Raw genomic sequence first — 56411 nt, forward strand, 5'->3', positions numbered from 1 at the left:
ACCGAACCTATGTGCTGGAACTGGGCAAACTGGTCAAAGTCGGCCCCAGCCGCGACCTGATGGGCGACCCCGACATCATCAAGGCCTATTTGGGGGTGTAATGCACAAGCAAAATGTTGCTGGCTGTGCGCTGCGGCAAAAGTGTTGAAGAGGTTCGGCTGTCAGACGGACGCACGCCGCTTGGATGGGAAGCCCACAAGAGGCGGCTTTCCATCCAGATTCCAATTTCTAGGTGGGGGAGGACGACGCGAAGCCCAGTACTCAGGTGAAACTGGAAGGAATCCGTTTCAGGGTTAAAGGCGCCGCTCGCACGCCTCCTGACCCCGTTGCGGTGCAGCGCCCATCTCCCACGAGTGGAGAGGGCAAAACATTTCTACGGGACTCTTTTAATCCCGCATCAGACATCCGGGTGGAAACCCGATAGCTCAAATTCATGAACGCTGTTCACACACTTGGTTACGAGACTTGGAAGAGGCTAGAGTCGTATCTGGGCAGCGTTGTCCAGCCGTCCGTTGAGCGGAAAATCGCAATTTGGTCTCATGAATAATTAGTTAAATTGATCACAAACATTGGTTACAGTACACTAACGTTAGCCACTCGTTTACCCCTCATCTCCCCTTCTGATGTGGCTAGGGGCTGGAGAACCATGCACCAAGTTTTTGCACGTTCGTTGCTGTTGGGGAGCGTCCTCACGCTTTGGCTGACAGGTTGTGGTGAACCGCTCTCCCCTGCGGTGGCCGATCCTTACGCCGGTGGAGTAAATCACGGTTGGTCATCTAGCGCGCCCACGACTGACCTGAGCGGCCTGAGTCTGACCGCCGGAACCAATAACCTTTACCATGAACCAATCCTGTCGGCCCGCAATGCGTGGGGGCCAATAGAGCTCAACCGCAGCAACGGCGAGCAGGCGGCGGGCGACGGGAAAACCCTGACCCTCAATGGGCAGCAGTACGCACGCGGCTTCGGCACCCATGCTGGCAGTGAACTGCGCTTCAGCCTGAAAGGTTCCGATGCCACTTGCACCAACTTTACTGCCCAGATCGGGGTAGACGACGAGGTCGGCAGCCAGGGCAGTGTGGTTTTTCAGGTGCTTCTGGACGGCGTAAAAACCTATGACAGCGGCACCATGACTGGAACGAGCGCGAGCAAAACGGTGAACCTCGATGTCACCGGGAAACAGGATCTGCGTCTGGTGGTGACCGACGCAGGCGACGGCATCAACTTCGACCATGCCAACTGGGTCAACCCCCTGATTTCCTGTCAGGCAGCGGCGGCCACAGCGGCCACAGCGCCATCGGTGACCTTAGACCGGTCAGCCTTGTCTATTTATCACCTCCACACCGGAACCCTGAAGGCCACATTCGCGGGCTACGCGCCCGGCACGGTGAGCGTGGAACTGGAAGCACCGGCGGCTGGAGTTGGCCCCGGCGGGAACAATCTCTATCCTTATCCGCTGGTGCTTCAGACCACCAGCCTGACCCTCAGCGGCGCAGCGTCCGAAACCCATGATCTGGTCATTGCGGCTCCTCAAAAGTTTGGGTTCGCCGATTATTCGTCCAACTTTCACTTGGTCATCAAGAGAAACGGTGTGATTCTGAACCGCCTCCCAGTACAACTGACGGAACTGCCTATCAAATTCACGGCTTCGCTCGACACGCCTAGCATTTCTGGGCGTCCGGGAGAGGTCAAGAACTTGGTGCTGACCGTGACGGCTGATCCGCCGCTTGACCGGGCGTACCCCCTCAGCATTGGCTTTCAGGATTTCCCCGGGTCTAAGATCCAAGTGGCTGGCCCCGTCACTGGAACCGGCGCACGCATGCAAGTTCCACTCACCTTTCAAATCGTCAGCTACGGCTCAGCTACCACCGAGCAAGTGCGGGCAGGAATCGCAGTTGGTGACATCACGACTGGCTACCGCGACATCTTGTACGCCGGTAACCCAAGCATCATTTTAAACTTCACCATTTTGCCCTAAATCAGATGTACCCACTGGAGCCGACAACAATCTGTTGCCGGCTCCAGTGTCAGATTAAAAGCCAATGGTAAGGCGTTCAGACGCAATTCGAATCAGTCACTTTGTTCAGGGATGACTGAATATGATCCTTTCGGCAGCCCGTTTCCGGCGTCTCCCTCTCCCCCACTCAGCACCCCATCGGTGTCTTTGAGCTCCACTCCGCTCAGGCCGCGCCGCAGGGCCTGCACAGTGAGCGACAGGAGTCGCCGCGCCGCCACACCCGCGTCCAGTCCGGCTGGGCGGATATTGGAGACACAGTTGCGGGCTGAATCCAGTGTGCCGGGGCGCGGATTGTAGGTCAGGTACGCGCCCAGACTGTCGGGGCTGCTGAGGCCGGGGCGCTCTCCAATCAGGTGGAGGGCGAGCCGTGCACCCAGCAGTTCGGCGGCTTCGTCGGCCAACGCGACACGGGCTAGGGTGGCGATCAGGACCGGAGCCACTGTCAGGCCAGCCGCGTGCAGACCGGGCAACAGCGTATGCAGCACCTCCGCCGCCTGCCGCTGAGCCGACAATGCCGAGAGCCCATCGGACACCATGATCAGAATCTCGGGCGTGGGATTGGTGCGTTGTGCCCGCAACAGTTGGGCCGACTCCGGGTGCAGCGTGCGGCCCAGATCGGGGCGGCGCAGATACTCGGAACGTTGGGCCGCCTGACTGCGAACCTGTACCGTTTCTACGGCCAGAGCTTTTGCCAGCGCCGCCACATCCAATTCCGCCTGCACCGCGTCACGGGCCAGCGCGTGGGCCTGCCCAAACCGCAGCAGTTCGGCGGTGGGCAGCGAGGTTCCGACCCGTCCCAGCGCAATCCGGGCGTCGGTGTACTGCCGCAGGCGCTCCCAGGGGGTCAGGTCTTCGGGGCGAACCAGGTCAGGCAGATCAGGCGGGGCGCTCATCCGGCTCCCAACTGCCGCAGATGTTCGCGCAGGGGCGAGCCGAGCGGCGGCAATTGCAACTGCCCCGCCCGCGTAATTCCGGCGCTGTCCAGCCACACGGCAAATTCGGGGGCAGGCGGAAAGCCGAACACCGAACGCACGTACCAGGCGTCGTGAAAACTGGTGGACTGGTAGCCCAGCATGATGTCGTCGGCCCCGGGCACGCCCATGATGAAGGTCACGCCCGCCGCCGCCAGCAGGGTCAGCAGAACGTCCATATCGTCGGAGTCGGCCTCGGCGTGGTTGGTGTAGCAGATGTCGCAGCCCATCGGCAGGCCCAGCAGCTTGCCGCAGAAATGGTCTTCCAGGCCCGCCCGCACGATCTGTTTGCCGTCGTACAGGTATTCCGGCCCGATAAACCCCACCACCGTATTGACGAGCAGCGGCGAGTAGGCCCGCGCCACCGCGTAGGCCCGCGCCTCGGCGGTCTGCTGATCCAGGCCCCCGTGCGTGCCCGACGACAAGGCGCTGCCCTGCCCGGTTTCAAAGTACATGACGTTCTGGCCGCGCTGCATTCCCCCTTGGCCGTCTGGAAACAAACTGCCGCGTTGCAACGACTGCGCGGCCCCGTGCGCCTCAGTCAGCAGGGCCAGATTGATGCCGAAGCCCGCATTGGCCCCCTGCGTCCCGGCCACCGACTGAAACACCAAGTCCACGGGTGCGCCGCGTTCGATGGCCTGCACGGTGTTGGTCACGTGGGTCAGCACGCAGCTTTGAATTGGAGCGTCCAGCCCCAAGCGCAGGTCGTCCAACAGGGTCAGCAGGCGCACACAGGCGTCCACGTTGTCCAGCGCCGGGTTTACACCGATCACCGCGTCGCCCGCGCCGAACATCAGGCCGTCCAGGGTACTCGCCAGAATGCCGCGCAGGTTGTCGGTGGGGTGGTTGGGTTGCAGACGGGTCGAAAAGTGCCCGCGTCGCCCCAGCGTGTTGCGAAAGCGCGTAATGATCTCGCATTTGCGGGCCACCAGCACGAGGTCCTGATTCCGCATCAGCTTGCACACCGCCGCCACCATTTCGGGGGTCAGGCCGGGGGACAATGCCCGCAAAGTCTGTGTGGTAGCCGCGTCCGAGAGCAGCCAGTCACGGAATTGGCCCACGTTCAGGTCCCCGACGGGCGCAAACGCGGCGGTGTCATGGCTGTCCACGATCAGGCGCGTCACCTCATCGGCTTCATAGGGAATCAGCAGGTCTTCTAGAAACAGCGTCAGCGGTAATTCGGACAGGCACAGCCGCGCCGCTTCCCTCTCTGCGGCGCTGCGTGCAGCCAGCCCCGCCAGTTCGTCTCCGGCCTTGCGGGGCGAGGCTTTGGCCAGCACGTCTTTCAGGTCGGCAAAGCGGTGGTGGATGCGGCCTAGCGTGGCGCTGTAGGGGGTGGCGCTGGACATGGCTGACCTCTGGCGGAAAAAGGGGAAAGGGCGGCGGCTGTGGGCAGTGTAGGGCAGTTTTCCAGCCGCCGCCGCACGAATAGACCGCTGCCAGCCCGGTTCAGCCCTCTCCCCATCCCTTGCGACGGCAACCCATCGCCCTGTGTCTGCCCGCCGCCCTGCGCTACGCTCGCCCGCAGATGGTGTCTCTGTCCAAGTCCTCTGGCCCCAATTCTTCTGGCCCCAATTCCTCTGGCCTGAAGCCCCCCGACCCAGACCGCTCGGTGGTACGCCGCCTGTACGGGCTGCTGACGCCCTACCGCCGCACCGTGGCGCTGGGAATGCTGTGCTTGATCGGAAGCGTGGCCGCCGAACTGTATCCGCCGCTGGTGTGGGGCCGGGTGGTGGATAGGGGGCTGGTAGAGCGTGACTGGAATTACATCGGCGGGCAACTGGCCCTGCTGGTGGCCGTCTTTGCCGTACAACAAGTCCTGGCGGCGTGGCGCGGGCTGCTGCTGGAGCGGGCCGGGCAGCAACTCACGCTTGATCTGCGAATGCGGCTGTACACCGAGTTGGCCGGGCAGTCGGCGGCCTACTTTGAATCTCAGCGCACGGGCGACCTGCTGTCGCGGGTCACGGCAGACGTGGACGGCATTCAGGACGTGCTGCTGCGCGGTACCGACGCCGTGCTGGGCAACGCGCTGCGGCTGATCGGGGTAATCGGGATTTTTATTGCGCTGCAACCGCTGCTGGGCGTAATGGTCACGCTGCCGATGCTGGCGGTGGCCCTGATGCTGACGCGCTACAACGCCAGCGTGCGCCCCGCGTACCGGGCGGCCCGCACCCGGCTGGGCGACCTCTCGGCGCTGGTGGCTGACCGGTTGGCCGGAATCCGCGTGGTGCAGGGCTTTGCACGGGAAGACGCGGAAGCGCAGAAGGTGGCTTCTATCGGGCAAGCTCTGTACGACGAGGGCGTGAAAGCCATCAAGATTCGCAACCGCACGTTTCCGGTGGTGCGCTTCGTGTCCAATTTCGGCAACGTGATCATGCTGGGCGGCGGCGTGTGGCTGATCATGGCGGGGCAGTTTACGCTGGGCGGCCTGCTGGCCTACCGGGGCTACGGGCGTTATTTTTACGGTCCCATCGACGATCTGGTGAATATCAACGACCTGCTTCAGCGGGCCGAGGCCAGCGGGCGGCGCATTTTTGAGGTGCTGGACGCCCCCGCCAGCGTGAGTGAGCGCCCCGGCGCACAGCCCTTGCCCCTGCCCGCACGCGGCGAGGTGGTCTTCGAGAACGTGACCTTTGGCTACGATCCCCTCAAGCCCGTCCTGCGCGGCCTGAATCTGCACATCGGGGCGGGCGAGCGGGTGGCGCTGCTGGGCACGTCGGGCGCGGGCAAAAGCACGCTGCTGGGCCTGCTGACCCGCACCTACGACCCCAACGCAGGGCGCGTGACGCTGGACGGCCACGACGTGAAGGGGCTGACCCTGCCTTCCTTGCGCCGGGCGGCCAGCACCATGCAGCAAGACACCTTCTTGTTCCATGATTCGGTGCTGGAAAACGTGCGCTACGCCCGCCCTGACGCCACGCCGCAGGAGGTACAAGACGCGCTGGCGGTGGCCGGAGCCGCCGAATTCGTGGCCGCCTTGCCGCAAGGGCTGGACACGGTCGTGGGCGAACGCGGCGTGAAACTGTCGGGTGGGCAGCGCCAACGCCTCGCCATCGCGCGGGTGCTGTTGGCCCAGCCCGCCGTGCTGTTGTTGGATGAACCCACCAGTGCCGTAGACACCGCTTCCGAGGCCGTCATTGTGGAAGCCTTGGAGCGCTTGATGCGTGGGCGCACCGCCCTGATTGTCACGCACCGCCTGTCGCTGGCCCGCAGCGTTGACCGCGTGATCGTGCTGGAGGGTGGCCAGATTGTGGAAGAAGGTGCGCCGGACGTGCTGCGTAGGCAAGAAGGGCGATACGCCGAACTGGAGCGGGCCGCGCTGGTCGGAGCGGACTAAGCGAACTCAGCGTGACTCTGACTGCGGCGGGGAAGCCAGCAGGCGGTGTCCCTGCAACAAACGGTCAAGGGCCATGACCCAGATCAACCCCACCAGCGCCCCTGCCAGCACATCCGTCGGGTAATGCACGCCGCTATAGACCCGCGACCACATCATGGTGAGGACATAGCCCACCCCCAGTACCAGCGCCGCCCATCGCCAGCGGGTAGGCCACAGCAGCACCACCAGCGCCGACACCAGACTGGCAGCAAACATGGCATGCCCACTGGGAAACGAAAAATCGGCTTCCGGGGCAATTGGAGTCCAGAGGGTGGGGCGGGGACGGTCAAAGACCTTCTTCAGCACAGCGTGAAACACCACCGACCCGGCCAGCGAGAGCATCAGGAAATACGTGAGCCGGGGGCGCATCCTGTACAAGCAGGCGGCCAGAATCAGCGTGACGGGCAGCATCCCCGGTGTGTTGCCGAAAGCAGCGAGCGAGGCCGCCAACCGGTCAAGTGGTGGAGCGGCCTGAGCATGAACAGCGAACATAAATGGCCGCTCAAAACTGAAGGGGTCTTGCTCATACACCTCGGCGGCGATGGCGACGAAAGCCAGCAGTGGAAACAGCAGACCGAAAAAGAGCGCCAGCAGCGAGCGTCCGTAGCTGTGCAGAAACAGCCGCAGACGCTGCCCATGCAACCGGAGAAAGGCCAACATACCCTGAAGCCTACACGGGCCGGATGCAAGACACCGTGTCAGGTGAGGCGCAGACGGTTTGTGCAGGGCCAAACAGCGCAGACGGAAGTGCTTTAGTTCCACTCTGTGCGGGAAACCCACCCGCATAAATTTCCATCGTCGCAATCCCAGATTGATTTAGACTCGCTCCGCTCGAATTCGTCTTCGATTCTTTTAAGTTCGTATCAGACAGACTTTGCAGGCTGGCTGCTTCACCCGGCACCGATTATTCGGCGGCCTGAAGCAGCCTTTAGACCCAGTTCAGGCGCAGTTCAGCGGCGCGGCCTAGGGTGCTGACATGTGTGCCTCTGTCTGCTCCAAACCCCCCCTGCTGGCCCTCCCCGGTGGCAAGGTAAACGTGAACGGATGACCCCGAAGTCTCAGCGCAGCCTCAGCAGTGGCCCCAGCGCACGCGGCACCCGCATTCAGGAGCGCAAAGTGCTGGCCCTGATTTTGGCAGGCGGCAAAGGCTCGCGCCTGGGCGTCCTGACCCAACACCGCGCCAAACCCGCCCTGACCTTCGGCGGCACCTACCGCCTGATCGACTTTGCCCTCAGCAACTGCGTTCACAGCGGCCTCAGCGACGTGTGGGTCATCGAAGAATATGAACTGCATTCTCTGAACGACCACCTCACCAACGGGCGGCCCTGGGATCTTGACCGCACGCACGGCGGTCTGCAGGTGTTGCCGCCCTATTCGGCAGCCAACGAGGGCGCCGGCGGATTTGCATCAGGCAACGCCGACGCCATTTTTATTCATCGTCAGTTGATCCGGCAGTACGCCCCAGACGTCTTGCTGGTGCTGTCTGCCGATCACATCTATACCCTCAACTACGCCAACGTCATTGCCGAGCATCTGCACACAGGGGCGGGCGTGACCCTCGTGACCACGCCATTGCCAGACGGAGAGGACGCGTCCCGCTTTGGGCAGGTGGTGGCCGGGCCGGATGGACGCGTCACCCAGTTCAAGTACAAACCCGACCAATCCGTCAGTTCCCAAATCACCACCGAGGTGTTTGTCTACGACGCGCCGCTGCTGCTGGACACGCTGGAGCGCCTGTACGCCCAGAAAGGCGAGGGGGAACGGCTCGGTGACTTCGGCCATGAACTTCTTCCGGAGTTGGTCAAAGCGGGCCAGGCCTACGCCTCTGCGTTCGGGGGCTACTGGCTGGATGTGGGCCTTCCGGAAGCTTACTGGCGGGCACATCAGGACTTGCTGCACGGGCGCTCCGTGCAACTTGACGACCCCCAGTGGCCTATCCTGACGTCGAGTTTGCCCCGCATGCCCGCCCGCCTGACCGCTGGCGCGTTGGTCGAAGACAGCCTGGTGTCGTATGGCTGCCGGATCGAAGGAGAGGTGCGCCGTTCGGTGCTGTCGCCCGGCGTGGTGGTCGAGGCCGGGGCGCGAGTGGAGGACGCGGTGCTGCTACGGGACGTGGTGGTGCGTTCGGGCGCACGGGTCAGCCGGGCCATCATTGACGAGGGGGCCACCATCGAGTCGTCAGTGGAGGGCACGGGCGGTAACCGTGAGCAGGCTGGAGAACTGGCAGTGGTCGGTGCTGGCGTACACGTTTCGCAGCCTGTGAGGGGAGGCGAAGAAGTGCCGCCTGCCGAAACCAACGGGTAAAGCTGTCTGGAACGACTCGCCGTGTGAGAGGGAAAGCCACACATCCGCGCCGCAGCGACCACACTGCGTCTCAACTTGCTGTAGCTCCTGCCGCTCTGGCTCTGCTTTTCACAGCCAAACAGGTCGTCAGATGCCTGTTCATGACCGCCAGTCCTTGTTCTGGTGTTGATCCATCCCCACTGCCTGTCATAGCCGAACTGTCAGAAATCAGGCTGAATCCTTCGACCACTTTGGGAGTATCTTGGCGGAAACCACAAGACCCTGGGCTTTATGCTGCAGTCATGCTTGAGTCATCCAAAGGCCTGCCCGGCCAGAATGAGACGGCTCTGCCGACTGCTTCGCCACTCTCAGCAGATCATCTGCAGGGCTGGTGGCAGCTGACCCAGGCCCTCAGCGCGGCCCAGACGCCGCAGCACGTCACCGATGTGGTGGTAAGGGAAGGAATCAGCGCCATGGGCGCTCAGGCTGGCTCAGTCATGTTGCTGGGCCACGACGGAACGGCGCTGAACATTGCGGCGTGTTCGGGCTACTGCCTGGAGCAGATCGACCCGTGGCGCGTCTTGTCTCTGAACAAAACTACGCCCGCCACTCAGGCCTTCAGGCAGCGTCAGGCCCTGTTTATCGAAACCAAGGAGCAGGCCCTGCTGGACTACCCCTTGATTGAGGGCGCGCTCCAGCGGTTCTCAGGCAGCATCGTGGCTCTTCCACTGGCGGTTCAGGAACAGGTGCTGGGCGTCTTGAGCCTCAGCTTTCACACTCAGCGGTTGTTCTCTGCCGCAGACCGGCTCTATCTGCTGTCACTGGCCAGCCAGTGCGCTCAGGCTCTGCAGCGCACCACCGCGTTGCAAGAAGCCCAGATCCTCAATGACCGCCTCTCTTTTTTGGCCGAGGCCAGTGAGATCCTGAGCAGTTCGCTGGATATGGCCGTGACCCTGGACTCTATTGCCGAGCTGGCGGTGCCGCGTCTGGCCGACTGGTGCGTCATCAATCTGCCCACTCCTGACGGGTTACTCGCCCCTGTTGCCGTGGTGCATCAGGATCCCACGATGGTGGAGTTGCTGCGCCAGTTCATTGCGCGGAATCCTGTTCAGATCACGTCCGAGAATGGTTCTGGCCGGGTGTTTTTGACGGGCGTGCCGGAACTGATTCCCGTCGTTACCGACGAAATGTATGACGCTATTGCCCAGTCCGAAGACTGGAAGGCCGATGTCAGGCGCTTGCAGCTGCGTTCGGTCATCACGGTGCCGATGCGCTCACGCGGGCGGGTGGTGGGCGTTCTGGGCATGGCCCGAACCAGCCTCGACCGGGTGTACGGCCCCGCTGATCTGGCGTTTGCCCTGGAGGTAGCCGCACGCTCGGGTGCGGCAGTCGAGAATGCCAGCCTGTATGGGCAGGCCCAGCAGGAACTGCAGATGCGGACTCAGGCGCAACAGGAACTGGACGCCGCCCTGCTGCTGCTCGAGGAACGGGTCAAGGAACGCACCCATGAACTGGAACAGGTGAATGGAGAACTTGAAGCGTTTGCCTACTCGGCGTCCCATGACCTCCGAACCCCCATCCGGCATATCACCAGCTTCGCTCAACTCCTGAACCGGCACCTGCAGGCCACCGACCCCCGTGCTTCCCTGCTGCTGCAACAGATTCAGCAGGCAGCCACACGGCTCACGGCCACCGTGGACGGCATCCTCAGTCTGTCCAAATCCAGCAGGTTGCCCCTCCAGCCCAAACCAGTGGACTTGAACGCGCTGGTCAGAGATGTGGTGAGGGGGCTGTACGCCACCTCACCACACCGGGCCATAGACTGGCAACTCTCCTCCCTGCCGGTGGTGCAGGGCGACCCAGCGCTGCTGCAATTGGCCCTGCAAAATCTGCTGGACAATGCCGTGAAATACACCCAGCTGCAACCGGAAGCCATCATTCAGGTGGATGCCCAGGAACAGGCCGACGAACATATCATCACGGTTCAGGACAATGGCGTGGGGTTTGACGCTGATTACGCCCACAAACTCTTTGAGGCCTTTCAGCGGCTGCACCATCCCGCCGACTTTGAGGGCACAGGCATAGGACTGGCAAACGTGCGGCGAATTGTGGGCCGACACGGCGGACGCGTCTGGGCCGAGAGTGGACCGGGGCAGGGAGCCCGCTTCTCGTTCAGCCTGCCCAAAGCGACCTGAGCAGCAGCGGTTGCCCTCAACCGACACCGGGATGGGGGGGGCCGACCCTCACCAGAGCGCGCCGCAGCCCTGCTCAACGGGCAGAGGAGTTTCACCCAATATTCGGTCAACTTCTGCCGTCTCTGACTCCGGCCACGTCGCCCTCTGTCGCCCGGCAAACAGGCTTAGAACATGATTTGGTAGAACATCTCTGGGTAAACGTGTCTTCAATCTGTTGGGCTGGGTGTCCCATGTCGGGCGGTTAAGCTCAGTGCATGCCCACCGTGCGTTCTGTAGTGACCGCTGCCCTGCTGGGTGCAGGCCTGGCCGACGCCGCCTCATTGACACTGCCCACCGCACAGAACCAAACCTGGTCCCTGAGCCAGGCCCTCTGGCGGGAACGCGTGCTGATCGTTCGCAACCCGTCTGCTGCCTACTTGCAAGAGATGCGCCGCCAAGACGCCGAATTGCAGGTGCGTGATTTGCGAATCGTGGCCCTGCTTCCGCCTGCAGACGCCCGGCTGAATGGCCCGCGCACGCTGACGCTGACGCTGCTCGTAGATGCGGGCGGCAAGGTCGGCCAGCAGTTCAGCCCGGCCACCTTAGTTGGCAAAGACGGGGGCGTGAAGGCGACATACAAGAGCCTCCCGACGCTGCAAACGGTCAATGCCCTGATCGATACCATGCCTATGCGTCTACAGGAACGCCGGGAGCGCGGGCGTTAGCTTCGGCTGTCTGAATCGAGTTTGCGGGCCATCGCCACTGCCGCCAGGCCTCCGGCCAGATACCAAGCTGCCGTGAGCAGCGGCGTGAATGGAGCGCGTGCGCCGGGCTGCTTGCCCAATCCCAGCGGCCCCGGCAACACCACCGCGCCCACCCCGGCAGCCAGGCCCAGCGCACTGCCACGCTTCCACGCACCCTGCGGCTTGCCCAGTGCCACCAGCCCAAAATAAATAGAGTTGGACAGCAAATCGCCCAACAGTGTCCAGCGGTAAAGGGCCGCGCCGCGTGGGGGCGTCACGTCCAGCGTTTCCAGAGACTGGCTGAGGGCACGCTCGCCAATAATTTCGATACGCGGAGCGTGAGGAACGAGCCGCCGCACGGTTTCATTCAGCAGGGTTACGGTGACGGCTCCGGCCAGCCCACTCAGACCAACACGTACCCAGCGGCGGCGACGGGCCTGCGCTTCAGTGGCAGGCAGGTCGGTGTAAGACGGGGCGGGAAGGTCGGCGGGACGGGGCAGCGCGGTCAGATCATGTGTTGTCATGGGCAGTCTCCGGGGTCGGGGCCGAACGCAGCATCAGCCGCAGCGGAAAGGAATGGGCAGCGGCCCGCAGCAGCACACGCCGCGCACCCGCGCTCCACCCGTAACGTGTTGACCGAGCGAGAGTTGATCAAAGGCACTCCGGCAAGCCTGAAAACGGGCGCTGATGGCGGAAGCACTGCCCGTCAATCCCTGTTCGCTGATAACGCGGGCCACTGCCGCCGAACAGGACTCTCCGCCGTAAAGGGCCGCATGGGCACAGCGGAACCCCTTGAGGGGCGAGAGCCACCGCTGATAAAAGCTGATGGCCGACAGCGCCGAAGCCGTGAATGTATTGATGGAAAGCTGGGTCATGCTGGAGCCTAACTTGCCTGCACGGGGCGCGGTTGAGGACAAGGTAAAGAGGCCCAGTGTTCAGGCCCCCCAGTGTTCAAGCCCCCCAGTGTCCAAGCACCGGGTTCAGGCACCACCTCAGCTTCGCAGGGTCAGGTCGGCCAGGGTCGGCAGGCGCACCACGCCGCGCCAGTAGGCCTCGATGGTGCCCATGATCCGCGCATATTCGGCATAGGTGCTGGGTTTGACCACGTACCCACTGGCCTGCTCGTCATAAGACCGGTGAATATCGTCGGGGTTGTTGGACGTCGAGAGCACCAGCACTGGAATGCGGCGCAGGCCGTCGATGCTTTTGGCCCGCCGCAAAAAATCGTGCCCGTTCATGACCGGCATATTGAGGTCGAGCACGATCAGGTGCGGCACAGGAACCTCTGCATATTCTTTGGTACGATTCAAAAAATGCAGGGCATCTTGACCATTCACGACATGATGAAACGAGATGTCCGCCGACACTTCTTCAAGCATTTCCTGAAACATCAACGCGTCGGCCAGCTCGTCCTCAACAAGCAAGACCGTGAAAGGAGTGGGCGATATGGGCATACTGTAATCTATATGCGCCCTCGTTCTAGCCTTATCTGCGGATGGTAATGCCACCTTTACCTTTACCGCCCCGCCGCTACCTGCTGGAGGCCTTCGATGCGCTGCTGACCCAGGTGGCTGTGTTGACCCCAGACGGCGAGATTCTGGAAGTGAATCAGGCGTGGAGAGCCTTTGCCGAGGAAGCGGGCGGTGGCGACGCGGTGGGGAGCAATTATTTGCAGGTCTGCGACGCGTCACAGGGGCCGGATGAAGCCGATGCACACGCCACCGCAGCAGGCATCCGGGCAGTCCTGGCGGGCCAACAAGCCGTGTTCGAACTGGAATATCCCTGCGATACCCCGCTTCAGCGCCGCTTTTTCCTGGTGCGTGTTACCGCTTTCGGAGCCCGTCAGCAGCGACTGGCGATGGTGGCCCATGAGGACATCACCCGCCGCAAACTGGCGGAACTGGAAGTGCTGGCCCTCAACCACTCCCTGGAACAGCGGGTGGCCCAGCGCACCGCCCAGTTGCAGGACAGTCAGGCCGCCCTGACCCGCCTGAACGCGCAGTTGGAAGCCAGCCAGCACGCCATCGAAGATAAAAATCAGGCGCTGGAAGCCAGCAACCGTGATCTGGCCCAGTTTGCCTTTGTGGCCTCGCACGACCTGCAAGAGCCGCTGCGAACCATCGGGGTGTATGCCGATGTGCTGCGCCACCGCTATCAGGGCACCCTGGATGCACGGGCCGAAGGCTATTTGGGACACATCGGGGAGCAAGTGATGCGGGCACGCCACCTCGTGCGCGATGTGCTGGCCCTGGCGCGTGTGAGCGTGCAGCCCGAGTTGCGACCGCTGGCGCTCGAACCCCTTTGGAAGGAGTTGACGGCCAGCTTGCCTTGGCCCGCCGACGCCCGCTGGCACGCGGAGCCGCTGCCCCCAGTCCTGGCCGAAGCAAGCCAGGTGCGGCAACTGCTGACCAATTTGCTGAGCAACGCCATCCGCTTCCGGTCTCCGGCTCCGTTGGTGGTCAGCTTGCGGGCACAGGTGACGGGGCCGGACGTCCAGTTTTCGCTGCAAGACAACGGCATCGGGCTGGCCCCCGAACATGCCGAACAGGTCTTTGTGATGTTTCAGCGCCTCCACAGCCGCATCGAAACGGGGGGCAACGGCATCGGGCTGGCGGTATGCCGGAAAATCGTGGAGCGGCACGGCGGGCGAATCTGGCTGGAGTCTGCCGGAACGGGGGGAACCACAGTTCACTTCACGCTGAAGGCCGCGCCGCCGTAACCCCACCTGATCTGGCAGCGACGCTGTGGCTCATTTTTTGTCCCGCCGCTTGACCGCTGCTGCTTCTGCGCTGCTAGACCGCGAGGTGCTTTTGCCTGTCGCGGCTTTGGCTGTGTTGGCTTTGGCTGTGGCGGCTGTGCTGATCTTCGTCTTGGCGGCGTTGGTCTGGGCAGCCGACGCGCCCGCTTTGGCCGTTTTGGAGGTTCGCCTGGCTGTTGACGCGCCCCTGGGAGAAGCTGCGCCTTTGCTGGCTCGCCGCGCCCGTTTTTGAGGCTGGGCGGCCGTCCCTGCTGACCCAAATTCGGCCTGTTTAGACTGCCCCGCTCCAGTGACTCCTTGGGACGTACCCCCCCGGAAAGTTCCGTCCAGTAGGGCGGGCAAGTCGTCCGGGGTGATCTCGCCGGGGAGAGCATTGGGCGGCCAAGGCACTTCTTTAGGGGCCGAGTCAGGCAACGCGAGGCGCAGGCGCGGCCCCTGCAAGCCCGCGATCAGGCTGGCTCCGGGCAGATGCGGCAGGGCCAGCACCGGCGCTTCTCGCCGCGCTCCCTGCACCGCTGGGGCCAGCCCATTCGTCCAAAAGCGCGTCAGGTACGCCACCCGCGTGATCTGGCCGCCCGCAATTTCGTCTAGCCCAGCTTCCATCGTGGCGGTAAAGGTGCGCTCCAGCACGTCGGGCAGGTGGCGCGAGAGGTAGGCCACCACCAGCAGGCCTGTGGCTGTGACCGCCAGATGTTTGCCCACGCCCACCGCGTATCCGCGCAGATGCAGCGTATTCACGGTCTGGGCGTAGGTGCTGGGCCGCCCAATTCCGGCCTGTTCCATGGCCTTGACCAGCGTGGCCTCGGAGTAGCGGGTGGGCGCACTGGTCTTCTTTTCTTCGGGCTTGCGGGCCTTGAGCGGGAAGGTCTGGCCCAGCGTGAGGGGGGGCAGGGCCGGGTCAGCGGCGTCTTCTCCACCTGTGTCTGCCCCCGTGAGAGCTGTAAATCCGGCCTGCGTCAGCACCCGCCCCGACGCGGCCAATGTGGCCGCGCCGCAGTGCAGGGTCACGCCGGTTTTGTCGTACAGCGCGTCGTGCATCTGGGAAGCCACCGTGCGCTGGTAAATCAGGCGGTAGAGGGCCGCGTCTTGCCCGCTGAGGCCGGCACTGTTTGGGCCTCCACTGTCGGGCGTGCGCCAGGGGCCGTGCCCAGCCGGGCGAATGGCTTCGTGGGCTTCCTGCGCATTGGCACTGCGGGTGGCGTACTGGCGCGGGCGGTCTGGCACGGCGTCCTTTCCGAACAGGCGCACGGCTTCGGCTCTGGCGGCGTCCAGCGCCTCATCGCTCAGGGCCGGACTGTCGGTGCGGTGGTAGGTGATATGGCCGCCCTCGTAGAGCCGCTGGGCCGTGTCCATCGCGGCTTTTGCGCCCAGTCCCACCCGGCCCGCCGCCTGCTGCAAGGTGCTGGTGATAAACGGCGGAGGGGGCCGCACCCGCACTTCGCTCTGCTCTATGTCGGTCACGGTGGCCGTCCGCCCATCCAGGTGGGCCGCCAATGCCGCCGCCTGCTCCGCGCTGAGTTGCAATACATCAGCGCCGGGTTTCAGCGCCCCGTCAGGCGTGAAGTCACTGGCTTTGGCAAGCGCTTTGCCTTCGGGGAATTCCCGGCTTTTCACGGCGGTCACGGTGGCGGCAAACGGCGGGGCGGTCTGGGCATCGGCGCGGATCAGCCAGTAGGCGGCAGGCACAAAGCGCAGGCGGGCCAGTTCGCGGGCGGCCAGCAGCATCAGAGCGGCACTCTGCACCCGGCCCGCGCTGAGGCCGCGCCCCACGCTGTTCCAGAGCAGCGGCGAGACTTCCCAGCCCACCAGACGGTCAATCACGCGCCGCGCTTCCTGGGCAGCCACCAACTGCAAATCCAGCGGCCTCGGCTGGGCCACCGCCCGCGTCAGGGCCGCCTTGGTGATCTCGGTAAAAGTCATGCGCTGCGGGTCTTTGACTCCCAGCAGGCGCGACAGGTGCCAGCTGATCGCCTCGCCCTCCCGGTCAGCGTCAGAGGCGAACAGGATCCGGTCTGCCCGCGCCGCCGCCGCCTTCAGGTCGCGCACGGTGGCAGCTTTTTTGGAGGGAACCACGTAGACAGGCGCGAAGGTTTCGGGATTCACACCCAAGTTGGCCCAGGGTTCGTTTCGGTATTTGGCGGGCAACTCGGCTTTGCTGGCGGGCAGGTCACGCACATGCCCAAGACTGGCCTTCACCACGTATCCGGCCCCCAGCAAACTGGCGATCTTTTTGGCCTTGGCGGGGCTTTCCACGATGACCAGAGTACTCACGCCTCTACTGTGGCAGATGGAGTGAGTGGAAAATGGGTGCGGGTGCTCTGGCTCCTGCTATGGACTATGAACCGCCAGAGACTGGGACGCCGCTGATCTGGCCCCGATCTTTTTCCACTCCCTCCTGACCACTCACCGCAGTTAAGGTCCAAATCGCCGCAGTTGTACCCGGTATACGCCGCCGATATCCTCGCGCCACGCCAGCACCACCGCGCCCGCGGCGTCTACGACTACCGACGGCGAGCGGGCGTCGCGCCGGGGATCAAGATTGACTGTCCCGCTGTGTTGCCACGCGCCGCCCTGCCAGCGTGCCAGCTGCACCCGGCCCACGCCCCCGCGTTCTTCCACCCACGCCGCCACCGGTTGCCCGGCCCGGTTTATCGCCAGCGACGGTGCGGAAGCCGAAGCGGTGCCGACCCGCCCGCCCAACGCCGTCCACGCACTTCCCGTCCATGCCGACACGTACAGCGCGTCCTCGCCGTCTAAATCTTCTAACCACGCCACCACCGGCTGTTCCTGCGGGTTCAGCACCATGCGGGTCGAGGCGAGGTAACTGTTGGGGCGGCGGTTCAGCGAGCCGCCCAGGGCTTGCCAAGCCGTGCCCGTCCAGCGTTTCACGAACACGTTGCTAGCGAGCACTTCGCCCTGCAGCCACGCCACAGTGGGCAGGCCAGCCGCGCTCAGGGCCAGCGCGGGCGTTCTGGAAAAGGCACTGATCTGGTTGAACGCCGGACTGCGCGTCCACGTTTTAGCGCTGCCGTCCCAAGCGCGAACTGTCAGGCGACTGCCGTAGGGCGTGCGGAGGGTTTCGCCCCACGCCAGCACCGGTTCGCCGTTTCGGGCAGCCACGGCGCGGGTACGGGCGGCATAGGGCAAGTCGTCGCCCAGATAGCGCGGCTGCCAGTCTGTCCACGCTCCGTTCTGGTAGGCCCGGAACACCACGATGTCGTTGTCACCGTAGTTTTCGTTCCAGACCAGTACCGGTGCGCCCTGCTCATCCAGCGCCAGATTCAGGCTAGATACGGGGCGGGGATCGTCGTAATTCAGCGAGCCACTGAGAGGTTGCCACGCCGACCCAGCGCTGCCCACCCGCCACGCAGTCAGGCGACGGGCCGTAAAGACCCCGCGCCCACTGTTGAAGGAGCCTGAATCGGCCATGACCGCCAGCACCAAGGAGCCGTCTGGGGCGGCAGCGAGGGCCAACTCGCGCACCGGGCCGCGCAGGTTTGGGCCAGTCGGAGCAGAAAGGGGCGTGACCGAAGCGCTGGACTGCCGAGCAACGGCTCCGGGCACGAGCGCCAGCAGCGCCGTCAAGAGCAGTGTTCGGGCCTGGGGGCGAGCGGAGCAAGCGGACAACACAGCTGTATTCACCGCAGGAATCATGGTTCATTGTGCGGCCTGAGCAGGGGTTCTGAACACCGCGCCCGCGTCTGCTTCCACCGGGCCGCTCTAGCCTCTCAACCCTGTTGGCACACTGTTGGGGACGGTGCGGGCAAGTGGTTCTGTGCAACGAGAAGGGGGCTGCCGTAATGGTTGAACTCATCCAGCGTGGAAGAAATACCGACTGCAATTGACCGAAAAGAATGAAAGTTGTGTCACTTCTCCTCTGGCATGAGTGTCCCCTGACTGCGCGTATACACATCAAGACTCCCAGTTGCAAATGCGAAACTATTGAAAGTACCGCCAGACCTGGGGTCAGCATGGTGCTTGACAAATGGCGAGATTTGGGCGTAAATAAAGATACATTCACGTGTTCATAGATGTAATTAGGTGTTGCCTCGTCTGGGCAACAAGGCGTCCTGATTTCCGTAGCCCTGACCAGATCTCCAGCGCAACTCAGCGGTGACTGGGAACCCCTCATTAGTCCCCACCGGGACGAGAAGGATGGAAACCATGAAACAGAAGCGTGCCCTGACCATTGCCCTTGCCACCGCTGCCGCCGGACTGACCGTGTTTGCCGTGGCTCAGGGGCTGCCTAAATTGGCCCAGAAAGCCACCTACAAGGTTGGGTTTGCACAGACCGAGAGCAACAACCCTTGGCGCTTGGCCCAGACCAAGAGCATGCAGGACGAAGCCAAGCGCCTCGGCTACCAATTGGTGTACACCGACGCGGCAGGCTCGGCAGCCAAGCAGGTCAGCGACGTGGACAGCATGATCGCCCAGCGCGTCGACATGATCTTCCTGGCTCCCCGCGAAGAAAAACCGTTGGCTGCCGCTGTGAAAAAAGCCAAAGCCGCAGGCATCCCAGTCATTTTGCTTGACCGGAACGTAGACCAAAAACTGGCCAAAGCGGGCACTGATTACGTGACCTTTATCGGCTCAGACTTTATAGAAGAAGGCCGGCGCGTCGGCGCGTGGTTGGTCAAAGCCACCAAGGGCAAGGCCAAGATCATCCAGTTGGAAGGTACCACCGGGTCTTCTCCGGCCAATGACCGCCGCACAGGGTTCGTCAATGCCATCAAGGGGCAGCCCGGAATGAAGATCGTGGCGTCTCAGACCGGAGACTTTGCCCGCGACAAGGGTCGCCAGGTCATGGAAACCCTGCTGCAAGCCCACCCCGACGTGAACGTGGTGTACGCCCACAACGACGAAATGGCGATTGGCGCGATTGCCGCGCTGGAAGCCGCAGGCAAGAAGCCCGGCAAAGACGTGCTGGTGCTGTCGATTGATGGTGGCCGCGAGATCGTGCAACTCGTCATTAACGGGAAAGTCAACTACGTAGTGGAGTGTAACCCTAAATTCGGCCCCAAAGCCTTTGAAACCATGAAGAACTATGCGGCGGGCAAGAAGATTGCGGCCAAGATCATCAATCCTGACCGCGAATTTACGGCCCAGAATGCCAAAGGGTTGCTGGCAACTGCGTACTAACCTGCCCGTCACAGCCTGAACCCCTGCTGAACCACTGCACGCCCCGCTGACCTGCCGAGACTTCAGACCCCCGGCAGGTCAGCCCTCATTCAGTACCAGCACACCTCCGGAGACCCCGTGACCCAGACTGAACCGCTGCTCCGGTTGGAGGGCATCCACAAAGCGTTTTCAGGCGTGCCTGCCCTGACAGACGCTTCTCTTACGGTCAGCGCTGGAGAAATTCACGCCCTGATCGGCCAGAACGGGGCGGGCAAATCTACCCTGATCAAGGTGTTGACCGGAGCCTACCGCCGCGACAGTGGCGTGATCCGCTTTGGCGGCCAGGAGGTCGATTTCGCCTCGCCGCAAGCCGCACAACTCGGCGGCATTTCCACCATTTATCAGGAAGTGAACCTGATTCCGTACCTGTCGCTCAGCGAAAACATCTTTTTAGGACGCGAGCGGCGGCGCGGCCCGTTTCTGGACTGGGGCCGCATGAACCGCGAGGCCCGCACGCTGCTGGAACGATTCGACGTGCAGGCCGACGTGACCCGCCCGCTGATGGGCTTTAGCGTGGCCGTGCAACAGATGGTGGCGATCGCCCGCGCCGTGTCCATCGACAGCCGCCTCGTGATCATGGACGAACCGACATCCTCGCTGGATGACCGCGAAGTCGAAACCCTGTTTGGCGTGATTCGGCAACTGGGGGCCAGCAGTGTTGCGGTGGTGTTCGTCTCTCACCGACTGGACGAACTGTACGCGGTGTGCAGCGGCGTGACCATCATGCGCGATGGCCGCACCGTGGAGCGGCGCGCCATGACCGACATCAGCAAGCTGGAACTGGTGGCCAGCATGCTGGGCAAGGAACCCGGTGAACTGCGGCGACAGGGCGAAACGGCTTTCGTAAAGAACCACAACCAGAAAGGCGAGGAATTGCTGGAGGTGCGCGGCGCACGCTCTGGCCCGGCGCTGCGGAGTGCCTCGCTGGACGTGAGAAAGGGCGAGATCGTGGGACTTGCGGGGCTGTTGGGGTCAGGCCGCACCGAAACCGCCCGCGTGGTGTTTGGAGCCGACGCGCTGGCAGGCGGAGAAATAAAAATCGCGGGTCAGGCCGCCAATTTGCGCTCGCCCGCCGACGCGATCCGGGCAGGCTTCGGCTTTTGCTCGGAAGACCGCAAGATAGAAGGCATCGTGCCCGACCAATCGGTGCGTGAAAACCTGACGCTGGCGCTGCTGCCCGAACTGTCGCGCCGCGGAATTGTGGATACGGCCAAGCAGAATGAAATCGTGGAGCGCTTTATTCGGCGGCTGGGGATCAAGACCACTGGCCCCGATCAAAAAATCAGGGAACTGTCGGGCGGCAATCAGCAAAAAGTGCTGCTGGCCCGCTGGCTGTGCATGAATCCCAAGCTCCTGATTCTGGACGAACCCACACGTGGAATAGACGTGGGGGCCAAAGGTGAAATTCAGGCCCTGCTGAGTGAACTTGCGGCGGGCGGGCTGGGCGTACTGATGATTTCCAGCGAACTGGAAGAACTGGCCGAGGGCTGTGACCGCGTGGTGGTCATGCGCGACGGCTCCAGCGTGGCCGAACTGACCGGAGAGGGGCTGACCCAAGATCACCTGATGGGCGTGATGGCGCACGGCGCGGCAGATGCGGACGCGGCACCATCCCCTCCACACGGCGGTTCCCATGTCTGACGGAACCACCACACCTCCGCTGCGGCCCCCGGCTCCGGCCCAGAACAGTTCCCGCCGCCCCTCTATTCCGCTGCTCGGCCCCATTCTGGCGTTACTTGCCCTGCTGCTGTTCAATATCTTTTTTACGCCCAATTTCCTCACTGCCCAAACGCTGAACGTGAACCTGACCCAGGTGGCGACGATTGTGATCGTGGGCGTGGGCATGACGCTGGTGATCGCCACAGCGGGCATAGACCTGTCGGTGGGGGCGCTGATGGCGATTGCCGGAGCGCTGGCTCCGATGCTGTTCCTCAATCCACCTCTGGGCAGTCCGGCGCTGGGCGTGGCGCTGGCCTTTGTGCTGCCCGTGCTGGCCGCCGGAGCTTTCGGAACGTTCAACGGTCTGCTGGTCACGCGCTTTATGATTCAGCCGTTTATCGCCACGCTGGTGCTGTTCATCGCGGGGCGCGGCATTGCACAGGTGCTCACTAACGGGCAACTCCAGACCTTTTCCAACAAATCCTTTCAGGTCATTGGGCTGGGGCGGCCTTTCGGAATTCCGGTGCAGGTGATCGTGATGCTGGTGGTGGTCGCCATCTTCGCGTGGGTCATGGCCCGCACGGTATTCGGACGGCAGATTTTGGCGGTGGGCGGCAACGAACGCGCCGCACGGCTGTCGGGCGTGCCCGTGAACCGCATCAAGCTGGCGGTGTACGGCATCAGCGGGCTGCTGTCGGGCATCGCCGGATTGATCGTCATCTCCATCAATTCCTCCTCGGACGCCAATCAGGTGGGCCTGAACATGGAGCTGGACGCGATTGCAGCGGTGGCGGTGGGCGGCACGGCACTGACCGGGGGCCGCGCCACCATCGTGGGCACGTTGCTGGGCGCACTGATTATTCAACTGATCCGCTACACCCTGCTGGCACGCGGCGTACCCGACGCGGCGGCGCTGGTGGTCAAAGCAGGCATCATCTTGCTGGCCGTGTATGTGCAGCGGCAACGGCGATAAGGACAGATCATGAGACTCGCCACGACAGCCCTCACTACCCCGGAAACGGTTCCAGAATCCCCCAAGGAGTCCCCATGTCGCTAGCCCAGTCTCCGCCCACAGGTGCAAGCGTGCGAAATGCCCGCGTGGTCAGCGCCCTGCAACGCTACGGCGTTTTAATCGCGCTGGGCCTGCTGATCCTCTTCGGTGCCCTGCGCTACGAGAATTTCCTCTCGCCCTACAACATCACCACCGTTTTGGCCTACAACTCCATGTTCGGCCTGATTGCGCTGGGCATGGCCTTTGTCATCATCACGGGAGGCATAGACCTGTCGGTGGGCAGCGTGGCGGCGTTTGCCAGCGTGGTCGCGGCGCTGCTCAGTCCGTATGGGCTGTGGGTGGCTCTGTTCGGCGCGGTGGGGGCGGCGGCGCTGCTCGGCCTGATCAACGGGGCCATCATCGCCTACCTCAAGATTCTGCCCTTTATCACCACGCTGGCGATGCTGCTGGCGGCCCGGGGATTGGCGCTGATGCTGTCGGGCAACCAATCGGTGTCGGCGGATTATGACCACGGCTTTACCACGCTGGGGCAGGGCACCATCGGCGGCATTCCTTATATCGCCATCCTGCTGTTTGTGGCCTTTGCCATCGGCGCGGTGGTGCTGCGCTACACCCGCTTTGGCCGCCGCGTGCTGGCGATTGGCGGCAACGAGGAAGCCTCGCGCCTGATGGGACTTCCGGTAGAGCGCACCTTGCTGAGCGTGTATACCCTGTCAGGTGCACTGGCGGGACTGGCAGGCGTGATTCTGGCCTCGCAATTTGGCGCAGGCCAACCTACCGAGGGGCTGGGCTGGGAACTGACCGCCATTGCCGCCGTTGTGGTGGGCGGCACGCTGCTGACGGGCGGCATGGGGTCTATCGGCTCCACGCTGGTGGGCGTGTTGCTGCTGGGGGTGATTTTCAATGTGCTGAACTTTGAAAACGGGCGTGGCACCATCAGTCTGACGGTGTACTGGCAATCGGTGATCCGGGGAGCCTTCCTGCTGCTGGTGGTGATCTTGCAAAACCGCCTGACCCGCGCCCGTACTGAGCCGTAGGGCTAAACAGATTGCTGACCCGCTAGATTACTGAACCGATTTAGAGTAAACTTTGTTACAACACAACTTTAGGTTTATCAAAGGAGACGCCATGACGACCATGACTCAGCCCGGCATCATTCACCCCACTTCTCCGGCCAGCGAATATGATCTGTCCGGCATCATGGGTGCCCTCTACGGCGACGGCATCCTTGGCCTGAAGGGAGCCTTTTCCCGCGAGTGGGCGCAGCACCTCGGTGAAGACATCGCCGTGCTGTACGAGGCGGCTCTCAAGCGTCCGGGCGGCGCGGTGGGGCGCGGCACCAACCGCCATTACGTCGAAATTCACCCCGAAACGGTGCGCGGCTTTACTGAACTCGTAACGCATCCCTGGGTGCATACCGTGTGCGCCAGCGTCCTGGGGCCAGAATACAAGATCGTCGAAATCGGCTTCGACGTGCCCGGCCCCGGCGCAAAAGACCAGCCCTGGCACCGCGATTTCCCGGTTGGCGACGAAACCCTGATTGGCCGCCGCCTGAATTCGCTGGCCTTCAACATCACGACTGTAGATGTAGAGGAAGACATGGGGCCTTTTGAAATCGCGCCCGGCACGCAGTGGGACGACCCCAGCCTCTATGACCACGGCATGTTCCCGCCCACCTCCTTATATGAGCGCTATCAGGCCCGCGCCCAGCGCAAGTTCCCAAAAATGGGCGACATTTCGGTGCGTTCGGCGCTCACGATTCACCGGGGCACCGCCAACCAGTCCCAAAAATCGCGCCCCGTGCTGGTGCTGGGTGTGGACGCCCCCGGCGCAGGCAACCACGAAAAACACGACTTTCAGGTCACGCGGGCGTTTTATGAAACCCTGCCGCAAGAAGTGCGCGACCACCTGCTGTGCCGCATCGTGGAGGAGCTGGAACCGATTGTTCAGGGCCATACGATTGAAGGCCTGATGATGGGCGATGCGTAAGAAAAATTCCGAACAGGGCGGTGCGGTGACGGTTCGCCTCCGAGCAAAGCGAGTCGGAATGGAGACGGATGTTGTGGAATGGAATACTGTTCAGTGCCCTTCTGAGCAGTCTGGAATGCAGCAGAATCTGATCGGCAGAGGCGTAAACCAACAGGCAATCCCATGAGCGATCCCCAAAGCATCACTGCACACTTTGGCGAAGACTTGGGCGGGGCATCGCTGCCCGGCAGCATCACGGCGATGGAAGGCCGGGGCGGATTTTTGCGCGTGGCCCTGACGCCGCCCGCAGCAGGCCCGCAGCCCACCAGCGGCAGTAAATGTGAACTAGAGATGCATGACGGTGCACGCTTCCGCTTCGTGGTAACGGAATTGTTGCCCGAAAGCGCCGAATTCCGCATGAAGCTGCTCGGCAAAGGCTGAACCCTTATTGGGCAAGCAGCCCACGCAGATCAGGATTCAAACACCTGACGCCCTGCCTAGTATCTTGACACGTCCAGTAAGCGTCCGGCAGTGATCTCCCGGTGATGCATCTATGCCACTTGGCTCCGGTGATCCGTGCCCGCTTTTCACCGCAACTCTGCAAATCTATTCGGACTGCAAGCCGTCTCCCGCTGGCTTGCAGTCCGAAGCCGCATTGGGTGTGGTGGAGGGCTTCTACGCGCCCTTGCACAAATTCTGTCCCCGGTGTCGTATCTCGTCTTGGTCTTGGGCGGAAAGATAAAACCTCAGCGACGATAGCCCTTGTCGCCAATGATCTTTGGGCCGCCAAAGTCAGGCCATTGGCAGTTGAGTTCGTACCCAACGGCGGTGTCATGCAAGTTGGCCGGCAGGTGAAACCCAGGCGTGCAATTTGTCCCCGTAGGCATCTCCTTGAGTGCCATGCCTCCAACGCACAGCGTTTCCCCCGTTGAGGACGGCAAATGGGCAGCGGCGTGGCATCAATGATCACTTCGGCACAGCGCTCTGCTGGACGAACGATCTGCTCCAGATGATCGAGCAGCCGCAGTCCCCGGGTAGAGGCCTGAGTGTGGGAAGGCAGACCTGATCGGTCTGCCTTCAACATGCCCCGCCAGATTGACGGATACGGGTATTTGAACACCAAACGGGCCAAGAGGAGAGTCAGCAAATGAGCGTCACTGAGTCTTTGATGACGGTACCGCCGTTCATCAGAAGAGTGCTGTCTGGCTCAGCGATGGAGTCGATGAATCACAGCCGGACGCCCTAAACTGTGGTGGAGACGATATCTCATCATATCGTCTTTTTTTATCGTCTGGGTGCGGGTAAAACTAGAGCTGCTCAAGCCCTAAACGGGGTAGTATGTTATTTAAATGCCAGCTCATGGAACACAGCCTGACATGGCTCTTGTTGGATCCGTGCAGACAGCGCCATTATGGCCTGTTCCCCAAAGGACTGCCCCTTCACCTTTCTGGTTTTTAAAACTATGCCCACCCGCGTGAGAGGCGGCAGAGGTGCACCTCAATCCGGCACCACAGCACTTGACTGGGCCACCAAAACCTGCACCCCTGCTGCACCCAGTTGGTCTGTCCACGAAGATCCATCCGTCACCAGGGCGTACATCTGGTGTAAGGGAGCCACCGAGTAGGGGGCGATCTGCCCCAACTTGCTGTGGTCAGCCAGCACCACTGTTCGGTCAGCCACCGCTAACATCGCCCGTTTCACGGCGGCGTCTCCTTCCGAAACCGACGTCACACCTGCAAAAGGATGCACCGCGCACGCGCCTAAAAAAGTCCAATCCGTTCGGCGACGGCCTATAGTTTCCAAGGCACTCGCCCCGGTGAGATAACGTGACCGCACGTTCCAATCTCCACCCGTCAAGCTCAGAGCAACGTCGGGTTCGGATGCAAAGATTGAGGCAATATCCAGTGAGTTGGTCAACACCGTCAGGGGCCTGACCCGTAAGCGGCGCGCCAGCTCAAACACCGTCGAACCCGCATCCAACAGCACGGATTGTCCCGGTTCCACCAAGTGCGCTGCCACGGCACCTATGCTGGCTTTGGCTCCACCACTGAGCTCGGCGCGGTTTACCCAGGCCATTCGGCCCGGATCCAAGGCGACCGCGCCTCCGTGGGTTTTCTGCAGGTAGCCACGGGCGGCCAGCGCTTTCAGGTCTCGCCGCACCGTGTCCTCAGATACGCCTAAATTCTGGGCCAGATCCAGGACTTCAACGCGGCCTAAGCGGGCCAACTCGTTGAGGATGTACTGCTGTCGTTCGGGCACAAACATAGTGGGCCTAGTGTACCTCTTGCGGTTTTTTGCAGCTTTTCCTTTATATTTGCCGACATGTGCAGTTTATACTGCCGCATGAGCCTGCAACCAAGTTCTCACCCCCCACCGAGACGTTTGGCCATCCTTGGTTTAGTTGCCTTTTTGCTGTTGGGGTTGCTGTATCCCATTCTTGGCCCTGCCCTACCCACCCTCAGTAGTCAATTTGGTCTACAGGCCATAGGCGCTTCGTGGCTGATCAGTCTCAATTCTGCTGGAGCCGTCTTGGGGGTGCTGCTCGCGGGCGGACTGGCCTCACGGTGGTCGGCCCGGCAGCGTGCCCTCTTGGCCGTCATGCTCCTGGGGTTGGGCGGTGTCGGGCTGGCCTTGGCCTCCAACTTTGCTTTAGCCCTTTTGGCCTCCTGCTGGTTGGGTGTGGGCTTTGGAATGCTTGACCTGACCGTCAACGTCTGGTTGTCCACAAGTTACGCCGAACGCAGCGCCGCCATGCTGAATCTGCTGAGCGCGAGTTTCGGCGTAGGTGCTGTCTTGGCCCCCTTGGCTGTGGGATCGGCTGGCGGCAATTTCCGGCTCCCACTGCTGTGCTGCGTCGGTTTGGCAGCCCTGTTGGGGCTGCTGCTGTTGACCATGCCGCGCGTCTCCGCACAGGTGGAGGCTCCTTCCCTCACTCCCCTCGTGGGCCGCTCACGCCTGATCCTGGGTGGATTTATGGGTCTGTTCCTGGCCTACGTGGCCGTTGAAGGCGGTGTGGGCACTTGGGAAGTCACGCACCTGCAAGACAGCTTGGGCTTGACAACAGGCGCGGCGTCTCAGATTTCGGCGTGGTTCTGGGTCGCTTTTACCTTGGGCCGCTTGATTTCGGCTCCACTAACCCTGCGCGTCGCGCCTGCCGTCCTCATTCCGTGTGCGCTCATCTTGGCGGCCCTCAGCCTGGCTTTGGCGGCCATTCCTGCGGCCGCCCCCTGGGCCTACACCTTGACCGGACTGTTTCTGGCACCCGTGTTCACCACTGGGTTGGTGTGGTTAACCCAAGTGTTGCCGGGGAGCGCTGCGCCCACCAGAGTCTTTGCAGGGGCGTTCATTGGCCCAGTCGTGTTTGCACCGGTCATCGGGGCGTTGCGGGACGGCTATGGCCCCACCGCTATTCCGTTGACCCTGATGGGCATTGCCCTACTGGCGTTCGTGCTAACCCTATGGCTAAGGCGCGTTTAACCTATGGGTAATTGAGGCAGGATGTTTTTCCTTGACTTGTTAAATGGGGTAGAACCAGCGTAGGAACAGAAATCTGCCCTGGGGTGCCAATGAACAGTTCGGTTTACGCAAGGGCGGATTTCTGGGCTAGATGGGCCCTCAGTACCCGACACTTTCCCGAGGGCCTTGAAAAAGTTCGGCTGACACGCGAGAACAGGACGCGTCCCCCGATGTCCTCGCCAAGTTGACCCGCTGCTTCACCGCGCACTTCCCAGAGTTCCGCAAGAATCAGGTCGAGTTGCTCTCCCTCATGGTCCTTGCTCTCCTTGGGGGAAAGGACGTTCGGCATGCTGAACTCGCGGCGCACTTCTTTGACCGTCATCCCATCCAACCGGCCGACGTCGCCCGAGTCGTCCTGACGCGCCTTCCCGCCGCACAGCCACGCGAATTCATCCTCGACCGGACGAATGGGAAGTCCGGGCAGACGGACGTGAACGTCCTGCTGCTGGCCGTCATCTGGCGGGGCGTTGCCATCCCCCTGCTCTACAGGGGGGGCAGCAACACGGAGATCCGGCACCCCCTCAGGGACGATGCCCTCTGCCTGCTGTCCGCAGCGGAGATCCGGGTCCTGTCTGCCGACCGCGAATTCGTCGGCTCCGACTGGATTCAGGGACTGGCTCACCGTGGGATTCCCATTGGCGTGCGGTTGCGGCGCCGGCACACTCCTGGACGACTGGACAGCGCAGGACTGGCTGAGTCGCTTGCAGACCGGCATGGCCGGTCTGCTGGTCGAGGACACGGTGGTCTGCGGGCAACCGATGAACGTTGTCCTGACGTACACGCGAGACGGCGAGGCGCTGATCATTGCCAGTAACGTCGGAGCGGTGACGACGATCCAGACGCGATATCAGCGGAGATTCTTGATTGAATGTCTCTTCAGGGCGCTGAAAAGCAAGGGCTTCCAACTGGAGGGAACACCTATGACGCTCCACGATCACGTGGAGCGCCTGCTGTGCCTGTTGACGCTGACCTACACGTGGTGCGTGCTCGTCGGGATCACTCTGGAATGTCCGAAAAAGGCACATGGTCGCCGGGCATGGAGCGTGGTGAAGATGGGTTTGCGGGAACTGGTGCGGTCGTTCAGCCGGGAGTCAGCACGCCTGTGCGACTTGATTGACCTGTTGATGCCGTCCCACACGAACTCCCCGGAAAATGTCTGTATGTCAAAAATAAGGTGAGGAGAGAGCGTCGCCCTGAAACTGTCTGCGCTCGTCGCTTGTACCCGAATTGCGCGTTCTCTTTCTCAACGGCACGACACCGCTGCTCTTCGCTTGATACCAGGCTGCCTGCGGGCCCAATCCAGAACAGACCTGCGCGGGTGGGGGTGAAACGCCGAACTCTGTTGGAGGACACCATGATCATTCTTGGACTTGATCCCCACCCCACGACCCATACGGCCGTCGCTCTCGACTCTCGGGGCGTCGTTTTGGACAGCCTGAGCGTCCAGAACGACACCGACGGCCTGAATCAGTTGTGTGCTTGGTCTGCTCGTTTCGAAGAGCATTGCTGGGCCATTGAAGGTGCAGGCAACCGGTATGTCGCTCCCCTGTTGGCCCTGCTCTTTGCCAATGATCAGTCGGTGTATCACATCCATCCCAGCCTGACCAGCCAATACCGTGCGCGTCGCGGCAAGAAAAAGAACGACCTAGTCGACGCCGAGAACGTCGCCCGGGTGCTGCTGGCCAACCCACAGCTCCCGCCCTACCAGCTCAGCACGCAGCGCACCCGCTTGCAGGAATTGTCCCGCACGCGGGACAAGCTCGCTCAGCAGCGTAAAGCCAACCAGATGATGCTCGAAGCGCTCCCAGACACGACGACGGACTCGCTGAGCACCGCCCTGCAGGCGGTACTGACCTCTCGAAGCAGCGTTGAAAGAGTTGGAACACGCCATGGCGACCCTGGTCGCTCAGGTGGCCCCCACCCTGTTGACGTTGCAGGGGATCGGCGTCGTGCTGGCCGGCACTGTGCTCGCCGAAGTCGGTGACATCAAGCGGTTTGAGGATGTCCATCATTTCGCCAGTTATTGCGGCGCTGCCCCAGTTGAACGGGGGAGTGGGAAGAACACGCGTTGGTGCGTGAGTGTCGGTGGCAACCGACAGCTCAACAGGGTGCTCCATCTGATGGCCTTGACCCGGCTGCGCTGTGATGAACGCACCAAAACATTCGTGACCAGGAAAGAACAAGAGGGAAAAACGAAACGAGCGGCACTTCGAGCACTCAAGACCCACCTGGCCCGCGAGCTGTACCGAACCTTGCAGGCCCGTCACATGGGCGGCCCCATCCCAGCCCATTCATAGGATCTTTTGGGTTTTTTCTCCGCCAACTTGACATACCAGGTTCGGGTACTGAGGGCCGCACGGCTTTGCAGATTGCGTAAAACAGTGCTGAGCACGTCATCTATTGACGGGTTCTGGGCGATTGGCATGCGCCGCCGAATTTGGTTCCATTCCTCCCAAGTGAATAGAAGACCATGATTCGTTCCTCACACCTGTGCCCGGGCGTTGAGGTATACATCAAGTAACTGCTCTTCCACAGGAAGTAGGTACCGGTTCATCAAATGCTCGTCGTAAAGGACAGACTGCCGCTTGGCTTCTTCAACTTCAGCCTCCGTTCGCTGGTTAAAGAAGGCACCTAAATCCCCTTACGCAGGTTTAGGAAGCGGTGTCGTTCGGGAACCTCATAGCCAAGCCGATCGTTGATTCCAAGCATAAAATCTGCAACGACACGAGCCTGCTCAGCAATAGACGGGATGGCAGGTTCTTCTTCGTGGAAAAGGATGATGGAACCGAGTCTGATCTCAGTGGCTTCCGCCGACGCACCGCTTGTTGTCATCCCAATTCCTTTTTGGTAAGCAGTGCCGTTGCCACTGCTTCGAGGGCATCATCGAAGGTCAGGAATTTGATGCCGATTTTTGTCCGAGCATCCAAAACAGAAGCCATGTGGATAGCGTCCATTGCACGCAAATGAGGATGAGCTACCAAAAGATCACCTGCACGGCGGTACACGCTTGGCGTAACGTCGATCGCATTCATCCCTTCCCAGTCAGCATTGAAGTTTTCAACGATCGTGTTGTGCTCTGGCGCGGTGATTTTGCCTTCTCGAAGGTAACGAGCGAATACGCCACGGGATTCGGCATAGGTAATGACGCTGGTTGTCAAAGCGCCCTCCACCTCATCAATGAGCTTTTCAACCCGGTCTCTGCCTACTTCGTCGACGTATAGCTTCACGAGCGCGTTGGTATCGAGATACCCCAGGACTTTCATTTAGTTGTTCTGCCCCCGGAGAGAAGCAACCGTGGCAGCACTATCGGTAGGACTCGAGGGTTGAATGGCAGCTGCCCTGCGTTGAAATTTTTTGAGGTTTGCAAGGTCAAGTGCAGGCCTGTTGGGATCGCCATGCAGGCTAACAACTGGCTCTTCAATGACTTCCAATAGGTCGGTGATGTCCACTTGTTTCTGTTGAACCCGTCCTAAGGTTTCAAGAATTTTGGCGACCGTATCCAAATCAATCCGCTGTGCAGGCTTTTTCGCCATGGCGTAGATAGTGTTCTGTGCCAGCTCTCCACGACTTTCTTGCACCAAGCGGTAAGCCGTAAGGCCATTCGAGGAGAGGTAGTCCCCTAAATTTAGTCTCATCTTCATAGGTGCATCTTACATGTTCCAATAACTTGACACTACCCACAACTCCCGGTAATACGGGGGTACCGAGAAAGGGAGGACCTAGAGAATCGGCCCTTTCTCGGAATCCAGCACTATGAGGTTATGGATTGTGGAACACATTATCCCCTCCGCCACCGTTTTGTCAGCCAATCCCCGCTCTGGTGTCATCTACGAATCCAGTATCACGAACGGGTACGCCTACACTCTGATCTCCTACAATGCCGACGCCCACCAGGTCACGGTGGTCTACAGCAACGGCATGGCCCGCACGCTGGACGCCAACCGCCTGGGAGACACGCTGTTGATGTGGGCAGCTCTCTGTCACCAGTGCCGCGCTGGAGTGTGGCCGGACATGCGTCTTGGCTCTGTCGGCGAGCGTTTGGCCGATCGCTACGCCTAACGCCTCGCTGCCTAAACGTGTGTGGCCGGGCACTGACCCGGCCTTGGAGGAATCATGACGTATGCCATCGGAACGCCCCTGAACGAAGTGGAAGTTGCCGCTCTCCGTACCCTGTTTCCCCAGTTGCACTTCGCACCAATGATGCCTTTTTGGTGTGGCTTTATTCGGCAGCTAGCCTAATAATGATCACTTGGGTTATCGGTGTGTTTGTGGGCTTTATCTGTATCGGCATTCCCCAGTTATTTCCCACCGACGAGCTTTTCTGAACGCAATCTCTCAAAACTTTAAGGCGACCTCCATAAGTCGCCTTCTTCTTTGGTCAGACCTTCCTCAAACTACAGGTGCTGTTCGTCTCGTGTTTCCCCCCAAGCCAACGGCTCAGCACGGGCGGAGACCACAGCAGCCACCGGAGCGGTCACCACTGGGGCAGGTTGAGCCACCACGACAGGCGGTCTCGGCAACCGCAGATTCAGCAGGTTCCATACTTCACTCACCGCATTCCGGGTCTCCTCCACCGCCGTCTCGATGTTCGACAAGCGGGCCTCAAAGGAATCCATTCGCGCTTCCAGGACTCGCCCGAGCTCCCCAGTGCGGGCGTTGACCTGCGTGCCGTTGAGAACACTCAACGCTTCAGCAAAGGACATCCGCGTGTTGCTGGCCACCAACGCCTGCGCCTCCAATAGCAGCGTCAACATATTGTGCGTGTAAATCATCACCTTCGGGCTCTGAGGGTGCGGCCGCATGTAGCTCAGCAACTCCTCGTCACTCCACTTGAACTCAGCACGAACGAGTATCAACATCTTCGTCAACCGTCCCGGAAGTACGTCCAGCCTGTACGTGAGTTCGGTGGCCGACAGCCAGTCGGAAAAATTGGTTGCAGGAATGGATTCAGTCATTGGAAACCTCAGGAAAACTTTGAAGTGAGAGACGAAGAGTTGAACAGCACCACGGAAGATCCCACTTGCTGTAAGTGGAAAGCTCACCCCGAATCGGGGGCCCCCGGGGCTTCACAATCCCCCGTATGAGGGCTTGAAAACCCAAATCACAACTTGTTTCCACGTACGTGCCCGTCAGCGAGATTCCTGCGCCCAGTGCAGGCGCATGCCGTTGTTTCAGCGCGAAGGTGAATTGTGACCCGGATGTAAGCCTGCATCGGTCAAAGTGCGGCATGACTCCGGAGCTTCGAGCGGCCCTGCGCACCCAACTGGACATTGACCGCGTCTGGACGTCCGTGCAGATCAACCGCCGGGGCCTGAGCACGGCTCTCGGGCAACTGCCTGCCAAAACCCTGGAGGTCCGCACCCGCGTCAACCAGAACCAGAGCGGCGTTACCACCACTTTCATCGGCCGCAAGTCAACAGACACCAAACGCCCGGCGCGAGATCTGCTGCACCTGGCCTGCCTGGCTGAGAGTCGGTACCTGCTCACCCAACAGGGGCTCTTGAAAGCAGAGGATACCTGGATTCTGGAAGATGACGAGAAGCCGGTGGTCGATGGCCAGTGGAGCTGGGGAGCCCTGGACGCCAAGGCGGGCCAGACTCCGCGGTACCGACAGAAACGAGAAGCCGAGGCGGCCGCTCCCCGCTGGGATGCCCGCTGGATCCGCCAAGACTCTGGAGAGAACTGGTGGGTCGAAGTGGACACCGGATACAGCCAGAAGCGAATGGTCGCCAAGCTCAGGGCAGTGGCCGCTCGGGGATTCCACGGCTGTGTCTGGGCCACGACCACCCTAGGCCGAGTGAACCGGGTGGCTGAACTGTTCGGGGAGTTGTATCCCCTGGGCACGAAGCGGCCTGCACTGCTGGTCATGCATGTGGACTGCACCACGTCCGACAAAGACCCGTACGCCAAGCCGTACCTCAAAACCAAGACATACCAGCACACGTTCATCCGAGACGCCGACTGATGGGCAAGGGGTACGCTTCAACCCGGTAAATCAGCACGGGCGGGTCGGGATAATCCTTCGGCATCTCTCGGTGGTAGGCCACCCGTTTCTGGTACTGCAGTTCATCCTGACGCCGGATGGCAGCCAACGCGCCTTGAAGAGGAGTGAGGTCAGGTGCCGCGATCAACAGAGTGCTGCCCGTTTCATAGGCACTCAACTGCTTCGCGGGGTGGGCAGACCAGGAGGCTTGACGTTCTTTGAGCAACTGGTGGAGTCGCGCCACCGTCAGCCCTCCGCCGCTATACGTTGCCACAGCGTGGCATTGTCCCCACTCCAGTGAGCCCAGACCCCTCGCTCGAGGCGCCAGACCCTGCTGCACCCGCACCTGGTTGACCGCCTGCCAATGCTGCTGGTGCCGCCCTGGAAGTGGCCGCTCAACGTAAGCGAACTTTCCACAATCCTGATGGGGCCGCCCGGTCAGGGCCGCATTGCCCCGACGGTATTCGTATTTGTAAAAACCCCAGTCTTCGTCCAAGAGGTAATCGACGAAGAGGTGAAGGTACGCATGATCCGTGAGGGCATTCGGGCCGTCAATAGCCCACGGCCGCCAAGTGCTTCCGCTCAATTCTTCGGCCAGATCCAGGGTGGGGTGTGACTGCCTATAGGTGACGACTGTGCCGAGTACCGTGCGGGTGGTGCGCAGAAAGCCTTCGTCAATCAGGCGCGTAATCGGTCGGACGCCGTAATGCTTGGACAGCAGGGTGCGGGGCGCAGGGCCGTACCGCGACAGGCAATTCAAGATCTCGGTGTAGCGCTCGGTAGACAGTTGCTCGGGAGTCAGGCGGGCCATAACGTCAGAGTGAGGGGGCTGGGGGTGACGCGGGCGAACTGGGGTGTCAAGCCGCTGAAAGATAGGGCCGGCGCGCGGCCGCAGAGAGCGCCAGAGCAATGGCCGGGTGGAGGCTGAAAAAGGTTCACCCTCTCAAAGTGAAGCCGCTCGGGGTGACGCAACCAAAACAATGCCATGGGGGTATTACCCCCCCGGTACCCCCTTTAGACCCCCCGGGGGGTGTTTTGTCTCTCTTGTGGGGCTTCTCTTTTCACCGCCAAATTTTCACCAAATAGTTTTGATACAAATGGTTGGCAATAATTATGAGAGTAGGGCACGAGTCAATTTCGAAACAATCGTACTGACGACTCTAGGGTCTGTAGGCTAAGGGTTGAAAATCGACAGAATGAAGGTATCTTTTCGTGTTGTGGCGCGAAGAAATCACGGATGAACAATGGGAACGTTTGGAACCCCTCCTCCCATCCCTCCTCGGTCTGGGGCGTCCCTATCTGGCGCATCGACCCATCGTCAGTGGCATCCTCTGGGTGCTCAGAACGGGTGCGCCGTGGCGCGACGTTCCTGAACGATTCGGCAAGTGGACCACCATCTCCAGCCGCTTCCGTCGCTGGACTGCCAAAGGCATTTGGCAGCGGGTCTGGGCAGAACTACAACGCCTTGCTGACCTGAAAGGTCAGCTCGACTGGTCGATGCATTTCGTGGATGGCACGGTCATTCGAGCACATCAATGTGCTGCAGGAGCACGTGGAGGTCAAGCAGAGGAAGCCCTAGGACGATCTCGTGGTGGTTTCACAACCAAGATCCATCTGCGTGCTGAGGGGCAAGGCAAGCCTATGGCCTTCGTCCTGAGTGGAGGGGAAAGGCATGAGTCGAAATACCTACAACCGCTGCTGGAGACCGGTGCCGTGGTTCGTGCAGGACGAGGACGTCCCAGGATTCGTCCGGATCGTCTGGTGGGCGACAAAGGCTATAGCTACACCACTGTTCGGAAATATCTGCACAGCCGTGGCATTCGGGTCACGATTCCTCGGCGTAAGGATCAGGGAGACGACCTCTGCTTCGACCCTGCCGTATACAGGGAGCGCAACAAAGTCGAACGCCTCATCAATCGCTTCAAAGGGTTTCGGCGGATTGCCACCCGTTATGACAAGCGAGCAGTGAATTATCAGGGGTGGCTGACCCTAGCCGCTCTGCTGTTCTGGCTTTGATCGGCCTATCCACTTCGTGGCTTGGATCCATTCAAGGGCTTCAGCTCTGATGCCCTGCCAGTTCTCCGGCACGTCATGACCTCCAGCATGGCGCCACACCCGTACCGGCACACCCCGTTCCTTTAGCAGCTCTGCGAACTGCAGTGTCCCTAAGGCCAACGGATCCTGTTTTCCAACGACAAGAGCAACTGGAACCCCAATGGGTTCATCGGGGTACCACTCTGGATGAGCTGCAACACTTGGAACAACGGCAAGGACACCGCTCGCCGCTATGGAGCCGTTCAAGGCCCCCCGCAGCACCGTGCTGCCACCCGCTGATAAACCAGCCCAGAGAGGAGCTCCACCCAGTTGCTCCGCCCACTGTTGGAGTTCGGTCTCTGCTTGTGCGCGGTCGTTCCACACCGCCATCCCCTCACCAACGTACTGCCCACTCCCAGCAATGGCGACCCTCCAGCCCTCCGTGATCAGAGAAGAAAACAGGGGATGGGTTTGCGCTGGACTGTTGCTGTTCATGTGTAGAGCGATGACGGTGCCTTTTTCAGACCCTACACTGGGGAGAACCTGGAGCGTTGCTGAGTGCGCGGCCGCTTCTTGCCCGAGTCGTTGGGTCCACTTGTCTATCAGGGCGACGAACTCAGGGTCATCGCGAATGGGATCAAGATCGTGATCCTGCAGTCGGGCTGGGGAGAGCCAATGACCCACCTGGTCGACCCGCTGGAGCGCATTGAGTGCCTCCCCAAGTTGCTGAGACTGACAGAATAAACACGCTTTCCAGAATTGCCCACGTGCCCATTGTTCAGAGGTCAGATCGGCTGGTGGGCTCTGAAGGATCTGCAATGCCTGATGAGGATCTTGGGCAGCCTGAAAGACTAAGCCTTGCCACGCGAGGAAACGATCCGAGGTCATAGCTGATTATTTCGTACCCTTGGCCTACACGCCCTAGGCCCGACAATTCCAGCACCCGGGGGTGCCACGGGCGGGGCAAGACCCGCAACAGGGTGGCGGTCACACGCCCATCATCGGCTATCAAATACACACTCGGCAGCACGATCAACAGCAGGTGCCCGAATACCCCGCCACTCGACATCAGCCCGGCAAACACCGTACTTGTTGAATTCAGGGCGTTTTGCAAGACCAGCACCAGGTTGTCGCCCAAGCTTTGCACGTAGGTCTGAATTGCCTCGGTCAGGCGCTTGCGGGCGTTGTCGAGGCCGGGGACGGCCCTGGTCGGTGAGCCCACCGAACAGCTGATCCAGGTGGCCACTGAGTTGGCTGATCTGGCGCGGCAGATCCTGAAACAGCCCAATAAACTGCGTGGCAACCATGATCAGCAGGGTTCCCGCCAGTAGGAAGAGGCCAAAGAAGGCCAGCAGCACGAAAAACACTCCCTGGCCACGCCGCCGCGGATTAGCCAATTCAGGACAGGCGGCACGAGGTACGCAATCAAAAAAGCGAGGCTGAAATCGGTGACCACTGAGCGCAATGTCCCCAGCCGCCGCCAGACCAAGGAAAAGCCCAACAAAAACACCCCCAGACGAATTCAGGGGCTGCGCCACGCGGTTTGAACAGCATGTGGAGAGGGAGGGGGCAGCACCGTGGGCCGATCATACGGGGCGGGCAGCTCTTGGCGGCTTGCGGCTAAGACTTTTCTTCACACCAGTCGCCAGAGCCCAGACACCCCGGGCCTCGTCATGACGGCCCTTGAGAACGCTCACCTCTCTAACTTTGCACTCTGCCCCAAAGGTCAATCGGGCGTGCTTTCTTTCTCCTCGTAGAGGGCCGGGTCATTGGCACCGTAATGTGAGGCGCTGGTGCCGTCCACACTGGCGTCCAATTGATCGGTGGCGTCGGCATCTGCGGGCGGTTGGTACAGTTCACTGTCGGGCGTGATTGTGACGTCCGTGTCTGTGAGAGAGACAGGAACATGCGCCGGATCTGAACGGGTCATCCCACAAGATGCCAAGTCGCACGCCGTCTTCCCCTTGATTGACCTGAAGGCCGCTTTATCTGAAAACACTAGGCCCATCGCTCAGACCAAGGATTTGCGCCGGTGGACGGTGTGTTGCTTGAGCCAGGAGACCAGCCAGCCCAGACCAATCATCCAAGCCACATCTATAGTGAATCGCTCCACGCTTTCTCCCGCCAGATCGAACCGGCCGATGGAAAGCGCCATGCCCTGATACGCAGCAGCCGGCATCAAGACGAGGGCGACCAAGGCGCCGACGATGACGTGGCGCCGGAACGAGGCCATGATGACGGCCCCAGACCAGGCGCCCACCACCGAGAACAGCACTTCTTTGGCCTCCGGGGAAGCCAAGTGAGCCAGTTCCGTGTTCTCGACGAAGTCCTTCAAGGGTTTGGGCGGGATTCCCGCGACTTTAGTCGTGTGCGCCATCTAACGGCGTGATTTAATTGCTCCCTGAGGGAGTCAAGCTTGGTTCGTAGCTTGAGGGCTAGGTGACATGCGTTCAACTTTGACAAGTTTGAGGGTGTGAAGCTCACTGACAAAAGTTCTGCCACTTTCAGCCTAAGAAGGTGAACAGACCAGCCCTGAGTCCTATGCAGACGAAAGAAACCTGCGTTTAACGTGTCGTCAAGTCGAACAGGTGAAATAAGGCTGATACACCTGAGCCAAAAGGCACGGTGGAGACCAAAGGGGCTATAACTCCCTGATGGACGAACTTCAATCCACTCGGCACACAGCAGGCTGCTAAGGGACTCTAAGTATATCCTTGCTAAGCTTTGAGGAATGACTCCTCCAGCCCGACACCTGTCGCTGAGTTCCGAAGAAGATGCGGCCCTGCGCAAGCTCGAACTGGGGGCGGGGATCAACGTCAAAGTTCGTCTGCGAGCGAGCATTGTCCGTCTGAACGCCAGTGGGATGACCGTACCGCGCCTCGCACAGCATTTCGGGCGCAACCCACAAAGCGTTCACAATGATCTGGACCGCTATGAACAGCGTGGCATCCCCGGATTGATGGATGGCCGGTCTTCGGGGCCGCCGCGCCGGGTCACCCCAGAGATGGACCAGTACCTTCAGGAGCGACTGGCTGAGCAACGGCTCTGGAACAGCGACCTCTTAGCCGAAGCGCTCCAGGAGCGCTTCGGCATCACGGTCAGTCGAGACGCGATCCGCGTCCGACTCCTGGCGCTGGGCTATTCGTGGAAGCGGGGACGCTACGCCCCGGGTCAGGTGCCTGACCCAGATGTCATTCATGAGCATCAAGCGTCGATCGAGACGCTAAAAAAGGGGCATTGGATGGCAAACTCACCCTCAAGTTTTTAGATCAGACCGGCTTGTCACTGATGCTGTCGGTCACCAATTCCTGGTTCCCACGGGGTTCCGGACGGCAGTTCAAAGTGCCCACGCGCTGGGGATCTCAAGGACGGATCAACCTCATTGGTACGCTGGCCGTGGACGCCCAAGGTGAGCATTTGGCGGTGCGGCAGTTGACCGCGTCTTGCACGCAGGATGATGTCATCGCTTATCTGGACACCCTCGCTGAACAGTCTGACGACGCGCAGCGTCGTTCAGGAACCGCTCGGTTGACGGTGGTGATGTTGGACAACGCCTCATTTCATCGCGGTCAGGCGATTCGAGCACGAGAGCCGATCTGGGCTGCCAAGGGGATGCTCCTTCGATATCTCCCAGCGTACTGCCCCATGCTCAATCGCATTGAAACGACTTGGCGCAGACTCAAAGGATTCTTGATGCCTCGGCGGTGTTACGACACCGTCAGCGAACTCCAAGCGGCCTTGTTGATCGCCCTCCAAGCCCTCGGAGCCACCCTGATCTAAAACTTAACAAGGATGTACTTAGAACGTTGATCACGTTGGAATTTGGGAACTCTGAAACTGCTTGACCCGCAAGGGACGCGAAAATGTCAGCGTGCAGGAAAGAGGACGGAGGTGGCGTAGTAGCCCAATGCCCGTCTGTAATGGACGGGACACGGTGAAGGCCCACCAGGACGAAGGGAATGGAAAGCAACTTGACCCCCTTGTTCGCAGAGACGTTAGATAGGACTTGTTCCTGAACAGACCGCGAATCCTGCAAGGGAAAGGGGAAGAGATGCTGGTACAAGTACCGGAATCTGGAAAGCCGGATGCGATGAAAGTCGCACGTCCGGTTTGGAACGGGGGAAAGGCCGTGAGGCCCTACCTATCGTTACGGGAGGGATAGCCCAACCACCCGTTAGGGCGGCAAGCTCAAGCTTCATCCAGGCTGTAGCTTCTTCAGGGGTAGATCGATCTTCTCTTCATTGTGAAGATTACAGTCACCGCCAAGCTGAAGTTGCGGCCTACCCCAGAGCAGAAGACCGCTCTGGACGCTGTGACTTTGGCCTACCGTGACGCAGTGAACTTCACTTCTGGGATCGCCTTTACCGAAAATAAATTGTCGGCCGGGATGCGGCTTCAGAAGGTGGTATACGAAGACCTGCGCGAAAAGTTCGGTCTGCCGTCTCAAATGGCCTGCAATGCACCCCGTCAAGTCGCCGCCAGCTACAAAGCACTGTGGACGAAATGCAAAGACCACCACGCCCGCCAGCAATGGATTCAGAGTGTCAAGCCTGGCTATCAGCCCCGTCCTTTCCAGGGATTCGAACGGCCCGCGAAATTCATCTCCCGCACCCTGACCTACAATTTTGGACGCGACTATTCGTGGAAGAAAGATCAGCAAGTCAGTGTACAGACTCTCGAAGGTCGTCAGGTCATGGCCTACGACGGCTGGAACAAGCACTTGGAGCTGATTCGGTCTGGCTGTGAAGTCGGCGGCGCTAAGCTCTCCTACCAGAAATCCAAAAAGCAGTATTTTCTGCTCGTCAGCCTGGAAATTGACTTGCCTGATCCCCAGCCTGCGGACCATAAGAACGTGGTCGGCGTGGATGTGGGCCAGCGCTTCCATGCCGTCGTGACCGATACCCGCAACCGCACCACATTCTTTTCAGGACAGCAGACCAACCACAAAAAAGAGGGCTTTGCCCGTGTTCGTCAATCGTTGCAGCGCAAAGGCACCCGTTCTGCGACGAGAAGGCTTATTGCTTTCTCGGGCCGGGAAAGACGGTTCATCGCTGACCGCAATCATTCCCTGGCTTCCCAGATTCTGAAGACCTATCCCCAAGCCGTCATCGGTCTGGAGGACCTGAAAGACATCCGCACCCGGACCGAAGGACGCAGCAACCCGCAGGCCAGCCTGAAGGCCAAGCGGGCCAGGCGGCGTCGTTCGCAGTGGAGTTTTGCCGAGTTGCAGACTTTTCTGGCCTATAAAGCCAGTCTGGCCGGCAGCATGGCCATTGGGGTGGATGCCCAGTACACCTCGCAACAGTGCGTCAAGTGCGGACATACCAGCAAGGGGAATAGACCTCAAGCTGGACTGATATTCGTCTGCGAGGTATGCGGGTACCAGGTGCATTCAGATCTTCTTGGAGCGAGAAATGTCACTCTCAGAGCGTTGGCGGTCCGGCAAGACTGGACCGCTACGGGTGCCTTGTCAGTGCGCCCTGATGTGTCGAGCGTTGAAGCCAAAGCTGAGCGCCTGCAACGGTACTCAGAGCTGCGGTGGAGCTCAGACACAAGCCCATCACTTGAGTGATGGGTCATTGACGACCTTCCCCTGCAAGGTGAAGTGCTCCAGTAATTTAGGAATGGCCGCCTGGACGGTGCCGGAGGTAAAGGCACCACCATTGGTAACCGTGACGCCCGGCACGGCGACACTGCGCTGAAGCCTGTCCGGCTCAGTATGGCGGAGGCCGCCTCAGTTCCGCTGGTCGGCCTGGCAGGCGCCGGTTGAAATTGGCAAAGTCAAGCGTGGAGACAAGGTCTTTATTCAGGTGGGGTCAGGTGATGTGAGCACCTTCGCCATTGAGCTCGCCAAGCACCTAGACGCAGCAGTGGCAGACCCCCTGGGACGTGACCACACTCAGCCCGGAATCAGTCGGGCTTGCTGCAGCTGCGCGAACAGATCGAAAAATGAGTCCTCCGTGTTCTGGTAGCCCGTGAAACCAAGCCGCCGGCTGCGGGCCATATCGGTCATGACCTCCATCGGGCGGCCCAGGTCAAGGTCCGTATGCCAGGGTGAGGCCAACCGGCCGAGATTCGGCTCCGCCAGACCGTGCTGCTGAGCAAGTTCCGCCCACACGCCCTCAGCGCCGCTCAACTCGACTTCAAGTGGGTGAACGGTGCCGTCATAGCCGACGGCCTCCACGCCGAACCATGCTGCAATCCGGCCCCAGAGCCAGCTCCACCGGAAGACGTCACCGTTGACCACATTGAATGCTTGATTGTGGGCGGCTTGTGTCTCAGCGGCCCACAGCAATTGTTGTGCCAGTACGCGGGCATCGGTCACGTCTGAGAGCCCCGACCACTGCGCGGCAGAGCCTGGCCAACGGAAAGGCCTGCCACTGGCCTTGCAGATGGAGGCGTAGACCGCCAGCGTCGTGCCCAAGTTCATTGCATTGCCAGTGGCCTGACCAATCAGGGTGTGAGGGCGGTGCACACTCCAGCTGAATCCGTCCCGCTCGGCGGCCGCGTACACCTCGTCCTCCTGCGCATAGTAAAAGTTCGGCAGATCCAGGCGCGGCATCTCTTCGCGCAGCGGTGTGGGCGGCAGTGCGTCGCCATTCGCGTACGCATCGAAGGGCCCCAGGTAGTGTTTCAGGCCTGTCACCAGCGCGACGTGCTGCACTGAACGCTGAGGTGAAAGAACCGATAACACGTTCCGAACCATCTCGGCGTTGACCCGGATGTTCTCCGCTTCTGTCTCCTGACGCGCCCAACTCGTGATGAAGACATGGCTGGGGGCCACATCTGTCAGGGCTGCAGCGAGGGAAGCCACATCGCGGAGGTCAGCCGCGAGTGGTTGAAGGCCGGCGATGCCAGAACCAGGTGTCCTGGAGAGCCCATAGGTGGTCCAGCCGCGGTCGATCAAGAGCGGCGCGAGGTAGCGGCCAGACAGGCCCGTCGCGCCCACAATGAGAGCAGTCTGGTCAGGACGTGGCTGGAATAAAGGAGAAGAAGGAAGCATTGGGGCACCTCAGGAGTGAAGGAAATGGTCAGGCGACAAAGGCACAACAGGATCGGGCAGGGTGACCTATCAGGTCAGGTTCAGGATAAGCGCGCCACAGCAGAGTCAGCGAGCTGCAGGCCCTGCCTCAGGGCTTGGAGGCTGCGCTCCAGAAACTCCGCCGACACCGAAGCGCCGGACATGAACAGTTCGCTCGCGTGATAGCCCCCCTCCACTTCGAAGAATTCGCACGGTACTCCTGCTTCTGCTAGGCGCCGCGCGTATTCTTTGTCTTCCAAGTAGAACAAGTCCAGCGTTCCCACACCAATCCACGCCGGCGCGAGCCCACGCAGATCCATACGCCGCGCTGGCACCGCGTACTCTGGTGCCTGCTCCAGAACCGGCTGATGACCAAGATACGCCGTCCACCCCAGCTGGTTGGATCCAGGCGTCCACACGAATTCACCCCTGTTGTCGTGCTGTTCAAGCAACACCGTGCGGTCATCCAGCATCGGATAGAACAGCAGTTGGAAGGCAGGTTGCACCTCACCACGGTCGTGCGCGAGTTGCGCGAGGCCAGCAGCTAGACCTGCGCCTGCACTGTCTCCAGCCAGAGCGATCCGCTCAGGGTTCACCCCGAGCTCGGCGGCATGATCTTTCAACCATGTCAGTGCGGCGTAGCAGTCCTCCAGGGGACCTGGGAATGGCACCTTCAGGGCGAGGCGGTAGTCCACGTTGACGACCAGCACGCCGAGTTCGTTCGCGAAGCGCGCGCATTGCCGGTGATAGTCCTGGGCTGAACCCGAGATGAAACCGCCACCGTGGACGTACAGCAGCGCTGCCGCGTTCCGCAGCCCTCCCCGTGGCCGGTACAGCAGCACGGCGACGTCCGGCGCACCCGCTGGCCCAGGAATCTCACACCGCTCAAATAGGACGTTTGTTGGGTCTGGCACAGGAGGAGCGACGCGCTGCATCACAGATACGAGTGGGCGCGTGAACGCTGGATGACGCAGCCTCAGGAGGGGATGGCGTAGCTCGGGGTGAAGCTTGGCATACGACACGGCACGGCGAGAATATAGCCATCCAGTCAGCGCGCCAAGCGCCGTGATTGTGGTAGCGATGCCTCTGGTCTTCATTCTGTCCTCCTGATCCACTGGTTGTTGCTGGCTCCCTGGTTCAGGCCTCTTGAGACGTGCCCATGCTGGTCGTCATGCCGTCAGGGCACGGTTGAGGGTAACCATACCGTCATGCGTGAGCGGCGCGCTTTGGGTCATGAATGTCTTCATCAGTGCGTCGCGGTTCTGCGGCGCACGTTGCTGGTCGGCAGCGGTCACCGCCACCTGCAGTTCGTCCAACGGCAATTCAGTGCAGTATGCCGGGGTACCCGGCTGCTGCCGCCAAGACTCTGCGAGGGCTCCTGCGTCCAGGGCGTCAAAACCCGTGGCGTCCACCAACTGCATCGCTGTAGCTTTTGCTTGTCTATCGTCACCAGCCACTGGAAGGGCGATCCGTGCGGGCGTGCCAGCGGCCGTGCCCCGGTCTGTCAGGGTCTGCGCCAACACCGCGTTCCATGCTTTGGTCACCGGTCGGCCAATCTGTTCACTGACCCAGACGCCTTCCGGTTTGCCTGCATCGACTTCCGTGATAGCCCCGTCGCGGAAAGGATAGTAGTTCGACGTGTCTATGACCACGACGTCCTTGGGAACTTCGCTGAAGAGCCCTCCCAGTTCAGTGTGACGAGCGAACGGGATCGACAGAATGATCACGTCAACGTCCTGAACCGCCTCTTGCTTGGTGACGGCAACCGCACCGACTTCACGGGCGAGGTCAAAAATGGACTCCGGCCCTTTGGAGTTCGCGAGTTTGACCGTATGGCCCCGAGCAGCGAGCTTGCGGGCGAGGGTAGCGCCAATATGGCCAGCGCCGATGATACCGATGTTCATGGTTGACTCCTGGTGGTGTCTGAGCGGTCATACCCGCTCTGAATGAGGGTGCGGAGGCGCCTGGCGTCATCCGTGGATCCTTCCCCCCGGATCCAGGCGACGGCGGCGGTAGCCAGGAACAGGTCACGCGACTGCACCTCGGTGCGGACATGGCCCTGCACTTGAGCCGCTTGGAGAAACTCGTCCGTCATGGTGATGAGCTGATCGCAGGGATAAGTCAGTGGGTTGTCCGGTGCACTCGCCCGGGTCGCCGCCATCAGGGGTTCAGGCAGGCCGCTAAAGGCATTGAGGTAGTCCTCCAGGGCGCCCAACCACTGCTGTAGGGCCTCATCCGGGTCGGCAATCTGGATTAGGGTCGCGCGCCGGGCGACCAGTTCCTGGGAGTGAAGCTGTAAGACCGCAGCCAGGAGGGCCTCTCGGGTCGGGAAATGACGGTAAAGCGTCCCCGGTCCGATTCCTGCTTCCTTGGCAATGGCGTCCAGTGAGGTGCCGATACCGTGCTGCTGGAAGTGACGCTGTGCCGTGTCCAGGATGACCGTGCGGTTGCGAATGACGTCAGTGCGGGGTTTGCGTGAGGTGGCTTCCGTAGAGATCAGTCCTCCTTGCTGAAGTGAGTGGGGATGCTTTGACACTGTAGAAACGACCTTCATTCTGAAGCCTCTTGCATTTCGGAGACTACCTCCGTATTGTACTCTATATGAAGCGGAGAAGCTCTCCAGATAGACGCATGATCCTGGGCATGCAATTCAGCAACGGCTACGGCTCTCAACCCCACTCGTGGCGGATGCCAGGGGTCAACCCCACCAACGCCACTGACTTCGACGCTCAGGTACGTTACGCCCAGGCCGCCGAGCGGGGCAAGATCGATTTCCTGTTCCTGCCCGACGGCCTGGGCATGGACACCGACCTTTCGCACCAGCCTTCCATGTTCACACTGGAACCGCTGCTGACCCTGGCGGCCGTCGCCCGCGCTACCAGCCGCATCGGGCTGGTCACCACAGCGTCCTCGACCTTCAACGAGCCGTACAACTTGGCCCGCATGTTCAAAACCCTCGACGTCATGAGCCACGGACGTATGGGATGGAACGTCGTCCCGACCTCCGACCCGACAGGCGCAGCCAATTTCGGAAAGCACCCCATGCAACGCCAGGAGAAGTACGAGCGCCTGCATGAAACAGTGCAGATCGTGCAGGCCCTGTGGGGGAGCTGGGGCCAGGACGCCTGGATTCACGACGCCGAGAGTGGGCACTTCGCGGACGCTTCCAAGATTCGGCCCGTGAATCTGAAGGGTCGTCACGTGGGTTCGCAGGGCCCGTTGCCCATTCCGCCCTCGGAGCAGGGTCAACCGGTCATCTTCCAGGCCGGGGGCGGCCACTCCGGCTTGCAGGTGGCCGGTCAGTACGCCAACGGCGTGATCGGGGCGACGTTCACCATTGAGGATGCTCGCGCCCAACGCACGGCCCTGCGCCGGGCGGCCCAGGAAGCTGGCCGCGACCCTGATGAAATCAAGTTCTTCGCCGGAGTGATGCCCGCTCTCGGTGCCACCAAACGCGACGCCATTGACCGCCGACTACAGCTCGGCAAGGATCTCCTCCCATCACGGGTGCCCTACCTCGCACAAATGCTCCGTCTCCCCCTGTCGGTCACCCGCCTCGATACTCCGCTCACAGAGCAGGAACTGGACGCCGCTCAACCCTCACCCGCTGATCCCCGCTCCGGGCAGGCCTTGAAGGTGGCCCGCGAGGGCTGGACAATCCGCGAGATTCTTGCCCACGGGGTGATCGACTATCACCCCACCCCCGTCGGCACGCCCGAAGTGGTCGCCGACCACATGCAGGAGTGGTTTGAGGCTGGCGCTGCGGATGGGTTCTGGGTCTCCGTCGATGTCTACGAGGACGGCATTGACACCTTTGTCGATCAGGTGGTGCCCATCTTGCAGGAACGGGGACTGTTCCACACCGACTATGAGGGCACCACGCTACGGGATCACCTCGGGGTGCGGGAACAGTATGGCCTTGACCCACGCCTCCTCGCCGTGAGCGGCTGATCCATAGAACCAAGCGAACTGTTGCTCGGTTCGCGTCATGACCCTCTCCTTCCCGACTGTCCCACCACCAGTGTTCTCTCCCGAGGCTTCCTTCATGACCACTCAGACCCGTGCTATTCCTGCGCCCGCAAACCCAGACGCGCGCAACCGCGCCATCATCCTGGTCCTCCTGATCGCCTCGTTCGTCGTCGTGCTGAACGAGACCATCATGAATGTCGCGTTGCCGACCCTGATCACCGAGTTCCGCGTCACAGCAGGTGTAGCGCAGTGGCTGGCCACTGCGTTCATGCTGACCATGGCGGTGGTGATTCCCACCACAGGCTTCCTGATGCAGCGTCTCTCCACACGTGCTGTGTTTTTTCTCGCTATGGGAACTTTCACTGTCGGCACCGTGCTGGCAGCCATCGCGCCTTCCTTTGACCTGCTGTTGTTCGCACGTGTTGTGCAGGCGGTCGGCACAGCCATCATGATCCCGCTCTTGTTCACCACGGTCATGACCTTGATTCCTGCCGAGCGGCGCGGCGCAGTCATGGGCAGCATCAGTATCGTCATCGCGGTCGCCCCTGCCCTGGGACCGACGGTCAGCGGACTGATTCTTCAGTCGATGTCCTGGCGGTTCATGTTCGTGTTCGTGCTGCCCTTCACCATCGGTGCCCTGGTCTTCGGTGCGCGGACGCTCGTGAATCTCGGCGAGCCACGGCGGTTGTCCCTGGATGTGGTGTCGCTGCCTCTTTCCGCAGTGGGGTTCGGTGGACTGGTCTACGCGCTGAGTCGCCTGGGTGAATCACCTGCCGGCTTGAGTGACCCCTTGGTAAGTGTGCCGCTGCTGCTCAGCGTGTTCAGCCTGGTGCTGTTTGTCTGGCGGCAACAGGTCCTACAACGTCAGGACGCGCCGCTGCTGGATCTCCGCGCGCTGCGCTACCCCGTGTTCACAGTCGGCGTCGTGTCGATCATGCTGCTGGCCGTGGCCTTTTTCGGCGGAGCAATTCTGCTGCCCCTCTACCTCCAGGACGTTCGCGGTCTGAGTACGCTTCAGACCGGCCTGCTGGTGCTGCCTGGCGGCGTATTGATGGGCGTGCTCGCCCCCGCGATCGGGCGGCTGTATGACCGTCATGGCCCAGCCCTGCTGGCGACCCCAGGAGCAGTGCTGCTCACGCTATCTCTCTGGAGCTTCAGCCGCATCACCGCCGAGACGGGTGTAACGGCCCTCCTGGCTCTGCACCTCGTGATGAGTGCTGGGTTGGCGTTGACCTTTACACCCCTGTTCACGGCCGCGACGACTCCGCTTCCTGCCCGCCTGTACTCCCATGGCAGCGCCATCATGAACACGTTGCAGCAGGTGGCGGGGGCTGCTGGGACCGCTTTGCTGATCACCGTGATGACGGGGCGAACCACGCGTGCTCTAGCGGAAGGGATGGCCCTCCCGCTTGCTCGAGCGGAAGGAGTGCGCGCGGCGTTTGGGGTGGCCTCTGGCATTGCGCTCGTGCTGGCACTGCTCGTGCTGTTTATGCGCCGCACCTCCGCGCCGTCAGGCGAGGAGGCTGACAGGGCACACGTTCAAGCTGGGCACTAACTGGACTTGGGAAAAATTCACGAGCCACTGAATAAAGCCGTGGAGCATGAACACTATTGAAGTCATATGCGGGATCGCCGGGGATATCTCCCGGCGATCTTCTGCCGAATGGCAGGCACCGACTCGCCGAATAAGCCATCGGGTGGTGACAGGCGCAGCCCTTGCCGGAAGAGCAAGGCCACAAGGCATAACACCGCGTGATGGTGCAGGCCCTGCCAGCTTCGCCCCCCGCAATGCTCCCGCCCAACTTCCTGTAAGACACCGCGGTGGCCCAGCTCACAGGCCCAACGTTGCTTCGTGGTCGGAATCAAGTGCTTGAATGCCGTTTCAGGCGGCAAATTGCAGGGGTGATATTTCTTTTCCCTCGGGCGCGTTGCTCACCGATAACCAAGGCACCTTCCGGGGGAAGGTGCTGTCCTCAGCCCAGGTAAGCTCAGGAACGGTGGCTTCCTACAGCTAAGCAGCGAGCGGCAGCACAATCAGCGGTGCGGGTCTGTTCTGGCGATCACACAGCAAGGCTCATGTGGGCTCTTTGACCTGGAGTGGCACGTCAATCCGAGCATGCCGGAGATCTGGACTTGTGGAGCAGCCATGGGCGCGCCATCACGTCCCATCAGGCGACGCGAGCGGCGTCCCTCTCCGCCGACCAGCGCCAAGAAAACCGCGTGCTGGCGCAGACCCGACAGGGCATTGAGCAGTCGGTCTTTCGTGTGCTGGGGGGCGTCTATCGCCATCGGCGGCGTCGGTTTGCCCTTCGAGTTCAGCTGATCGCGGCGCTCTGCAACCTCCCCCGCGCACGGCCCATCTGACTTTCGCGGGAGGTCTATTGAATTGCATGAATTATTACTAACCTTCCTAAGCCTGATTCTTTGGCCGATTGGAACGGTCGTCCCTCACCCGCTCTTCTTCATGACATGTTCACTCTTCCACTAGAGCAGCATCGTGAAACAATTCTGAGATAAGACTTTTAATCTAATCCTCTCTATGTCTTCCCGGCTGCCAACTCATCATTCGTCTCCAGGAACTTCTGACCGCATTCGACCGTGTGACTGTCATACCGTTGAGCCTGCTGCAACTGATCATTTGAGAGGCTTGATTGTGCATGCGGCTTCCAGTCATGTCCAGCGCAAACTCACCTTGCTGCTTGCGGCCCATGACGTTCCTTCATGCCCCGAACAGGGTGCCCTGCTCATTGCTGCTTCCGCCTTCGACAAGCTGCCCCTCGTGCTGGCAGCGTTCTTGAGCAATGAACGTTCCCAAGTGCTGGCGGCCCCTTGGGATGGCGAGCAGTTGGATCCCTGGGGCTTGGCGCCTTTAGAGCACTGGGTGCGGCGGCTGGAGAGTCCCTGGTTTCACGAGGCCAGCGAGAAGCTGCTGTTTCACTTTCAACCGATCGTTCAGCTTGGGACTGGGCAGGTCTACGGCTATGAAGCGCTGGTACGTGCCCAGTGGAATGGTCACTTTTTCGGCGCTGGTGCCTTGTTGGATGCGGCGGCGGCCCACGGACAGGCGCGCGCCTTCGACGCCCTCGCTCGGCGCAACGCGATTGTGCAAGGCTATCCACAACTCGGGCCGGATCAACTGCTGTTCATCAATTTTGCGCCGGGGGTGATCTATAACCCGGAGGTCTGTCTGCAAACGACCTATGCCGCCTGCCGGGAAGTGGGAGCAGATCTGTCCCGCCTGCTGTTTGAAGTGACCGAGAGTGAGGCATTTCCGGACTTGGGACTGCTGAAACGCATCTTGGAGAGGTACCGCGCGGAAGGAGCCCAAGTGGCACTGGATGATCTGGGTGCCGGACATACCAGTCTGACGTACTTGGCTGAACTCAAGCCCGACATTGTCAAACTCGACCGGGCCCTCATCTCAGGGGTACATGACAGTGATCCCCGCGTGCCGTTGGTGTCTGCTCTGGTTCACTATGCCCATGAACTGGGGATCCGGGTGGTGGCGGAGGGCATTGAAACGGCGCAGGAACTGCAGTTGGTCATGGAGTTGGGCACGGACTTGGCGCAGGGGTATTACTTGGGCCGCCCGGTGCCTCAGCCGACCGGTCTGGCTCCACAGGCTGCCGGTCATTGGAATCTACAATGAGCGCGGTGCTCCCAGTCGATATCCCGGATGAGCTGGTCTGGCAGGTGCTGAACACGGCTCACATCGGCTTAGTGCTCACCGATCCGTATCGGCGCATCCTGTATGTGAACGCCACGTTTGTGGAGGAGACGGGATACACCGCCGAGGAGGTTCGGGGCAAGCCCTGCAGCTTCTTGCAAGGTCCAGAGACCGATCCGGCTGATGTGGCTGCGCTCCGGGAAGCCCTGAATCAGGCACAGCCGGTGGAGCGGGTCATTCTCAATTACCGCAAGGACGGCACTCCTCTGTGGTACAGACTCCGCATCCGCCCCCTGCATGTCGAAGGGGTGCTGCGCTACTTCGTCGGCGTTCAAGAAGACTTTACGTTGGCCCATGCCGCGCAGGTGGAACTGCAGCGCTTGGCTTACCTCGACAGTCTCACTGGGCTGGGCAACCGGCGGGCCTTTGATCTTCAGTTGGCACAGGACACCCAGGCAGTGCAGGCGACGAGGCTGTTCGTGCTTGATCTCAATGATTTCAAGCAGGTCAATGATGCGCGGGGCCATGCGGCCGGGGACGCGTTGCTGGCTCAAGTGGGGGCGTGCTTAAACGCGCTGGTGCAGGGCGGGGGCCACGCCTACCGGATTGGTGGAGATGAGTTTGCGGTGCTGATTCCTGACGTGGGTTCAGCGGCAGCGCTGTTTGAGATGCGGCTGTTAGAAACCCTCCAGGTACTGGAGGGCGGCACTCTACGGATCAGTGTAGGCTCGGCTGGCTTGCCTTCAGAAACCACGGACGGGGAAGCCTGGCTGCGCTTGGCTGACCGCCGGATGTACGCCCACAAGGCGACCAAAGCACGTTGAGGCTGGGTATGAGCAATGACACCACTTCATTGAAGTGTGGCCACTTCAGACTGTAAGCACTGGCCACGCAGCTTGCCTGACTGGACATGGATCGCCACAACTGAGAAGACTTACGCCCGTTACTCCGCTGTACTTTCGAGGGTCTGGTTACAACAGGGATTGGGGCGGAAGAAACGAGCGCAGGAATTCCTTCACCTACACGGTCGAACCTCTGAACCTTCACCATCATCCCCAAACCAGCGTTTCCGACACGACCAGACGACTCAACCAGAGACGAGCGTTCCAGAAGTGGTCTGCGGTCGCTGCAGGGGTGGCCTGAACCTCAGGCCACCCCTGCCCTCCATATGCCCTGGGGTCGATTAAGGCAACACGACCGCGGCACCTATGGGTAATCCATTGGCTTTTCTGAGAGAACTAAACAACCCTGCACTGAAAGTACAGGGGTTTGGAAGCGACTAAAGTCGCCTTGACGCCATGACACTTACGTTTCTCTCTCTTGGACGAGTCGCCTGCCATTTGGTATCGGTAGCCGAGTGGTTTTATCTTCTCTGCCGAAATGCCTGATCTCACAGCCGCTTGCACTAAAGTACATGGCTTCAGACCAGCGCGTTGGAACAGTGACCTAGATAACGTTCTCAATTGTTTAGAGAGTGGCCACTACTGCCTGCTGGACACTATTTCGCTGGAGAATAACGAACGACCAATAAACGCCCGTTACCCCAAAAAACCAGTCACTGGCACCTTCCCGATATCCAGATCCTCCAACTCAAGGCTGGTTGAGGTTCAGCGGAGACGCGCCTTATCGTGCAACTTCTGGGCAATCTCCAGAATCTCCCCCATATCCCATTCGGGCGAAAACGCCCCGGAGTCATGGCCGCCATCCACCGGCTTCCCGCCCTCAATCGACGTGTACTCATCGACAAACACTTCAGACCCATCCTCAGGATGGGTTCCGGTCCAGATGGTGCCCAACTGCGTGTAATCCGTGTCGCTGAAGCGGTACAGCTTGCGGTGCACCCCCAGATCCATGATCCGTTTGGATTCCGGAATCAGGCTGGTCGGAATGTTAGGCATCGGCAGCATCTTGTTGATGTTGACCCCTGTCAGACTCTCCAGCGCTTTGCCGTACGCGATCTGATGCACGCCACCCCGAACCAACAGGTAGCCGACCAACGCCTTGGCGGTGGGATCATCGACCATTTCGTACACCCGCAGTTTGTTGTGGCGAGCGGCCCCTTCCAGGAAGAAGTTGTGGGTCAGGTCCAGCATCAGGTTGCCGCTGGAATACACGTAGTCGCCGGTCCACGCCTTGCCGTGAGAATCGGCAATCATGGCCCCAGGGCCACCCGCAATGAAGTGTTTGGTGTTCCTCACGTCCTGAGCGAAGGAGAAGGGATGGGTGGTGGGGTCAATCGGCGCTTCCTGATCCTTGATATCTGGGCCCGCGAGGAGGCTGTTGATGGTCGCGGCAACGAGTTCAACGTGGCCCAGCTCTTCGGCCGCGATATTGGAAATCAACTCGTAATAGGGCCGGAGCGTGTCTTTGCCGCGGAAATTGAAGGACTGGGTCAGGTAGTTCATCATGGTGGACATTTCACCGAACCGTCCGCCCATCAGTTCCTGAACGGCGGCGGCCCCATTGGGATTGGCTTCTTTGGGGAGCGGCAGATCGAATTGCAGTTTGTCGATACGTAAAAACATCAGTGCCTCCGGCGGAGAGGAGTCGCGTCCGCACAAGCCATGAGACCAGAGGCCAGCAGCTACGTGGCCCTCTCTAAAGATTGAAGCAAATCATTCTCAGAACCAGCGGGTGAGCTGAGCTCTCCATCTGCCTTTAGATGAGAACCCTTTGGATAATCAGGAGATAAACATGCGCTTAAACCAGCAGTTGGCATGCAGATACAGGAACAGATCGAACCCTGCTCCCAAGCCGTGAGACACGACCGCCCAGATCCCTCAGATCTTGTGCAGGTGGAGCACCTCAAGCCCTAGGGTTCTAGGGTCACTTTGGAGAGTGCAAGGCGTGATGCGTGTATCCGTGCGGGGGGAAGGAGAGCTGAAAACCCTTCAAGGGCTCGGGAGCAGCGCATAATCCTGTAATAACTCCTGTTGAACCACTGAACTCTGGGCATGAGGTGTTTCCAGCACGCTTCTGTGTTTCCCGCCACTTTATGTGTGGCCGCCCTGATGTTCTGTCACTTGGCGGGCACAGCGCTCACGAATCCAACTGCTGCCGCCGTCTGCTCCTGGGGGCCACCGTGTTCACCGCCTCTGACGGCGTACTACGCCGTGCCTCTGCTCGCTAGAGGGAAGGTTTTGGGCGTGATTGAAGTGCTGCACCGCCAAGCACTGCCACTCTCGCCCATGTGGCTCGAGATGCTGGGGGGTCAGCCAGCCATCGCGATCGACAACGCTCAACTCTTTGCGGAACTGGAGCGCAAGAATCTGGAGTTGCACTTGGCGTACGATGAAATCATTGAAGGCTGAGCTAGGGCACTGGACTTGCGTGACAAGGAGACCGAGGGTCACTCTAGGAAAGTCACCGAGATGACCGTGGCGCTGTGCCAGCAGTTGGGCGCTTCCTCTGAGCAGCTCGTTCAGGTGCGCCGAGGAGCGTTGCTGCATGACATCGGCAAGATGGGCATTGGGGACGCGGTACCGCTCAAACCTGGCAGACTCACGGATGAGGAGTGGGTCGAGATGAGAAAGCACCCTAGCCATGCGGTGGAATTGTTGTCGCCGATCCGGTTTCTGCGTCCGGCCCTAGACACTCCGGAATACCACCATGAGAAGTGGGGCGGCAGCGGGTACCCGTATGGGCTTTCGGGCGAGGTCATCCCTCTCACCGCTAGAGCGTTCGCTGTTGTGGACGTGTATGACGCGCTGACCAGCGACCGGCCTTACCGTCAGGCCTGGACGAGGGAGCAAGCTTTGGAGCATATTCAAGCCGGAGCAGGAACACACTTTGACCCTCACGTGGTGCAGGCGTTCCTCCACCTCTTGGACAAGGGGTGACCTTCAGTGGATCTGCCATTCTCTGTGGGGCAGTTCACATTGACCGAAGAGTCGGTCTCTCTAGACTTCCTCCCTGTGACCGAACCTGAACAAGACCTAGGGAGCGTGTCGCTGATTCAGGGCACATCTGACGGCCTGATTCGTAACCAGGCGCGACTGGAAGCTCTCTACCGCTACGGCATTCTCGACACCGACCCAGAGCCGCAGTTCGACCGGATCGTGCGGCTGGCCGCGCGGCACTTTGGCATGCCGATGGCCTTGACCAGCCTGATCGACGCCGACCGGCAGTGGTTTAAAGCACGCATCGGCATCCAGGACACCCAGACCCCCCTCGACAATTCCATCTGTGCGGTCACCATCCAGCAGCCCGGCACCCTGGTCATTCCAGATGCTCAGCTTGATCCGCGGTTTCGCCTCTACAACGCGGTGACCGGTGATCCTCATGTCCGGTTCTACGCGGGTTCTCCTCTGATCACTCCGGACGGGCACAAGCTGGGAACCTTGTGTGTTCTCGACTGCCGGCCCCGGAGCTTTACGGCTGAAGATAGAGTGGATATGGAAGACTTTGCCGCGCTCGTGATGGACGAATTCAGTCTGCGCCGCGCCGTAGACGAACTCAGCCACCTGGCCCTCAACGACCCGCTGACGGGGTTGCCCAACCGCATGCATCAGCGCCAACACTTATCACAGGCCATGCGCCGTGCGGAGCAAGCAGGGGAACGGGTGGTGCTCGCGCTGCTGGATCTCAACGGCTTCAAGGGCGTCAATGACACCCTAGGACACGCGGCAGGGGATGCCCTGCTGGTGCAGGTGGGTCAGCGCCTGCGCGAAACCCTGGCGACCAGTGACCTGGTCGCGCGCCTGGGCGGGGATGAATTTACGGTGGTGTTGACCGATCTGCGTTCGCCGCACGGTGCAGAGGTCGCGATGAAGCGGGTGCAGCAGGCATTTACTCAACCCTTTGTGGTCGCCGGTCAGTCGGTTCATGTGAACTGGAGTATTGGCATGGCGGTGTTTCCGGATGACACGGTGGAACAAGAGCACCTGTTGCGGTTGGCAGATCAGGCCATGTATACGGCGAAACGGGCGCGGGATGGCCGGCCCCACTGGAACCGCCGCCCCAATCCGGTGTAACCCTCATTCGCTCGCCTACGGTGAGACCCTCGCTTGATCTGGTTCCTTCATGTCTTCTCTGCGTAAGCCCTTCAATTTTGCTGGCGAATTCAGGCGGCACGCAATTCAGCAAAGCGCGAGAGCCTTACCCCGTTTAGGGCTGGGGAAGACTGTGGGCGAGTACGGCTAGGACAACTCGGAAGCGAAGTGAGAGCAGCGTTTTGGTTTGGACGGAGCGAATCTGAGCTTCAGCGGGTTGAGAGAACACCGTTTCAATTCGTTTCCGCAATTTCGGGTGGCGGTCTTCCCGCCACCCGGTGTCATATCTCGTCTTGGTCTGAGGCGGAAAGATAAAACCTAAGCTGCAATAGCCCTTGTCGCCAATGATCTTTGGGCTGCCAAAGTCAGGCTATCGGCGGTTGAGTTCGTACCCAACGGTGGTGTCATGTAAGTTGGCTGGTTGGACGAGGTACTGCATGATCTGCCCGGCAGGTGAAACCCAGGCGTGCAATTTGTCCCCGTAGACATCTCCTTGAGTGCCATGACCCCAACCCGCAACCGGGAAACGCTGTGCGTTTCCCCCGTTGAGGAGGGCAAATGGAGAGCGGCATGGCATCGATGCTCACTTCGGCACAGCGCTCTGCTGGACAAACGATCTGCTCCAGATGATCAAGCAGTCGCAGTCCTCGGGTAGAGGCCTGAGTGTAGGAAGGCAGACCGGGGCGGTCTGCCTTCAACATGCTCCACCAGCTCGACGGATACTGGTGTTTGAACACCACACGCGCCAAGAGGAGAGCCAGCAAATAAGCGTCACTAAGTTGTTGATGACGGTACCGCCGCTCATTAGATAGAGTGCTGTTTGGCCCAGCGATGGAGTCGACGAATCACAGCCGGACGCCCTAAACTGTGGTGGAGACGATATCTCATCATATCGTCTCCTTTTTTATCGTCTGGGTGCGGGTAAAACTAAAGCTGATCAAGCCCTAAACGGGGTTATAAATTGGCTCGATTCGAAATCCATACATGGCTTTAAGTGGACCTTCCTGTCGCTTAGCTCCTTGGTCTTTAAGAACAGCTAAAATCTAAGTTGTCAGATATATCACAAACACTGGTATGCTGAGGAATATGAGGAA

Annotated in this window: 56 protein-coding genes and 3 pseudogenes (2 of these 59 cut by a window edge); 34 read left to right on the forward strand and 25 right to left on the reverse strand. The window is 60.8% G+C overall.

All coding sequences use genetic code 11. The annotated features are described in order from the left end of the window. Positions 1-101, forward strand: partial view of an ABC transporter ATP-binding protein gene (locus M1R55_RS26030; RefSeq protein ID WP_249395890.1) — the end only. The gene continues 658 nt to the left of window position 1, outside the view; only the last 101 of its 759 coding nucleotides appear in the window; the start codon falls outside the window, past its left edge; the stop codon is at positions 99-101. Positions 102-646: 545 nt separating this feature from the next. After that, positions 647-1975 (forward strand): NPCBM/NEW2 domain-containing protein, encoded by a 1329-nt coding sequence (locus M1R55_RS26035; protein WP_249395891.1) that lies wholly within the window; start codon positions 647-649, stop codon positions 1973-1975. A 92-nt stretch (positions 1976-2067) separates the two neighbouring features. On the opposite strand, the gene eutC is transcribed toward M1R55_RS26035, so the two are convergent. Both eutC and eutB read right to left on the reverse strand, forming a co-directional pair. After that, entirely contained in the window at positions 2068-2907 is an 840-nt protein-coding gene (gene eutC, locus M1R55_RS26040; protein ID WP_249395892.1) for an ethanolamine ammonia-lyase subunit EutC, read from the reverse strand. After that, positions 2904-4334, reverse strand: a complete 1431-nt coding sequence (eutB, locus tag M1R55_RS26045; RefSeq protein WP_249395893.1) for an ethanolamine ammonia-lyase subunit EutB — start codon at positions 4332-4334, stop codon at positions 2904-2906. The genes eutC and eutB overlap by 4 nt, the downstream gene beginning before the upstream one ends. A gap of 119 nt (positions 4335-4453) precedes the next feature. On the opposite strand from eutB, the gene M1R55_RS26050 reads away from it, so the two are divergent. Next, the gene (locus tag M1R55_RS26050) at positions 4454-6322 is read left to right on the forward strand and encodes an ABC transporter ATP-binding protein (protein ID WP_249395894.1); all 1869 of its coding nucleotides are present in this window, start codon (positions 4454-4456) and stop codon (positions 6320-6322) included. A gap of 6 nt (positions 6323-6328) precedes the next feature. On the opposite strand, the gene M1R55_RS26055 is transcribed toward M1R55_RS26050, so the two are convergent. Beyond that, positions 6329-7021 carry a phosphatase PAP2 family protein gene (locus M1R55_RS26055; RefSeq protein ID WP_249395895.1) on the reverse strand — a complete coding sequence of 231 codons (693 nt, stop codon included), beginning with the start codon at positions 7019-7021 and terminating at the stop codon, positions 6329-6331. A 384-nt stretch (positions 7022-7405) separates the two neighbouring features. On the opposite strand from M1R55_RS26055, the gene M1R55_RS26060 reads away from it, so the two are divergent. The 3 genes from M1R55_RS26060 (at position 7406) to M1R55_RS26070 (ending at position 11543) form a co-directional block, all read left to right on the forward strand. Beyond that, positions 7406-8665, forward strand: a complete 1260-nt coding sequence (locus M1R55_RS26060) for a glucose-1-phosphate adenylyltransferase family protein (protein ID WP_249395896.1) — start codon at positions 7406-7408, stop codon at positions 8663-8665. A gap of 281 nt (positions 8666-8946) precedes the next feature. Next, a complete protein-coding gene (locus tag M1R55_RS26065) occupies positions 8947-10839 on the forward strand; it encodes an ATP-binding protein (protein WP_249395897.1) in 1893 nt (630 codons plus the stop codon). A gap of 254 nt (positions 10840-11093) precedes the next feature. Beyond that, complete coding sequence (locus M1R55_RS26070; protein WP_249395898.1) at positions 11094-11543, forward strand: DUF4174 domain-containing protein; 450 nt, start codon at positions 11094-11096, stop codon at positions 11541-11543. Here M1R55_RS26070 and M1R55_RS26075 read toward each other — a convergent pair. From M1R55_RS26075 to M1R55_RS26085, 3 genes are all read right to left on the reverse strand, one after another. Continuing rightward, complete coding sequence (locus M1R55_RS26075; RefSeq protein ID WP_249395899.1) at positions 11540-12085, reverse strand: hypothetical protein; 546 nt, start codon at positions 12083-12085, stop codon at positions 11540-11542. The genes M1R55_RS26070 and M1R55_RS26075 overlap by 4 nt on opposite strands. Positions 12086-12118: 33 nt before the next feature. Then, positions 12119-12436: a membrane protein insertion efficiency factor YidD gene (gene yidD / locus M1R55_RS26080; RefSeq protein ID WP_249395900.1), complete on the reverse strand. Its 318-nt coding sequence runs from the start codon at positions 12434-12436 to the stop codon at positions 12119-12121. 117 nt (positions 12437-12553) lie between these two features. Next, complete coding sequence (locus tag M1R55_RS26085) at positions 12554-13015, reverse strand: response regulator (RefSeq protein ID WP_249395901.1); 462 nt, start codon at positions 13013-13015, stop codon at positions 12554-12556. 41 nt (positions 13016-13056) lie between these two features. Here M1R55_RS26085 and M1R55_RS26090 point away from each other — a divergent pair, with 41 nt between their 5' ends. Further along, positions 13057-14280 carry an ATP-binding protein gene (locus M1R55_RS26090; protein ID WP_249395902.1) on the forward strand — a complete coding sequence of 408 codons (1224 nt, stop codon included), beginning with the start codon at positions 13057-13059 and terminating at the stop codon, positions 14278-14280. 30 nt (positions 14281-14310) lie between these two features. On the opposite strand, the gene topA is transcribed toward M1R55_RS26090, so the two are convergent. Continuing rightward, positions 14311-16590 carry a type I DNA topoisomerase gene (gene topA, locus M1R55_RS26095; RefSeq protein WP_249395903.1) on the reverse strand — a complete coding sequence of 760 codons (2280 nt, stop codon included), beginning with the start codon at positions 16588-16590 and terminating at the stop codon, positions 14311-14313. Between the two features lie 141 nt (positions 16591-16731). After that, positions 16732-17973: a hypothetical protein gene (locus M1R55_RS26100; protein WP_249395904.1), complete on the reverse strand. Its 1242-nt coding sequence runs from the start codon at positions 17971-17973 to the stop codon at positions 16732-16734. Between the two features lie 510 nt (positions 17974-18483). Here M1R55_RS26100 and M1R55_RS26105 point away from each other — a divergent pair. The 6 genes from M1R55_RS26105 to M1R55_RS26130 all read left to right on the forward strand — a co-directional run bounded on the left by M1R55_RS26105 (position 18484) and on the right by M1R55_RS26130 (position 24577). After that, positions 18484-19458, forward strand: a complete 975-nt coding sequence (locus tag M1R55_RS26105; protein WP_249395905.1) for an ABC transporter substrate-binding protein — start codon at positions 18484-18486, stop codon at positions 19456-19458. Positions 19459-19575: 117 nt separating this feature from the next. Continuing rightward, a complete protein-coding gene (locus tag M1R55_RS26110) occupies positions 19576-21138 on the forward strand; it encodes a sugar ABC transporter ATP-binding protein (RefSeq protein WP_249395906.1) in 1563 nt (520 codons plus the stop codon). Continuing rightward, positions 21131-22129 carry an ABC transporter permease gene (locus tag M1R55_RS26115; protein WP_249395907.1) on the forward strand — a complete coding sequence of 333 codons (999 nt, stop codon included), beginning with the start codon at positions 21131-21133 and terminating at the stop codon, positions 22127-22129. Before M1R55_RS26110 ends, M1R55_RS26115 begins: the two co-directional genes overlap by 8 nt. A gap of 74 nt (positions 22130-22203) precedes the next feature. Beyond that, entirely contained in the window at positions 22204-23205 is a 1002-nt protein-coding gene (locus M1R55_RS26120) for an ABC transporter permease (protein WP_249395908.1), read from the forward strand. A gap of 91 nt (positions 23206-23296) precedes the next feature. After that, a complete protein-coding gene (locus tag M1R55_RS26125; protein WP_249395909.1) occupies positions 23297-24157 on the forward strand; it encodes a phytanoyl-CoA dioxygenase family protein in 861 nt (286 codons plus the stop codon). 162 nt (positions 24158-24319) lie between these two features. Next, positions 24320-24577: a hypothetical protein gene (locus M1R55_RS26130; RefSeq protein WP_249395910.1), complete on the forward strand. Its 258-nt coding sequence runs from the start codon at positions 24320-24322 to the stop codon at positions 24575-24577. A gap of 308 nt (positions 24578-24885) precedes the next feature. Here M1R55_RS26130 and M1R55_RS26135 read toward each other — a convergent pair. Both M1R55_RS26135 and M1R55_RS26140 read right to left on the reverse strand, forming a co-directional pair. Next, positions 24886-25409: pseudogene (locus tag M1R55_RS26135) on the reverse strand (IS982 family transposase); the annotation flags it as partial. Positions 25410-25633: 224 nt separating this feature from the next. Continuing rightward, complete coding sequence (locus tag M1R55_RS26140; RefSeq protein ID WP_249395911.1) at positions 25634-26401, reverse strand: DeoR/GlpR family DNA-binding transcription regulator; 768 nt, start codon at positions 26399-26401, stop codon at positions 25634-25636. 78 nt (positions 26402-26479) lie between these two features. Here M1R55_RS26140 and M1R55_RS26145 point away from each other — a divergent pair, with 78 nt between their 5' ends. Continuing rightward, positions 26480-27613: a sugar MFS transporter gene (locus M1R55_RS26145; protein WP_249395912.1), complete on the forward strand. Its 1134-nt coding sequence runs from the start codon at positions 26480-26482 to the stop codon at positions 27611-27613. A gap of 103 nt (positions 27614-27716) precedes the next feature. On the opposite strand, the gene M1R55_RS26150 is transcribed toward M1R55_RS26145, so the two are convergent. Then, positions 27717-28313 carry a hypothetical protein gene (locus tag M1R55_RS26150; RefSeq protein ID WP_249395913.1) on the reverse strand — a complete coding sequence of 199 codons (597 nt, stop codon included), beginning with the start codon at positions 28311-28313 and terminating at the stop codon, positions 27717-27719. A gap of 52 nt (positions 28314-28365) precedes the next feature. On the opposite strand from M1R55_RS26150, the gene M1R55_RS26155 reads away from it, so the two are divergent. From M1R55_RS26155 to M1R55_RS26165, 3 genes are all read left to right on the forward strand, one after another. Next, positions 28366-28830 (forward strand): transposase, encoded by a 465-nt coding sequence (locus M1R55_RS26155; protein ID WP_249395914.1) that lies wholly within the window; start codon positions 28366-28368, stop codon positions 28828-28830. Positions 28831-29006: 176 nt separating this feature from the next. Next, positions 29007-29636 (forward strand): IS110 family transposase, encoded by a 630-nt coding sequence (locus M1R55_RS26160; RefSeq protein ID WP_249395915.1) that lies wholly within the window; start codon positions 29007-29009, stop codon positions 29634-29636. Continuing rightward, the gene (locus M1R55_RS26165; protein ID WP_249393517.1) at positions 29542-29949 is read left to right on the forward strand and encodes an IS110 family transposase; all 408 of its coding nucleotides are present in this window, start codon (positions 29542-29544) and stop codon (positions 29947-29949) included. The genes M1R55_RS26160 and M1R55_RS26165 overlap by 95 nt, the downstream gene beginning before the upstream one ends. A gap of 531 nt (positions 29950-30480) precedes the next feature. On the opposite strand, the gene M1R55_RS26170 is transcribed toward M1R55_RS26165, so the two are convergent. After that, positions 30481-30915: a type II toxin-antitoxin system VapC family toxin gene (locus M1R55_RS26170; protein ID WP_249395916.1), complete on the reverse strand. Its 435-nt coding sequence runs from the start codon at positions 30913-30915 to the stop codon at positions 30481-30483. Then, positions 30916-31293 (reverse strand): helix-turn-helix transcriptional regulator, encoded by a 378-nt coding sequence (locus tag M1R55_RS26175; RefSeq protein ID WP_249395917.1) that lies wholly within the window; start codon positions 31291-31293, stop codon positions 30916-30918. A gap of 127 nt (positions 31294-31420) precedes the next feature. Between M1R55_RS26175 and M1R55_RS26180 the strand changes: the two genes are divergently transcribed. Continuing rightward, positions 31421-31711 (forward strand): hypothetical protein, encoded by a 291-nt coding sequence (locus M1R55_RS26180; RefSeq protein WP_249395918.1) that lies wholly within the window; start codon positions 31421-31423, stop codon positions 31709-31711. Positions 31712-31765: 54 nt separating this feature from the next. Further along, complete coding sequence (locus M1R55_RS31905; RefSeq protein ID WP_256566068.1) at positions 31766-31891, forward strand: hypothetical protein; 126 nt, start codon at positions 31766-31768, stop codon at positions 31889-31891. A 155-nt stretch (positions 31892-32046) separates the two neighbouring features. Here M1R55_RS31905 and M1R55_RS26185 read toward each other — a convergent pair whose 3' ends face one another. Beyond that, a complete protein-coding gene (locus M1R55_RS26185) occupies positions 32047-32607 on the reverse strand; it encodes a hypothetical protein (protein WP_249395919.1) in 561 nt (186 codons plus the stop codon). Positions 32608-32879: 272 nt separating this feature from the next. Between M1R55_RS26185 and M1R55_RS26190 the strand changes: the two genes are divergently transcribed. Then, complete coding sequence (locus tag M1R55_RS26190; protein ID WP_249395920.1) at positions 32880-33617, forward strand: hypothetical protein; 738 nt, start codon at positions 32880-32882, stop codon at positions 33615-33617. Here M1R55_RS26190 and M1R55_RS26195 read toward each other — a convergent pair. Continuing rightward, the gene (locus M1R55_RS26195) at positions 33598-34446 is read right to left on the reverse strand and encodes a hypothetical protein (RefSeq protein ID WP_249395921.1); all 849 of its coding nucleotides are present in this window, start codon (positions 34444-34446) and stop codon (positions 33598-33600) included. The genes M1R55_RS26190 and M1R55_RS26195 overlap by 20 nt on opposite strands. A 404-nt stretch (positions 34447-34850) precedes the next feature. On the opposite strand from M1R55_RS26195, the gene M1R55_RS26200 reads away from it, so the two are divergent. Continuing rightward, positions 34851-35651 carry an IS5 family transposase gene (locus tag M1R55_RS26200; RefSeq protein ID WP_249395922.1) on the forward strand — a complete coding sequence of 267 codons (801 nt, stop codon included), beginning with the start codon at positions 34851-34853 and terminating at the stop codon, positions 35649-35651. Here the strand turns inward: M1R55_RS26200 and M1R55_RS26205 are convergent. From M1R55_RS26205 to M1R55_RS26220, 4 genes are all read right to left on the reverse strand, one after another. Beyond that, complete coding sequence (locus tag M1R55_RS26205) at positions 35625-36557, reverse strand: hypothetical protein (RefSeq protein ID WP_249395923.1); 933 nt, start codon at positions 36555-36557, stop codon at positions 35625-35627. The two genes, M1R55_RS26200 and M1R55_RS26205, sit on opposite strands and share 27 nt — an antisense overlap. Then, a complete protein-coding gene (locus tag M1R55_RS26210; RefSeq protein WP_249395924.1) occupies positions 36448-36891 on the reverse strand; it encodes a hypothetical protein in 444 nt (147 codons plus the stop codon). Before M1R55_RS26210 ends, M1R55_RS26205 begins: the two co-directional genes overlap by 110 nt. Before the next feature lie 504 nt (positions 36892-37395). After that, positions 37396-37599 (reverse strand): hypothetical protein, encoded by a 204-nt coding sequence (locus M1R55_RS26215; RefSeq protein ID WP_249395925.1) that lies wholly within the window; start codon positions 37597-37599, stop codon positions 37396-37398. A gap of 81 nt (positions 37600-37680) precedes the next feature. Further along, positions 37681-38046 (reverse strand): DUF389 domain-containing protein, encoded by a 366-nt coding sequence (locus tag M1R55_RS26220; RefSeq protein WP_249395926.1) that lies wholly within the window; start codon positions 38044-38046, stop codon positions 37681-37683. Positions 38047-38400: 354 nt separating this feature from the next. Between M1R55_RS26220 and M1R55_RS26225 the strand changes: the two genes are divergently transcribed. From M1R55_RS26225 to M1R55_RS26240, 4 genes and pseudogenes are all read left to right on the forward strand, one after another. Then, the gene (locus M1R55_RS26225; RefSeq protein WP_249393826.1) at positions 38401-38937 is read left to right on the forward strand and encodes a helix-turn-helix domain-containing protein; all 537 of its coding nucleotides are present in this window, start codon (positions 38401-38403) and stop codon (positions 38935-38937) included. Beyond that, positions 38907-39449: a transposase gene (locus tag M1R55_RS26230; RefSeq protein ID WP_249395927.1), complete on the forward strand. Its 543-nt coding sequence runs from the start codon at positions 38907-38909 to the stop codon at positions 39447-39449. Before M1R55_RS26225 ends, M1R55_RS26230 begins: the two co-directional genes overlap by 31 nt. Positions 39450-39912: 463 nt before the next feature. After that, a complete protein-coding gene (locus M1R55_RS26235; protein WP_249395928.1) occupies positions 39913-41241 on the forward strand; it encodes a transposase in 1329 nt (442 codons plus the stop codon). A gap of 117 nt (positions 41242-41358) precedes the next feature. Then, a pseudogene (locus M1R55_RS26240) lies at positions 41359-41545 on the forward strand (NAD(P)-dependent alcohol dehydrogenase); the annotation flags it as partial. 23 nt (positions 41546-41568) lie between these two features. On the opposite strand, the gene M1R55_RS26245 reads toward M1R55_RS26240, so the two are convergent. The 4 genes from M1R55_RS26245 to M1R55_RS26260 all read right to left on the reverse strand — a co-directional run bounded on the left by M1R55_RS26245 (position 41569) and on the right by M1R55_RS26260 (position 45244). After that, the gene (locus M1R55_RS26245) at positions 41569-42672 is read right to left on the reverse strand and encodes an SDR family oxidoreductase (RefSeq protein ID WP_249395929.1); all 1104 of its coding nucleotides are present in this window, start codon (positions 42670-42672) and stop codon (positions 41569-41571) included. A gap of 80 nt (positions 42673-42752) precedes the next feature. Beyond that, a complete protein-coding gene (locus M1R55_RS26250) occupies positions 42753-43532 on the reverse strand; it encodes an alpha/beta hydrolase (RefSeq protein WP_249395930.1) in 780 nt (259 codons plus the stop codon). Positions 43533-43859: 327 nt separating this feature from the next. Further along, positions 43860-44594, reverse strand: a complete 735-nt coding sequence (locus tag M1R55_RS26255; RefSeq protein ID WP_249395931.1) for an NADPH-dependent F420 reductase — start codon at positions 44592-44594, stop codon at positions 43860-43862. Then, the gene (locus M1R55_RS26260) at positions 44591-45244 is read right to left on the reverse strand and encodes a TetR/AcrR family transcriptional regulator (protein WP_249395932.1); all 654 of its coding nucleotides are present in this window, start codon (positions 45242-45244) and stop codon (positions 44591-44593) included. Before M1R55_RS26260 ends, M1R55_RS26255 begins: the two co-directional genes overlap by 4 nt. Positions 45245-45333: 89 nt before the next feature. Between M1R55_RS26260 and M1R55_RS26265 the strand changes: the two genes are divergently transcribed. The 5 genes from M1R55_RS26265 (at position 45334) to M1R55_RS26285 (ending at position 51150) form a co-directional block, all read left to right on the forward strand. After that, entirely contained in the window at positions 45334-46641 is a 1308-nt protein-coding gene (locus M1R55_RS26265) for an NtaA/DmoA family FMN-dependent monooxygenase (protein WP_249395933.1), read from the forward strand. Positions 46642-46735: 94 nt separating this feature from the next. Beyond that, positions 46736-48214 carry an MDR family MFS transporter gene (locus tag M1R55_RS26270; RefSeq protein WP_249395934.1) on the forward strand — a complete coding sequence of 493 codons (1479 nt, stop codon included), beginning with the start codon at positions 46736-46738 and terminating at the stop codon, positions 48212-48214. 542 nt (positions 48215-48756) lie between these two features. After that, complete coding sequence (locus tag M1R55_RS26275; protein WP_249395935.1) at positions 48757-49023, forward strand: hypothetical protein; 267 nt, start codon at positions 48757-48759, stop codon at positions 49021-49023. Positions 49024-49312: 289 nt separating this feature from the next. Beyond that, positions 49313-50308: an EAL domain-containing protein gene (locus M1R55_RS26280; RefSeq protein ID WP_249395936.1), complete on the forward strand. Its 996-nt coding sequence runs from the start codon at positions 49313-49315 to the stop codon at positions 50306-50308. A gap of 5 nt (positions 50309-50313) precedes the next feature. Beyond that, entirely contained in the window at positions 50314-51150 is an 837-nt protein-coding gene (locus M1R55_RS26285) for a GGDEF domain-containing protein (RefSeq protein WP_249395937.1), read from the forward strand. Between the two features lie 783 nt (positions 51151-51933). Here the strand turns inward: M1R55_RS26285 and M1R55_RS26290 are convergent. Beyond that, a complete protein-coding gene (locus M1R55_RS26290) occupies positions 51934-52851 on the reverse strand; it encodes a manganese catalase family protein (RefSeq protein WP_249395938.1) in 918 nt (305 codons plus the stop codon). A 429-nt stretch (positions 52852-53280) separates the two neighbouring features. On the opposite strand from M1R55_RS26290, the gene M1R55_RS26295 reads away from it, so the two are divergent. The 3 genes from M1R55_RS26295 (at position 53281) to M1R55_RS26305 (ending at position 55299) form a co-directional block, all read left to right on the forward strand. After that, entirely contained in the window at positions 53281-53637 is a 357-nt protein-coding gene (locus M1R55_RS26295; RefSeq protein WP_249395939.1) for a GAF domain-containing protein, read from the forward strand. A gap of 15 nt (positions 53638-53652) precedes the next feature. Beyond that, positions 53653-54165 carry an HD-GYP domain-containing protein gene (locus M1R55_RS26300; protein WP_249395940.1) on the forward strand — a complete coding sequence of 171 codons (513 nt, stop codon included), beginning with the start codon at positions 53653-53655 and terminating at the stop codon, positions 54163-54165. Between the two features lie 75 nt (positions 54166-54240). Next, positions 54241-55299 carry a sensor domain-containing diguanylate cyclase gene (locus M1R55_RS26305; RefSeq protein ID WP_249395941.1) on the forward strand — a complete coding sequence of 353 codons (1059 nt, stop codon included), beginning with the start codon at positions 54241-54243 and terminating at the stop codon, positions 55297-55299. A gap of 133 nt (positions 55300-55432) precedes the next feature. Here M1R55_RS26305 and M1R55_RS26310 read toward each other — a convergent pair. Then, positions 55433-56208, reverse strand: a pseudogene (locus tag M1R55_RS26310) (transposase). Between the two features lie 195 nt (positions 56209-56403). On the opposite strand from M1R55_RS26310, the gene M1R55_RS26315 reads away from it, so the two are divergent. Then, on the forward strand, positions 56404-56411 hold the 5' end (the start) of the coding sequence (locus M1R55_RS26315) for an NAD-dependent epimerase/dehydratase family protein (RefSeq protein WP_249395942.1). It continues 937 nt past the right edge of the window; 8 of the gene's 945 nt are visible here — the first part of the coding sequence; its start codon is at positions 56404-56406; the stop codon falls past the right edge of the window.

The organism is Deinococcus sp. QL22 (assembly GCF_023370075.1).
In the GTDB taxonomy this organism is placed as follows: domain Bacteria; phylum Deinococcota; class Deinococci; order Deinococcales; family Deinococcaceae; genus Deinococcus.

What these genes read in the sequence shown, in the direction of transcription:
- M1R55_RS26035 (WP_249395891.1), top strand. Translation starts at nt 647, where the DNA reads ATGCACCAAGTTTTTGCACGTTCGTTGCTGTTGGGGAGCGTCCTCACG.
- eutC (WP_249395892.1), bottom strand. Translation starts at nt 2,907, where the DNA reads ATGAGCGCCCCGCCTGATCTGCCTGACCTGGTTCGCCCCGAAGACCTG.
- eutB (WP_249395893.1), bottom strand. Translation starts at nt 4,334, where the DNA reads ATGTCCAGCGCCACCCCCTACAGCGCCACGCTAGGCCGCATCCACCAC.
- M1R55_RS26055 (WP_249395895.1), bottom strand. Translation starts at nt 7,021, where the DNA reads ATGTTGGCCTTTCTCCGGTTGCATGGGCAGCGTCTGCGGCTGTTTCTG.
- M1R55_RS26060 (WP_249395896.1), top strand. Translation starts at nt 7,406, where the DNA reads ATGACCCCGAAGTCTCAGCGCAGCCTCAGCAGTGGCCCCAGCGCACGC.
- M1R55_RS26065 (WP_249395897.1), top strand. Translation starts at nt 8,947, where the DNA reads ATGCTTGAGTCATCCAAAGGCCTGCCCGGCCAGAATGAGACGGCTCTG.
- M1R55_RS26070 (WP_249395898.1), top strand. Translation starts at nt 11,094, where the DNA reads ATGCCCACCGTGCGTTCTGTAGTGACCGCTGCCCTGCTGGGTGCAGGC.
- M1R55_RS26075 (WP_249395899.1), bottom strand. Translation starts at nt 12,085, where the DNA reads ATGACAACACATGATCTGACCGCGCTGCCCCGTCCCGCCGACCTTCCC.
- yidD (WP_249395900.1), bottom strand. Translation starts at nt 12,436, where the DNA reads ATGACCCAGCTTTCCATCAATACATTCACGGCTTCGGCGCTGTCGGCC.
- M1R55_RS26085 (WP_249395901.1), bottom strand. Translation starts at nt 13,015, where the DNA reads ATGCCCATATCGCCCACTCCTTTCACGGTCTTGCTTGTTGAGGACGAG.
- M1R55_RS26090 (WP_249395902.1), top strand. Translation starts at nt 13,057, where the DNA reads ATGGTAATGCCACCTTTACCTTTACCGCCCCGCCGCTACCTGCTGGAG.
- M1R55_RS26100 (WP_249395904.1), bottom strand. Translation starts at nt 17,973, where the DNA reads ATGATTCCTGCGGTGAATACAGCTGTGTTGTCCGCTTGCTCCGCTCGC.
- M1R55_RS26105 (WP_249395905.1), top strand. Translation starts at nt 18,484, where the DNA reads ATGAAACAGAAGCGTGCCCTGACCATTGCCCTTGCCACCGCTGCCGCC.
- M1R55_RS26115 (WP_249395907.1), top strand. Translation starts at nt 21,131, where the DNA reads ATGTCTGACGGAACCACCACACCTCCGCTGCGGCCCCCGGCTCCGGCC.
- M1R55_RS26120 (WP_249395908.1), top strand. Translation starts at nt 22,204, where the DNA reads ATGTCGCTAGCCCAGTCTCCGCCCACAGGTGCAAGCGTGCGAAATGCC.
- M1R55_RS26125 (WP_249395909.1), top strand. Translation starts at nt 23,297, where the DNA reads ATGACGACCATGACTCAGCCCGGCATCATTCACCCCACTTCTCCGGCC.
- M1R55_RS26130 (WP_249395910.1), top strand. Translation starts at nt 24,320, where the DNA reads ATGAGCGATCCCCAAAGCATCACTGCACACTTTGGCGAAGACTTGGGC.
- M1R55_RS26140 (WP_249395911.1), bottom strand. Translation starts at nt 26,401, where the DNA reads ATGTTTGTGCCCGAACGACAGCAGTACATCCTCAACGAGTTGGCCCGC.
- M1R55_RS26145 (WP_249395912.1), top strand. Translation starts at nt 26,480, where the DNA reads ATGAGCCTGCAACCAAGTTCTCACCCCCCACCGAGACGTTTGGCCATC.
- M1R55_RS26155 (WP_249395914.1), top strand. Translation starts at nt 28,366, where the DNA reads ATGGCCGGTCTGCTGGTCGAGGACACGGTGGTCTGCGGGCAACCGATG.
- M1R55_RS26160 (WP_249395915.1), top strand. Translation starts at nt 29,007, where the DNA reads ATGATCATTCTTGGACTTGATCCCCACCCCACGACCCATACGGCCGTC.
- M1R55_RS26165 (WP_249393517.1), top strand. Translation starts at nt 29,542, where the DNA reads ATGGCGACCCTGGTCGCTCAGGTGGCCCCCACCCTGTTGACGTTGCAG.
- M1R55_RS26170 (WP_249395916.1), bottom strand. Translation starts at nt 30,915, where the DNA reads ATGAAAGTCCTGGGGTATCTCGATACCAACGCGCTCGTGAAGCTATAC.
- M1R55_RS26175 (WP_249395917.1), bottom strand. Translation starts at nt 31,293, where the DNA reads ATGAAGATGAGACTAAATTTAGGGGACTACCTCTCCTCGAATGGCCTT.
- M1R55_RS31905 (WP_256566068.1), top strand. Translation starts at nt 31,766, where the DNA reads ATGACGTATGCCATCGGAACGCCCCTGAACGAAGTGGAAGTTGCCGCT.
- M1R55_RS26185 (WP_249395919.1), bottom strand. Translation starts at nt 32,607, where the DNA reads ATGACTGAATCCATTCCTGCAACCAATTTTTCCGACTGGCTGTCGGCC.
- M1R55_RS26190 (WP_249395920.1), top strand. Translation starts at nt 32,880, where the DNA reads ATGACTCCGGAGCTTCGAGCGGCCCTGCGCACCCAACTGGACATTGAC.
- M1R55_RS26195 (WP_249395921.1), bottom strand. Translation starts at nt 34,446, where the DNA reads ATGGCCCGCCTGACTCCCGAGCAACTGTCTACCGAGCGCTACACCGAG.
- M1R55_RS26205 (WP_249395923.1), bottom strand. Translation starts at nt 36,557, where the DNA reads ATGACCTCGGATCGTTTCCTCGCGTGGCAAGGCTTAGTCTTTCAGGCT.
- M1R55_RS26215 (WP_249395925.1), bottom strand. Translation starts at nt 37,599, where the DNA reads ATGACCCGTTCAGATCCGGCGCATGTTCCTGTCTCTCTCACAGACACG.
- M1R55_RS26220 (WP_249395926.1), bottom strand. Translation starts at nt 38,046, where the DNA reads ATGGCGCACACGACTAAAGTCGCGGGAATCCCGCCCAAACCCTTGAAG.
- M1R55_RS26225 (WP_249393826.1), top strand. Translation starts at nt 38,401, where the DNA reads ATGACTCCTCCAGCCCGACACCTGTCGCTGAGTTCCGAAGAAGATGCG.
- M1R55_RS26245 (WP_249395929.1), bottom strand. Translation starts at nt 42,672, where the DNA reads ATGCTTCCTTCTTCTCCTTTATTCCAGCCACGTCCTGACCAGACTGCT.
- M1R55_RS26255 (WP_249395931.1), bottom strand. Translation starts at nt 44,594, where the DNA reads ATGAACATCGGTATCATCGGCGCTGGCCATATTGGCGCTACCCTCGCC.
- M1R55_RS26260 (WP_249395932.1), bottom strand. Translation starts at nt 45,244, where the DNA reads ATGAAGGTCGTTTCTACAGTGTCAAAGCATCCCCACTCACTTCAGCAA.
- M1R55_RS26265 (WP_249395933.1), top strand. Translation starts at nt 45,334, where the DNA reads ATGCAATTCAGCAACGGCTACGGCTCTCAACCCCACTCGTGGCGGATG.
- M1R55_RS26270 (WP_249395934.1), top strand. Translation starts at nt 46,736, where the DNA reads ATGACCACTCAGACCCGTGCTATTCCTGCGCCCGCAAACCCAGACGCG.
- M1R55_RS26290 (WP_249395938.1), bottom strand. Translation starts at nt 52,851, where the DNA reads ATGTTTTTACGTATCGACAAACTGCAATTCGATCTGCCGCTCCCCAAA.
- M1R55_RS26295 (WP_249395939.1), top strand. Translation starts at nt 53,281, where the DNA reads ATGAGGTGTTTCCAGCACGCTTCTGTGTTTCCCGCCACTTTATGTGTG.